The organism is Xenorhabdus griffiniae (assembly GCF_037265215.1).
Classification (GTDB): Bacteria; Pseudomonadota; Gammaproteobacteria; order Enterobacterales; family Enterobacteriaceae; genus Xenorhabdus; species Xenorhabdus griffiniae.
In genome coordinates, this window is the sequence record NZ_CP147737.1 from 3,244,112 (window position 1) to 3,301,782 (window position 57,671).

General features: G+C 39.7%; 51 protein-coding genes, 1 tRNA gene and 3 pseudogenes (2 of these 55 running past the window's edge). 35 read left to right on the forward strand and 20 right to left on the reverse strand.

The window, feature by feature from the left end; genetic code table 11:
• Positions 1–432 (reverse strand): annotated as a pseudogene (locus tag WDV75_RS14225) (alkaline-shock protein); its annotated part reaches 153 nt to the left of the window's first position; the annotation flags it as partial.
• 103 nt (positions 433–535) lie between these two features.
• Between WDV75_RS14225 and WDV75_RS14230 the strand changes: the two are divergent.
• The gene (locus WDV75_RS14230) at positions 536–1,750 is read left to right on the forward strand and encodes a transposase (RefSeq protein ID WP_338861205.1); all 1,215 of its coding nucleotides are present in this window, start codon (positions 536–538) and stop codon (positions 1,748–1,750) included.
• 195 nt (positions 1,751–1,945) lie between these two features.
• Here the strand turns inward: WDV75_RS14230 and WDV75_RS14235 are convergent, their stop codons facing one another.
• From WDV75_RS14235 to WDV75_RS14270, 8 genes are all read right to left on the reverse strand, one after another.
• Entirely contained in the window at positions 1,946–2,077 is a 132-nt protein-coding gene (locus WDV75_RS14235; RefSeq protein ID WP_273571934.1) for a group II intron maturase-specific domain-containing protein, read from the reverse strand.
• A 557-nt stretch (positions 2,078–2,634) separates the two neighbouring features.
• Positions 2,635–3,489 (reverse strand): tagatose bisphosphate family class II aldolase, encoded by an 855-nt coding sequence (locus WDV75_RS14240; protein WP_273571932.1) that lies wholly within the window; start codon positions 3,487–3,489, stop codon positions 2,635–2,637.
• A gap of 9 nt (positions 3,490–3,498) precedes the next feature.
• Positions 3,499–3,933 carry a PTS galactosamine/N-acetylgalactosamine transporter subunit IIA gene (gene agaF / locus WDV75_RS14245; RefSeq protein WP_273571930.1) on the reverse strand — a complete coding sequence of 145 codons (435 nt, stop codon included), beginning with the start codon at positions 3,931–3,933 and terminating at the stop codon, positions 3,499–3,501.
• A gap of 9 nt (positions 3,934–3,942) precedes the next feature.
• The gene (locus tag WDV75_RS14250) at positions 3,943–4,785 is read right to left on the reverse strand and encodes a PTS system mannose/fructose/sorbose family transporter subunit IID (RefSeq protein ID WP_273571928.1); all 843 of its coding nucleotides are present in this window, start codon (positions 4,783–4,785) and stop codon (positions 3,943–3,945) included.
• A complete protein-coding gene (agaW, locus tag WDV75_RS14255) occupies positions 4,775–5,563 on the reverse strand; it encodes a PTS N-acetylgalactosamine transporter subunit IIC (RefSeq protein WP_273571926.1) in 789 nt (262 codons plus the stop codon). The genes WDV75_RS14250 and agaW overlap by 11 nt, the downstream gene beginning before the upstream one ends.
• Positions 5,564–5,573: 10 nt before the next feature.
• Entirely contained in the window at positions 5,574–6,056 is a 483-nt protein-coding gene (agaV, locus tag WDV75_RS14260) for a PTS N-acetylgalactosamine transporter subunit IIB (RefSeq protein WP_273571924.1), read from the reverse strand.
• Positions 6,057–6,078: 22 nt separating this feature from the next.
• Positions 6,079–7,236 carry an SIS domain-containing protein gene (locus WDV75_RS14265; RefSeq protein ID WP_273571922.1) on the reverse strand — a complete coding sequence of 386 codons (1,158 nt, stop codon included), beginning with the start codon at positions 7,234–7,236 and terminating at the stop codon, positions 6,079–6,081.
• The gene (locus tag WDV75_RS14270; protein WP_273571920.1) at positions 7,233–8,516 is read right to left on the reverse strand and encodes a D-tagatose-bisphosphate aldolase, class II, non-catalytic subunit; all 1,284 of its coding nucleotides are present in this window, start codon (positions 8,514–8,516) and stop codon (positions 7,233–7,235) included. Before WDV75_RS14270 ends, WDV75_RS14265 begins: the two co-directional genes overlap by 4 nt.
• Before the next feature lie 530 nt (positions 8,517–9,046).
• Here WDV75_RS14270 and WDV75_RS14275 point away from each other — a divergent pair.
• The 6 genes from WDV75_RS14275 (at position 9,047) to WDV75_RS14300 (ending at position 13,976) form a co-directional block, all read left to right on the forward strand.
• A complete protein-coding gene (locus WDV75_RS14275; protein WP_273571918.1) occupies positions 9,047–9,991 on the forward strand; it encodes a glycosyltransferase family 9 protein in 945 nt (314 codons plus the stop codon).
• 280 nt (positions 9,992–10,271) lie between these two features.
• Positions 10,272–10,637 carry a YkgJ family cysteine cluster protein gene (locus tag WDV75_RS14280; protein WP_273571916.1) on the forward strand — a complete coding sequence of 122 codons (366 nt, stop codon included), beginning with the start codon at positions 10,272–10,274 and terminating at the stop codon, positions 10,635–10,637.
• Positions 10,638–10,935: 298 nt separating this feature from the next.
• Entirely contained in the window at positions 10,936–12,201 is a 1,266-nt protein-coding gene (gene mtnK, locus WDV75_RS14285) for an S-methyl-5-thioribose kinase (RefSeq protein WP_273571914.1), read from the forward strand.
• 9 nt (positions 12,202–12,210) lie between these two features.
• Positions 12,211–12,381, forward strand: a complete 171-nt coding sequence (locus WDV75_RS14290; protein WP_273571913.1) for a hypothetical protein — start codon at positions 12,211–12,213, stop codon at positions 12,379–12,381.
• Positions 12,378–13,304, forward strand: coding sequence for an S-methyl-5-thioribose-1-phosphate isomerase (gene mtnA / locus WDV75_RS14295; RefSeq protein ID WP_273571912.1), 927 nt, complete (start codon positions 12,378–12,380; stop codon positions 13,302–13,304). The genes WDV75_RS14290 and mtnA overlap by 4 nt, the downstream gene beginning before the upstream one ends.
• Before the next feature lie 27 nt (positions 13,305–13,331).
• Complete coding sequence (locus WDV75_RS14300; RefSeq protein ID WP_273571911.1) at positions 13,332–13,976, forward strand: L-fuculose-phosphate aldolase; 645 nt, start codon at positions 13,332–13,334, stop codon at positions 13,974–13,976.
• Between the two features lie 90 nt (positions 13,977–14,066).
• On the opposite strand, the gene WDV75_RS14305 is transcribed toward WDV75_RS14300, so the two are convergent.
• Positions 14,067–14,142: transfer RNA gene (locus WDV75_RS14305), tRNA-Val, on the reverse strand.
• A gap of 629 nt (positions 14,143–14,771) precedes the next feature.
• On the opposite strand from WDV75_RS14305, the gene WDV75_RS14310 reads away from it, so the two are divergent.
• Positions 14,772–15,458 carry a hypothetical protein gene (locus WDV75_RS14310; protein WP_338860027.1) on the forward strand — a complete coding sequence of 229 codons (687 nt, stop codon included), beginning with the start codon at positions 14,772–14,774 and terminating at the stop codon, positions 15,456–15,458.
• Between the two features lie 26 nt (positions 15,459–15,484).
• Here the strand turns inward: WDV75_RS14310 and WDV75_RS14315 are convergent, their stop codons facing one another.
• Both WDV75_RS14315 and WDV75_RS14320 read right to left on the reverse strand, forming a co-directional pair.
• The gene (locus WDV75_RS14315; RefSeq protein WP_273572380.1) at positions 15,485–16,078 is read right to left on the reverse strand and encodes a tail fiber assembly protein; all 594 of its coding nucleotides are present in this window, start codon (positions 16,076–16,078) and stop codon (positions 15,485–15,487) included.
• Positions 16,078–16,560, reverse strand: coding sequence for a phage tail protein (locus tag WDV75_RS14320; protein ID WP_338860028.1), 483 nt, complete (start codon positions 16,558–16,560; stop codon positions 16,078–16,080). Before WDV75_RS14320 ends, WDV75_RS14315 begins: the two co-directional genes overlap by 1 nt.
• Positions 16,561–16,953: 393 nt before the next feature.
• Between WDV75_RS14320 and WDV75_RS14325 the strand changes: the two genes are divergently transcribed.
• From WDV75_RS14325 to WDV75_RS14360, 8 genes are all read left to right on the forward strand, one after another.
• A complete protein-coding gene (locus WDV75_RS14325; RefSeq protein ID WP_273572310.1) occupies positions 16,954–18,126 on the forward strand; it encodes a phage tail sheath protein in 1,173 nt (390 codons plus the stop codon).
• 11 nt (positions 18,127–18,137) lie between these two features.
• The gene (locus WDV75_RS14330) at positions 18,138–18,656 is read left to right on the forward strand and encodes a phage major tail tube protein (protein ID WP_074020972.1); all 519 of its coding nucleotides are present in this window, start codon (positions 18,138–18,140) and stop codon (positions 18,654–18,656) included.
• Between the two features lie 106 nt (positions 18,657–18,762).
• The gene (locus tag WDV75_RS14335) at positions 18,763–19,080 is read left to right on the forward strand and encodes a phage tail assembly protein (RefSeq protein WP_074020973.1); all 318 of its coding nucleotides are present in this window, start codon (positions 18,763–18,765) and stop codon (positions 19,078–19,080) included.
• Positions 19,081–19,094: 14 nt separating this feature from the next.
• Positions 19,095–19,214 (forward strand): GpE family phage tail protein, encoded by a 120-nt coding sequence (locus WDV75_RS14340; RefSeq protein ID WP_208605066.1) that lies wholly within the window; start codon positions 19,095–19,097, stop codon positions 19,212–19,214.
• Positions 19,207–22,911: a phage tail protein gene (locus WDV75_RS14345; RefSeq protein ID WP_338860029.1), complete on the forward strand. Its 3,705-nt coding sequence runs from the start codon at positions 19,207–19,209 to the stop codon at positions 22,909–22,911. The genes WDV75_RS14340 and WDV75_RS14345 overlap by 8 nt, the downstream gene beginning before the upstream one ends.
• The gene (locus tag WDV75_RS14350) at positions 22,908–23,414 is read left to right on the forward strand and encodes a phage tail protein (RefSeq protein WP_189760081.1); all 507 of its coding nucleotides are present in this window, start codon (positions 22,908–22,910) and stop codon (positions 23,412–23,414) included. The genes WDV75_RS14345 and WDV75_RS14350 overlap by 4 nt, the downstream gene beginning before the upstream one ends.
• Positions 23,411–24,895, forward strand: coding sequence for a phage late control D family protein (locus tag WDV75_RS14355; protein WP_338804732.1), 1,485 nt, complete (start codon positions 23,411–23,413; stop codon positions 24,893–24,895). The genes WDV75_RS14350 and WDV75_RS14355 overlap by 4 nt, the downstream gene beginning before the upstream one ends.
• Before the next feature lie 96 nt (positions 24,896–24,991).
• Positions 24,992–25,228, forward strand: a complete 237-nt coding sequence (locus WDV75_RS14360; RefSeq protein WP_273571745.1) for an ogr/Delta-like zinc finger family protein — start codon at positions 24,992–24,994, stop codon at positions 25,226–25,228.
• Between the two features lie 143 nt (positions 25,229–25,371).
• Here WDV75_RS14360 and WDV75_RS14365 read toward each other — a convergent pair whose 3' ends face one another.
• Positions 25,372–25,596: a YdcH family protein gene (locus WDV75_RS14365; protein WP_273571746.1), complete on the reverse strand. Its 225-nt coding sequence runs from the start codon at positions 25,594–25,596 to the stop codon at positions 25,372–25,374.
• Between the two features lie 266 nt (positions 25,597–25,862).
• On the opposite strand from WDV75_RS14365, the gene eco reads away from it, so the two are divergent.
• The 3 genes from eco (at position 25,863) to WDV75_RS14380 (ending at position 28,014) form a co-directional block, all read left to right on the forward strand.
• Complete coding sequence (gene eco / locus WDV75_RS14370; RefSeq protein ID WP_273571747.1) at positions 25,863–26,339, forward strand: serine protease inhibitor ecotin; 477 nt, start codon at positions 25,863–25,865, stop codon at positions 26,337–26,339.
• Between the two features lie 294 nt (positions 26,340–26,633).
• A complete protein-coding gene (gene aqpZ / locus WDV75_RS14375; RefSeq protein WP_273571748.1) occupies positions 26,634–27,341 on the forward strand; it encodes an aquaporin Z in 708 nt (235 codons plus the stop codon).
• Positions 27,342–27,573: 232 nt separating this feature from the next.
• Positions 27,574–28,014: a GNAT family N-acetyltransferase gene (locus WDV75_RS14380; RefSeq protein WP_273571749.1), complete on the forward strand. Its 441-nt coding sequence runs from the start codon at positions 27,574–27,576 to the stop codon at positions 28,012–28,014.
• 432 nt (positions 28,015–28,446) lie between these two features.
• Here WDV75_RS14380 and WDV75_RS22170 read toward each other — a convergent pair whose 3' ends face one another.
• On the reverse strand, positions 28,447–28,956 hold the full coding sequence (locus WDV75_RS22170; RefSeq protein WP_273571750.1) for a TIGR02594 family protein: 510 nt from the start codon (positions 28,954–28,956) through the stop codon (positions 28,447–28,449).
• Positions 28,957–29,009: 53 nt separating this feature from the next.
• On the reverse strand, positions 29,010–29,324 hold the full coding sequence (locus tag WDV75_RS14390; RefSeq protein WP_273571751.1) for a transposase: 315 nt from the start codon (positions 29,322–29,324) through the stop codon (positions 29,010–29,012).
• A 266-nt stretch (positions 29,325–29,590) separates the two neighbouring features.
• Between WDV75_RS14390 and WDV75_RS14395 the strand changes: the two genes are divergently transcribed.
• Both WDV75_RS14395 and WDV75_RS14400 read left to right on the forward strand, forming a co-directional pair.
• Positions 29,591–31,423, forward strand: coding sequence for a colicin-like bacteriocin tRNase domain-containing protein (locus WDV75_RS14395; protein WP_273571752.1), 1,833 nt, complete (start codon positions 29,591–29,593; stop codon positions 31,421–31,423).
• A 10-nt stretch (positions 31,424–31,433) separates the two neighbouring features.
• Entirely contained in the window at positions 31,434–31,688 is a 255-nt protein-coding gene (locus tag WDV75_RS14400; RefSeq protein WP_273571753.1) for a bacteriocin immunity protein, read from the forward strand.
• On the opposite strand, the gene WDV75_RS14405 is transcribed toward WDV75_RS14400, so the two are convergent.
• Complete coding sequence (locus tag WDV75_RS14405) at positions 31,678–31,950, reverse strand: hypothetical protein (protein WP_273571754.1); 273 nt, start codon at positions 31,948–31,950, stop codon at positions 31,678–31,680. The genes WDV75_RS14400 and WDV75_RS14405 overlap by 11 nt on opposite strands.
• A gap of 407 nt (positions 31,951–32,357) precedes the next feature.
• On the opposite strand from WDV75_RS14405, the gene pvcA reads away from it, so the two are divergent.
• The 3 genes from pvcA to WDV75_RS14420 are packed head-to-tail and all read left to right on the forward strand — an operon-like array spanning position 32,358 to position 35,569.
• Complete coding sequence (gene pvcA, locus WDV75_RS14410) at positions 32,358–33,356, forward strand: L-tyrosine isonitrile synthase (RefSeq protein WP_273571755.1); 999 nt, start codon at positions 32,358–32,360, stop codon at positions 33,354–33,356.
• A 43-nt stretch (positions 33,357–33,399) separates the two neighbouring features.
• Positions 33,400–34,272, forward strand: coding sequence for a tyrosine isonitrile desaturase/decarboxylase (gene pvcB / locus WDV75_RS14415; RefSeq protein WP_189760088.1), 873 nt, complete (start codon positions 33,400–33,402; stop codon positions 34,270–34,272).
• A 19-nt stretch (positions 34,273–34,291) separates the two neighbouring features.
• Entirely contained in the window at positions 34,292–35,569 is a 1,278-nt protein-coding gene (locus WDV75_RS14420; protein WP_273571756.1) for a rhabduscin glycosyltransferase, read from the forward strand.
• A 69-nt stretch (positions 35,570–35,638) separates the two neighbouring features.
• Here the strand turns inward: WDV75_RS14420 and WDV75_RS14425 are convergent, their stop codons facing one another.
• Together WDV75_RS14425 and WDV75_RS14430 are read right to left on the reverse strand one after the other, a co-directional pair.
• On the reverse strand, positions 35,639–36,220 hold the full coding sequence (locus tag WDV75_RS14425; RefSeq protein ID WP_273571757.1) for a YceI family protein: 582 nt from the start codon (positions 36,218–36,220) through the stop codon (positions 35,639–35,641).
• 21 nt (positions 36,221–36,241) lie between these two features.
• Complete coding sequence (locus WDV75_RS14430; protein WP_273571758.1) at positions 36,242–36,796, reverse strand: cytochrome b; 555 nt, start codon at positions 36,794–36,796, stop codon at positions 36,242–36,244.
• Positions 36,797–37,553: 757 nt separating this feature from the next.
• Here WDV75_RS14430 and WDV75_RS14435 point away from each other — a divergent pair.
• Positions 37,554–38,090, forward strand: a complete 537-nt coding sequence (locus tag WDV75_RS14435) for an Ail/Lom family outer membrane beta-barrel protein (protein ID WP_273571759.1) — start codon at positions 37,554–37,556, stop codon at positions 38,088–38,090.
• A gap of 143 nt (positions 38,091–38,233) precedes the next feature.
• Here WDV75_RS14435 and WDV75_RS14440 read toward each other — a convergent pair.
• A pseudogene (locus WDV75_RS14440) lies at positions 38,234–38,581 on the reverse strand (AMP-binding enzyme); the annotation flags it as partial.
• Between the two features lie 679 nt (positions 38,582–39,260).
• Positions 39,261–40,229: pseudogene (locus tag WDV75_RS14445) on the reverse strand (IS30 family transposase).
• Between the two features lie 78 nt (positions 40,230–40,307).
• Between WDV75_RS14445 and WDV75_RS14450 the strand changes: the two are divergent.
• From WDV75_RS14450 to WDV75_RS14495, 10 genes are all read left to right on the forward strand, one after another.
• Positions 40,308–41,549 carry a cytochrome P450 gene (locus WDV75_RS14450; protein WP_338861206.1) on the forward strand — a complete coding sequence of 414 codons (1,242 nt, stop codon included), beginning with the start codon at positions 40,308–40,310 and terminating at the stop codon, positions 41,547–41,549.
• 66 nt (positions 41,550–41,615) lie between these two features.
• Positions 41,616–42,254 (forward strand): DUF6875 domain-containing protein, encoded by a 639-nt coding sequence (locus WDV75_RS14455; protein WP_273560149.1) that lies wholly within the window; start codon positions 41,616–41,618, stop codon positions 42,252–42,254.
• Positions 42,255–42,300: 46 nt separating this feature from the next.
• On the forward strand, positions 42,301–43,509 hold the full coding sequence (locus tag WDV75_RS14460) for an MFS transporter (protein WP_273560147.1): 1,209 nt from the start codon (positions 42,301–42,303) through the stop codon (positions 43,507–43,509).
• Between the two features lie 77 nt (positions 43,510–43,586).
• A complete protein-coding gene (locus WDV75_RS14465) occupies positions 43,587–44,360 on the forward strand; it encodes a condensation domain-containing protein (protein ID WP_273560145.1) in 774 nt (257 codons plus the stop codon).
• Positions 44,357–44,764, forward strand: a complete 408-nt coding sequence (locus tag WDV75_RS14470) for a hypothetical protein (RefSeq protein WP_273560143.1) — start codon at positions 44,357–44,359, stop codon at positions 44,762–44,764. The genes WDV75_RS14465 and WDV75_RS14470 overlap by 4 nt, the downstream gene beginning before the upstream one ends.
• 1 nt (position 44,765) lies before the next feature.
• The gene (locus WDV75_RS14475; RefSeq protein ID WP_273560142.1) at positions 44,766–46,502 is read left to right on the forward strand and encodes a non-ribosomal peptide synthetase; all 1,737 of its coding nucleotides are present in this window, start codon (positions 44,766–44,768) and stop codon (positions 46,500–46,502) included.
• 111 nt (positions 46,503–46,613) lie between these two features.
• Positions 46,614–52,841, forward strand: a complete 6,228-nt coding sequence (locus WDV75_RS14480) for an AMP-binding protein (protein WP_273560140.1) — start codon at positions 46,614–46,616, stop codon at positions 52,839–52,841.
• Positions 52,838–54,433, forward strand: a complete 1,596-nt coding sequence (locus WDV75_RS14485; protein ID WP_273560138.1) for a beta-ketoacyl synthase N-terminal-like domain-containing protein — start codon at positions 52,838–52,840, stop codon at positions 54,431–54,433. The genes WDV75_RS14480 and WDV75_RS14485 overlap by 4 nt, the downstream gene beginning before the upstream one ends.
• 23 nt (positions 54,434–54,456) lie before the next feature.
• A complete protein-coding gene (locus tag WDV75_RS14490; RefSeq protein ID WP_338860030.1) occupies positions 54,457–54,975 on the forward strand; it encodes a condensation domain-containing protein in 519 nt (172 codons plus the stop codon).
• Between the two features lie 24 nt (positions 54,976–54,999).
• A protein-coding gene (locus tag WDV75_RS14495) for a non-ribosomal peptide synthetase (RefSeq protein WP_273560134.1) crosses the window boundary here: on the forward strand, positions 55,000–57,671 show its 5' portion. It continues 568 nt past the right edge of the window; only the first 2,672 of its 3,240 coding nucleotides appear in the window; its start codon is at positions 55,000–55,002; its stop codon lies beyond the right edge, outside the window.

Below are 57,671 nucleotides of genomic sequence, written 5' to 3' on the forward strand. Positions count from 1 at the left end.
GTCAAAGCCTTTGCAAATTTCTTTCCATGCCATCGGTAGTACGTAAAATTGAATCGTTGGCTCTTGGTTACAAACCCCTTTTTCGACACGTCGAAAGCCCATCATGTTCATCGGGCGGCTGTTTTCGTCATACCAATCGGCAAAGCAGCTGAACTGATTACGTGAAATAAAATCGGTGATTTGTTCTAACGCGGTCATGTCTTCCTGATTAGCGGTATGACCACGCTCATTCATCCATGCATCTAAACAGGTCTTTGCTGCTGTAAAGGCTTCACCTTCTTTCCAGCCTGTAATCCCCGCTAACGTGGCAATTTCCCCCGCCATCGCCACAAGCGCAAAGCGCGTGATAGCTCGACCAACTTGATTCCCTGCATTTTCAGGCGTCAATTTAGCGGTGTACTCTTTTAATAACGCTTTAGCCGTACTAGAGATCCTGGATGAACAAGACTGGGGACCTTTCGAACGTCATTATGCTTCAACAGGCAGGGCTCCTTATTCTCCCCGCTCCATGATGGGGATCCTGCTTTATGGGATCATGAAAGGACAGCGTTCGCTCAGAGCACTTGAACGCTTGGCGCGTTTAGATTTGGGCTGTATTTGGGTCAGTCAGGGAATTACCCCTGATCATGCCAGTCTTGGACGTTTCATTTATCAGCATCAAACTGTCCTGACGGGGATGTTTTTTAAAGAGCTGACCTTATCTGTTTTGCGCCGCAGTCAATCCGGTATTTCGTGTCTGGCGGGTGACGGGACAGTGATTGAGGCCATGTGTTCTCATTATCATCTTTTGACTCAGGCAGCCATTTCCCGCGAAAAAAAGACCCTCAGTGCAGCGCCTGCCACGGGGCAGACAGAGAAACGTCTTCAGCAATTGGAACAGGGCACAGAAGTATTACGACGCCGGCAAGAAAACCGGGCAAAAAAGGGGAAAGATGGTAGCCAGTTACGTATTAATCCCACAGAGCCAGACGCTGTCGTCCAGAAACTCAAGCGGGGAAAGGGATTTTCAACAGCCTATAAACCGTCTGTTTTAGTCAACACAGGACGTATTATCGTCGCCCAAACCGTAGATCCATCCAGTGAGACACGGGTAATGGCGGATTTATTGGTGCAGAATTTCAATTTATCGGGATATCATCCGGACAAATTGTTGTTGGATGCCGGTTATTTCCATGACGCGGTGATGGCTGAGGCACAAAAATATCAGATCCCGCTGTTTTGCTCTGAAAATTCAACCCGGCAGAGCCCCCGAACAATCTACCCCAAATCGTTATTTATCTATGATGCTGGGAAAGACACTTATCTCTGCCCGGCCCATCATTCATTATCGTTGAAAAGCACCGTGGCCGCGTCAGAAAAAGCGCGAGGCTATCGGGTCTATGGCAGTGCCAATGGCACTCAATGCCGGCAAAAAACCCAATGTACACGGGCCAAAGGTGGAAGAAAAATAAAACGCTATCGGGAAGATGAAAAGCGGGATGAACTGCGTTTGCATATGGCTAACCCTGAGTCAAAACGGATATTGAGTCAACGAAAGCGCAGAGTAGAACCGGTATTTTCAGCTTTGCGGGGAATTCAGGGACTGGAGCGCTTTCGGCGTAGAGGATTATCAGCGGTAAAGCTGGAATTTACCCTGCATGCGATGGCCTATAACTTATCAAGAGCAGTGGCTCTGATATTATGGATAATTTTCAGCCTGTTATTGGTTCAAATAACAGGCACTGAAAAATGGGAGAGGATCTCAACTTAACGCGTTGCAAAAATGACCTCCCCCCTTTTACGACACCCTCGCATTGGGCGAGGGTTTACGGCGGATTTTGCTAATTTCGCGTGACTCCACCAAGCACAGCTCCACGAACAAACCGTTCGGCAGTGCCATATTCAAGGGGCTACAGGCTACAGCTTATTCGCCACTGTTTCCAGAGGATGCTGCGTAGCTTACGTCTTATATCGGCATCACCGACGGCCACTGGCTCTGGCTATAGTGGCTTTTCCAGCTCCTCAGATAGCGTTTTAGTCCTTGGATTAGCTGAGCGAGGCTTTTTCTTCCCGTATTGCGTCCCGTTAGTTCCCTTATCCGCGCTTTGAACTACATCAAAAGCTATGACACACAACAAAAAACCTCGCCGAAGCGAGGTAAAATGTCTGAAATTAAATAAACCTGTGATAACACTATGTCACTGTTTCTCACCATTCGAGAAAAGCCAATCAGCTATGTGACATAGCTATCACTCTCGTCACAATATATCGACTTCTGTAATTACGCAACCTGATTGATGACTTTTTTTTGTATGCATTTATCAAATTCCAAAATACCCCCCTGACACTGCCAATATTCCTTCTAGGGGCCTGTAATCTTTTAGAAATTTTACTGTGGGATGTGTGTATTTTAATCAATCAGGACACCTTGGTAAGGGAATAGGAATGACATTAATTAACATGTCGTTATAAAACGTAAATCGGCTTAAAAAATTACAGATAATTTTGCAGGATGAACAATCCCAACCCAAGACATTAACTTCCGATGAACAGCGGGAATTAATAAAATTCATTAAATAAAACAAATAATTAAGAATAGAAAAGGCAACCCTAAAAAAGCGAGTGCCTTCTTTGCGAAAGCATTGCTGTAAAATGTTACATCATTCCTGCGCTACCGCAAATGCGGATTTTAGTTTCAACCACTTTGCGCATAGCCTCTTTACCCGGTGTGATATATTTGCGCGGATCGTTTGCATCAGGGTGTTCAGCAAAATAGGCTTTGACCGCGTCAGCAAAAGCGATTTTCAGATCTGTCGCCACATTCACCTTGCAGATCCCAAAATTAATCGCACGCCGAACCATCTCTTCAGGGATACCCGATGCACCATGCAATACCAGTGGAATATCAACCTGCTGCCTGATGGCGTCCAGGCGATCAAAATCAAGGTGCGGCTTACCGTGATACAGGCCATGCGCTGAACCTATCGCAACCGCCAATGAATCAATACCTGTCCGAGCAACATACTCTTTCGCCGCTATAGGATCAGTATAGAAGCTATCTTTGCTATCGACGACTAAATCATCCTCCTGCCCGCCAAGCCTGCCTAATTCGGCCTCAACGCTGACATCATAATTCTGGCAAAATCGGACCACCCGAGATACTGCCTCAATATTCTGCTCAAAAGGCAGATGTGAACCATCAATCATCACAGAACGAATACCAGACTGCACTTTATGACAGATATCATCATACTCTTCATGGTGATCCAGATGCAGTGCCACTGGCAGGTGGTTGATATAGGCCGCTTCACGACAGATAGACACCATATATTCCAGCCCTGCGTAGGTAAAAGTGCCAGGTGTTCCCGCCAATATTACCGGTGATGATAGTGCGGCGGCGGTTTCTACTACCACCTGCACTGTTTCAAGGTTATGGACATTAAAAGCGGGCACAGCATATCCACCCCGTTGCGCTTTTTTTAGCATTTCTCGATTAGAAATCAGATACATGTGACCTCCTCAGATACCATCAATATCCTGTGATGACGGTTTTTCACGCTGTTGCTCATGCCACAGACTGGTCAGCCCACGATGTCCGCACTCCAGTGCCATGTCGCGAAACTCAAGGGCTGTCATACCGTCACGTTCAAGCATCATCTCCACAACCATCTGCATATTAGTACCGGTAATAACCTGATATGCAGGATGATTTAATGCCAGTTGCGCAGACTGTCTGAATGGAGAACCACCGAGTAAATCGGTGAGAAAAACCAGCCCATCCCCCTGATCACATTGACCGCACGCAGCCGCCAGTGCTTTTTTCAGTGTCTCAGTACACATTCCTTCTGGAAAATCCACGGCTACACATTGCGCCTGTGGGCCAATGACCTGCTCTACTGCCTGCAACAGGCCACTGGCAAAACTGCCATGTCCGGTTATCACTACACCTAACATCTGCACCCCTTATAGAAAACCAACTAATTTACCGACAACCCCGAACACTACTGTGATACCAATCAGTTTCACCGGTGAGCTTCCCTTCTTCATCAGCCAGTACACCAGTAGAGTAAAAGCCAGAGGCAGCAGATTAGGCATCAGTTTATCCAGTACATCCGTCTGTAGAGCAACCTTCGCCTCACCCGCCTTCATGACTAACGGTGTGGAAAGATGAACGTAAGAAGCCACCAGCGCGCCTATCACTGTCATACCGACAATTGAAGCCGCATGAGAGATGTTCCTGGTGTGCGTTTTCAGCATGGCAATCGCTTTGGTACCGGCCTGATAGCCGTAATGCGCCAGCCCGAAACGCAGGGCAAAGTGCACAATATTAAACATTAGCAGAAAAATAATCGGTCCGAATAAACTGCCCTGAAGTGCCAAAGATGCCCCAATGCCGGCGCAAATAGGTAGTAGAGTCAACCAGAATAGAGCATCACCGATCCCGCCTAAAGGTCCCATTAATGCAACTTTCACAGCACGGATAGTAGATACCTTCTCTTTGCTCTTTTCCATCGCCAGTACAAGCCCAGACAGAAAAGTGACGTCAAAGGGATGAACATTGATAAACTCCATATGCATTTTCATGGAGTTGGATAAATCCTGTGGATTTTTATGGATCTTGCGCAGTGCTGGTATCAGGGTATATAACCAGCCTCCTGCCTGCATACGTTCATAGTTAAACGATGCTTGCAATAATAGTGAGCGCAGCGCCATTACGTTAATATCGCGGTTTGTCAGTTCGGGAGCAGGATCACTATCAATATAGTCGTCCCGATCAACCTGACTGGTTGCTATGTTAAATGCCATCGTTCATCTCCTGTGCGGTAGTCTGAGAACCAGCACCCTGATCGTCGTTACTGTCGTTACGGGTACGATTAAAGAAATCAATCAGTGCGATTGCGAATGCGCCGAGTGCGACTGCAATAATCGGCATGTTCAGGAAAGTTACGGAAATAAAACCCAGCATGAAGTAGGCCACATAGGTTTTTTTCATCATGAGTTTCATCAGTAATGAGAAACCAATCGCAGGCATCATTCCCCCTGCGACCGCAAGACCATCAAGCAACCATTGTGGCGCTTTTCTAACTATGGCACTCGCCGCATCTGCACCGAAATAGATAGGCAGGAAAGCCACAATAAAGTAGAACAAGAACAGAATGAGAATACCGAAGTAGTTAACCCATTCAACACCACGCCAGTTTAGTTTTTTCACCATTTCATCGCACTTGTGCATCATCGGTGAATAGATAGTGAACAACAGTGTGATGCAACCCTGTACGGCTATCGAAAATGGCACAGCTATCCCTATCGCCACTTTCGGATCGGTATGGGCCATGATCGCAAACGTTGTCCCAATCACCCCACCAATAACCACATTAGGTGGCTGTGCTCCGGCCAGTGGCACCATCCCCATCCAGACCAGTTCCAGCGTTCCGCCAACCAGCAAACCCGTCTGTACATCCCCTAAAATCAGTCCAACCAAAGGGCCGATCACGATGGGACGGTGAATATGAGTCAGTCCGTTGAACAAATCAACACCGGCTATCCCTGCCAGTAAAGCGATAAGTAGTGCGCTAGTAAGCATACTGACCTCCTCAGCTAATCAGCTTAGAGACAGATTCACCTGCTTCATCCGGCACCCGACGGATTTCACAAGTGACTCCCAATTTATCCAACTCACGGAATGCATTGATATCAGCGTCATCAACAGAAACTGTTTTGTGGATCTGTTTTTTTCCTTCCGAGAAATGCATATTTCCGACATTGACAAATTTAATAGGAACACCTCCTTTAACCAGAGTAAGCACATCCTGAGGTGTTTTGCAGACAATAAAAATTTTCTGCCTGTCCGCCGCCTTGTGGATGACATCAATTGTTTTCTGCAATGTGAAATAGCGGGTCTGCACATCGTCAGAAACCACCATATCCATTAGAGATTGCGCAACAGGGTCGGCTGATGCCTCATCATTTGCCACCACCACCAAATTCGCGCCCAGTGAATTTGTCCAGGTCACGCCAACCTGACCATGAATCAGACGGTTATCGATTCGGGTCATCAATATGTTTGGGGTAGACATACTCACTCCTGTTATTATTTTGTTAATAAAGGTATAGCTGGACACCTTGTACAACCCGATTTACTTCCCCTGTCGGGCAAGGATTATCGGGTGATAAGCTATGTGACAGCGAGGTATTGAATGCCAACAACTGGAAAAAGATAAGATACGGAAACATTAACCAGACATCAGAAAGCTCGCTATTGAGTTCAACAGCTCCCGACAATGGCAGGCTGCTAAGCGGAATAATCTGTTTTGCCAGTTCATCATGTTTCAGTTCATTGAGCAGATCGATATCATAACGGCGGCAATACGCTTCAGCCGACAGCATCACGACAACTAAGGTATTTTCATCGATCATAAATTTAGGACCGTGACGTACACCAAGCGTAGAATCAAAACGGGTTGCCACTTTCCCTGCGGTCAGTTCGAGCATCTTCAGGGCACCTTCTTCCGCGATACCGGTAAAACAGCCGGAACCCAACGCTACCATTCTGCTGAAACCGGACTGTGATACTTTCTGAACCTGCGGCAACCATTCTGAAAAACACTTTTCACAGAGAGTGGCCATCTTTTCGACTGACTTATCTGCCCGTGCAAAATCCAGTTTGCCAAGCAGTAGCAATGTCGCCAACGTCATGCAGCTGAAGCTGGATGTCATTGCAAAACTACGATCATGGGAACCTTTAGGCATAATCAGCGAACAGACATTGTTCTTACCCTCTGCCCGCTTCTCCTTGACATAATGGGCAAGCGCGCCATCAGGATTACAGGTAAGTATCAAGTGATAAACATCACCTGCCAGCTGATCTGCCAGCGCAATTACACCAACACTTTCCGGACTGTTACCAGAACGTGCATAGGAGACTAGTAAGGTCGGACGCTGTTTTTCAAGATACTGCCACGGTGTCGGCAGAATATCTGTCGATGCATAGGCGCAAACATCCAACCCGCAATGTTCACGTAACCACGGAGCCATCGCTTTACCGACAAAAGCGGAAGAACCGGCACCACAGAGGATAATCTGTAAATCAGGCTTAGCTAACAATGGAGACAAAAAAGGCTGCCACTGTGCCGCGCTGGACTCCAATTCACGATAGAGTTCACGCCATAAACGGGGTTGATGGGCTATCTCCTCTGCGGTAAACAGCGCATCGTGTTCTTCCAGCCATGACTGTGAATATGACAATATCGTCTTCATGCGACAGCTCCTTCACACGCGAGTGCGTACTGAAGTAAAACGGTTCTCACTTTATCCATCACCCACACTTTCGGATCCTGTTCCAGTCGCCCTGCTTTTACTGCTTCGGCCTGCTCAGGCAGGTATTGACTTAACATCGACAGAGGTATTGGGTTATTACGCAGGTTATCCAACAGCTTATTGACTGCCGCTTCTGCCTTTGGATCTGCCCAGTAATAACGGATGCGGTCACTAAGACTGTATTGGCGGTCGATATATTGCTGATGTGCACTGCCTTGGTAATAAGAATGCCAGTGCTGAGGCTGCTCATGCATGATTTGCTCCAGCGTACTGTGCAAGTGAGCCGCATTCAGCTCACCATTCCATTCACGATCTAGCTTATCGAGAGCAAACAGCCCCTCGCGCAGGGCAAACGTCAGTGCAGGCCCCACCTTTAGAATGGCAAAATGGTCACGCACCAATTCACGGTAAGCACGCGGAGTTTGGTAATCCGTAGAATGCGCCTCATAAACCAAATGGGGGACTGTCTCGATAAACTGGCTTAGTGTTTGTGCTTTCGCTGACTTGTAATGTTCAACATTATGATGATCAAATTCGACGCCAGGCTGAACCACAAGGCCAATAACCCGCGGCCAGACATCCGCTAAACCATGCTCCTGCCATGCGTGTTGATGAATTTTCAGCGTCGTTTCTGCAGCCAGAGGCGAAGTGATCTGCATCTCTGCCATTGACGCTTTAGCACCTCCCGGAACAGGAACTTCAGTGCCAATCACATAAACAGGGCGTTCACCGCCGTGCGCTTTCCAACTGCACTCAGCAACCTGACACAGCCTCGCTGCACGGGATGCTACGATTTCATCACAGAGCGGCACCGGATCATCGGCACAGGACATTGAGCAATCGAGATGAATTTTCCTGAAACCTGCCGCAACATAATCGTAAATCAATGTTTCAGAGAGCTGCATCGCCTCTTGTGCGCTACGGTTTTGCCATGCATTAGGCCCCAGATGATCACCGCCAAGCCAGACTTTTTCGCGGGGAAGCCCTATTTTGTCAGCAATGTTCCAGACCATTGCGCGGAAATCTATCGGTTGCATTCCGGTGTATCCACCGAACTGATTAACCTGATTAGAAGTTGCCTCAATAAGTACCGAAGAGTCTCTCTCTTTGGCAAAACAAATAGCACTTTCCAGCACCCAGGGATGGGCCGAGCAAACAGAGTAAACCCCAACGTTCTCGCCTGATTTATGGCGGTGGATCAACTGCAATAATGGCTGCATAGTATCTCCAGACTATTCAAATATGTTTAAAAACCTTACGTTTTTAATTAAAATAGATATTTCTTATTCATCAACCACAATGACGTCGGCACCGAAAACAATCAGTGCCTAATGGTAATCCCAGCATCAAGATCAAACTGCCCATATCAAGAAACAATTACAGCAGAGTGGAACAATCGAAAATGTGATCCTTATTAAAGTTCATTTTTAGAGAAAAACCACTTCGAGAATATTTCATTTTCATTCAAATCGACAGCATGATCTGTCATTCAGCTTATTCGTTCTTCTACTTAAAAGCAGTCAGGAACTGTAATTAAAGGAATTAAAAAACCCGCAAACTTTAATATTTTTTACGGCAACGGCATCGCGAATAAATTCAAAATCAATCACTGCATTGATTTTGTGGATCAAATAGCCTTTAATCTTGACTATATGTAAGGTATTTGCTCAGTAGTGTTAAAGAACAGTCTGGATTTAGTTATAATGAAATAAATTTTCAACGACAGAATTTTTAATTTTGACAATACCCTATGAAAATAGCCATACTACGCCGAAATGGACTTGGTGATCTTATTTGCACTCAGCCATTAATAAAGTTTTTACAGAAAACCTACCCCAACGCAGAGATCTGCTTATTTATAGATTTTGGCAATACTGAACTCGCTTATTATTTGTGCCCTGAAATCAAGATCTACACCCTTCCTAGAGGAAATAAATACTTATCTATTATTAAAACTGCATTAGCATTTCGTCGCAAAAAATTTGATATTGCGATATCAGCTAAACCTACCCCTATGAAACTAAATAATTTATTCTTATGGCTATTAGGGGCTAAAAAACGCTACGCTGTCGTTGCAGATAGGCATTGGCATACAAAGTTAATTAACTATCCAATTAGCCAAGAACAAGTCGATGGCTATCATCAGGCATTAAAAGTATTACGTACATTTTCACCTAATGAGAGTAAATTATCACCGGCGCTTTTTCCTCGTATCAAATTTAAAAATACCTTTCAATCGATTGAACAGCAGACTCCCATGATTTTATTTTCTGTCTCTAACAATAGAAAATACAGTCTTATTAATAATGAACGACTCACTTTAATAGCAAATAAAATTCTAGAAAATCATCCAGATACAAAATTTTTTATTTCTTCATATAAACATGACATCCCTTTAGCTGAGGATTTAAAATCACGGATAGGGAAAAATAGTGAAGTTGTAGTATCCGATTCTTTGGGTTCTTTTTTAGCTTTATTGAGCAGCATGACACTCATTATTGTCGGTGATGGGGGTATTTGTCATTTAGCTGCCGCATTACAGAAAAAGATTGTTGCCTTTTATGGTGTAACAAGACCTGAAAACTGGGCGCCAATGGCTAAAAAAGATACATTCATCACATTATATGATCCTGAAAATGTCAACAATATTGATTTAGATAAGGTTTATCCAGTGATATTTTCTTTTCTAAAATAATAAGTTATTAAATAATTTCAATTACATCAAAAATATATACCAATCTAACTTCAAGTTGCAGCTTGAAAATCAATGTGATTGTTTATATCTCCCCGCGTAGCGGGGAGATATAAGACGCATCTTGAAAGGCGATTGGTATATAAATTTATCTTGAAAATAGATCTAATTTGGTAACATAATTTCTTTTTAAGAAGGCTTGATTTTCATTGGAAAACGGGCATTTTGAGGAAAGGTTATTTTACCTAAGTATGGGTTTAAACATCAGATAGTGACATCTGGTATGAGTGAAACATTAATTTCTCAATCTAAGTTACAAGACAATCCCTGTATTAGTTGCGGTGCTTGCTGTGCATATTTTCGTGTTTCATTTTATTGGGCAGAAGCTGAGGATGGTGGCGGCACAGTTCCCGTCTCTATGACTGAAAAATTAAATGATTTTATGCGCTGTATGAAAGGCACCAATGAACCCCACCCTCGATGTACCAATTTATGTGGTGAAATTGGTAAATCGGTTTCCTGTTCTATCTATGATAAAAGGCCCTCTCCTTGCAGAGAATTTCCCCAAGCCTGGGAAACGGAAGATTATAATGAAAGTTGTGATCGTGCCAGAGCTGCTTATGGTCTTCCCCCTCTGCCAAAACCTTAAATATAATTGATACTCGTTTGATATTGGTCGAATAAAAAACAGAATATTTCATTCAAGAGGAATTCGTTAGTCCCATCACAGACACCTTACTTTTGCCTATCTATAGTTAACAAATGTAAATTTCATTACAGCAGAATGAGTTATCGCTGTGCAGTTTATACGCATTAAACTTCAAGTTGCAATTTACAACACGATATGAAACCTGATTTTTCCCCGCTTCGCGGGGAGAAATCACACGCATCTTGAAATTAGATTGGTATATGAACTTTCCTTCATGAAATTATCAGGATGAAAAATAATGTCTGCTTATCTTCCTACAGGGTATATTCCACAAACTTGCGAATCTTTATCACATTATCTCGCTAAAAATTTGCCAACAACCATTTCACCAGGCGGTTCTCCTGAAACCTGGCAAATTCAAGAAGTGGGTGATGGAAATCTTAATTTAGTTTTTATCGTCTCTGGAAAAGAAAAAACAATTGTCGTCAAACAGGCTCTGCCTTACGTACGGGCTGCGGGTGAATCATGGCCGCTTTCCCTTGTTCGTGCGCATTTTGAATATCATGCCTTGATTGAAGAAAAAAAAGTCGCCAAAGAATATGTTCCTGATGTCTATTTTTATGATGAGAAAATGTCTCTCTTTGTCATGGAGTATTTACCTCAGCATATCATCCTACGCAATCGCCTTATTGCCGGAGAAAAGTTACCCCAACTCGCCGAAGATATTGGCATTTTCCTTGCGAATACGCTGTTCCATACTTCCGATATCGGCATGGCTGCTAAAGATAAAAAAGATCTTACTGCTCGCTTCGCTAAGAATCATGAACTTTGTAAGATCACTGAAGATCTGATTTTTACTGAGCCTTATTTTAACGCAGAAAGAAATAACTGGACTGCACCTCAACTTGACGACGAGATCTATGCCATTTGGCAAGATCGCGCACTTATTCAAGCCGCTATGCAGTATAAGTATCAATTCATGACGCAAGCACAAGCGTTGCTGCATGGTGATCTCCATTCCGGTTCAATCATGGTGACACCAAATTCCACCAAAGTTATTGATCCAGAATTTAGTTTTATGGGACCAATGGCATTTGACATCGGTAACTACATCGGTAATTTATTGATGGCTTATTTCGCCCAACCCGCCCTGCGGGAAAATAATGCGCAATGCATTGATTACCAAACATGGCTTTTAGGGCAAATAGAAGCGACCTGGTCAGTGTTTGAACGCCATTTTCGCCAATTATGGCATGAAAAAGATATTGGGGATGCCTATCCGGTCGTGCTTTATCAACAGGGTACATTCGGTGCTTCCTTCTTAAAAACAGTGCAAGATGAATTTCTATCAACCCTATTTAAAGACACGCTCGCCTATGCTGGCTTAGAAATTAATCGGCGTATTGTTGGGTTTGCTGGTGTTGCCGATTTTAAACAAATTGAAGATCAAAACCAGCGCGCTGTCTGTGAAAAACGAGCACTAAAACTGGCACGAGAATTGGTTGTCAATCGAGAAAATTATCCCACTTTTTCGCTAATCAGGCGTTATATCGCACAGTGTTAAGAGGTTGATATGAAAATTAATGGCATTCATTATCGTTCTGTTTGGCTTGCTGACGATCGTTATACCGTCGAAATTTTCGACCAGACCAAACTCCCTTTTGAAATGCAGATTATTCAACTACGCACGATGCAAGATGCCGCAACAGCCATCAAAGACATGTGGTACGGGGAGCGCCTTTGATTGGTGCCGTCGCTGCATATGGTATGGCTTTGGCAATGCATCAAGAAAGTAGCGATGAAAATCTGCAACAGGCTTACAATGTTTTAGTGAAAACCCGTCCTACTGCGATCAATTTAAAGTGGGCGTTGGATCGAACTTATCGCACGCTAGAAAATCTCGAACATGCACATCGTGAAGCAGCGGCTTATCGTATTGCCAATGAAATTGCAGATGAAGATGTGGAACTCTGTCGCAAAATTGGTGAGCACGGACTAAAAATAATCCAGAATATTGCCGAAACCAAACCAACAGGCGAAACAGTCAATATTTTGACTCACTGCAATGCCGGCTGGCTTGCGACGGTAGATTGGGGAACTGCTCTGGCGCCCATTTATATGGCACATGATGCCGGAATTAAGGTTCATGTCTGGGTTGATGAAACCCGCCCACGTAATCAAGGAGGGTTAACTGCTTTCGAATTGGGTTCACATGGTGTACCACATACTTTAGTTGCTGATAACGCCGGCGGGCACTTGATGCAACATGGCAAAGTGGATCTCTGTATTGTTGGCACAGACCGGACAACAGCCAGGGGCGATGTGTGCAACAAAATTGGTACTTACCTCAAAGCATTAGCGGCCAAAGCCAATCAGGTGCCTTTTTACGTGGCCCTGCCATCTCCTACACTGGATTTTACAGTCTGGGATGGTGTCAAAGAAATTCCCATTGAGCAACGTTCAGGTGAAGAACAATCCCACGTATATGGCATCACACCTGAAGGTGTACGAAGCTGGGTCAACACAGCGCCACATGGAACCTCTTGCGAAAACTATGCTTTTGATGTTACACCTGCTGAACTTATCACCGGATTGATTACTGAACGTGGGATTTGTGATGCTAGTGCGGAAGGATTACGGGCGCTTTTCCCTGATCTGTGTGGGTAACCGTCATTATCATACAAGGTAAAAATGATGAATAAAGAGCAAATTGCCCAAGAGATTATTGAAACTTGTCTTAAAATGAACGCGCTTGGATTAAACCAAGGGACATCAGGCAATATCAGTGCCCGTTATCAAGATGGTTTTCTGATTACCCCCAGTGGCATAGCTTATGAAAAGCTAACGGCTGATCAAATCGTATTTATCAGTAATCAGGGGGAATTTGAAGCCGATAAGGTGCCTTCAAGCGAATGGCATTTTCATCTCTCTTGCTATCAAGCACGTGCCAATCTCAACGCCGTTGTACATAACCATGCTGTTAATGCTACCGCAGTCTCTATTCTCAATCATGCTATCCCCGCTATCCACTATATGGTTGCCGTGACTGGCACTGATCATGTTCCTTGTATTCCCTATGCCACTTTTGGCACGACTGAATTAGCTGATAATGTAAAAAAGGGGATCGCATACAGTAAGGCATTATTGATGCAGCATCATGGCATGATTGCAATGGAAGTTAATCTGGAAAAAGCGCTATGGTTGGCCAATGAAATTGAGATATTGGCACAACTTTATTTAAAAGTGCTGCCAATTATGGAAACCGTTCCAATACTTTCTCCGGCAGAAATGCAGCAAGTGCTGGAGAAATTCAAAAGTTATGGGCTAAAGGTAAAATAACGGCAATATTCTGTATGTTAGAGAAAAATATCAAGGGGATATGATTTTAAGGTAAGCAAATAGCTGATAAGAAATAATGCTGGTATGAAGTGGTGGGCGATACCAGATTCGAACTGATGACCCCCTCCTTGTAAGGGAGATGCTCTACCAACTGAGCTAATCGCCCACTTCATATCTTGATACCTAAATGGTGGGTCGTGCAGGATTCGAACCTGCGACCAATTGATTAAAAGAACGTAGAACTATCATCTAAATCAACTAGATACAGCGAAAACCGCCGCTCACAACGTCCCATTTCGCAAAAGTTAGAAAAACATAGAATGCCTATAAAAACTTTCGAGTCCCAAATGCGTCTCACCTAATTTGGCAGCATCCAGCCTATGCAATCCGACCTCAACCATCATGATCGCTATTCACCCCCTGCCCCAAATCCCACCCAATAACCGACCAAATTTTCCCCATTCACCTCCATATCCCTCCAAACTCACATTTTGCACATTTATTGAACTAATAATTTGTTGAATTTCAACGCGTTCAACAGTCAGTTACCCGTTTTTAATGCACGAATCGGCCTATTGTGGGATTTCATAAAACCTCGGTTTGGCAGAAACCCAGCGACTGGCGGAAAATGCTTTATCCAAAAAAGCGAATGGGGCAGATATTGAGGATAAAACAAAATTTATTGATAACATAGGGTTAAAAGATACTGTTAATAGGGCATATAACGCGTTAAACAAATACGCTAACGGTGCGGACATTACCGATAAATCGGTGTTTGTGAGCAACCTAAATTTCATGGACCAGGTAATTCGAACTGATCTGATTAACGGTAATCAACAACGTATTCAGAGCGAGTTAATAGTAGATAATCGTCTAACTGTGACGAACGAAGTGTACTGTCAGTCGGGAAATGCAGCTATTGCATTGAAATCAACAAAAGGCGGTCCCCACATAGCGTACACTTGGAATAATTCCCAATGGCATGATGTGCGCTTTCCGGAAGGCAAAGGAACCGCCATCGTTTTAGGCGCTAATTGCTGGATAACCGGGGATGGTTACCTGAAATTAGCCTCGCCCATTATCAAAATTTGGCGTGAGGGTAAATTTGAAACCAATAACGAGTCTGAAGGTGCTATCGTGGAGCGTTTGTCCGAGGGCGTTTACCTCATCAAAAACGTGCTGGGATTCAATGCCGATGCGGCATGGGGCGGTGTTGATGGTGGGGTTGATATACCGCTGTGCAAAAATAAATTGCCGCTAATTTGGGTAAACTATAAGGTGTTGCCGGATGGTTCTATCAAATTAATGACCTATCACCGTGAACATGCAGATGCCCCCGCATTCGCCAGAAATGTACGTGAGGGCTATGCCGACGGCGACCCAATTGATATTCCCAGTGGTAGATTTATTTCCGTTCGTGTACAAATGCCGGAAAATTCTATTTGGAATCAACAGCAACGGAAATTAGCTGAATCAAAATAGTGTTTAGGGGCACACAGCCCCTGTATTTATTTCGGCTGTTCTGGCCATGAGATATCGGGCGCGGTAGCGCAATCCACCCGATTGAGCAGTACCCGATATTTGCGCCATTCGGTGAGTGCGGATTTTTCGGCGTCGGTTGCCATATCGAGGTCAACGGCGTCCTGATAAATATCAATTTTGGCTCTGGCGGTATCCAACAATTGCCGTTTCCGGGATTCCGCCTGTTGCTGTTCATGCTGGCGTTGTGCCTGAATATCTGTTACCCACTGTTTGCCATTCCATTTATCAAACGGTGTTGCGGGTGCCTCTGGTGTTGTTTTCGACGGATAATCACCGAGTGCTGTAATCACCTGTGCGGCACCTGTTTCAATACTGTAAACGGTTTTACCACGATGATCTGCGACGTACTCCCACGCGGACAAATCTGCCGTTCGGCAAATGGCATAACCCTGTTTGTGGTCACCCGGCGCATCAATACACGAGTGAGCCGGAATCCCCAGACCGACGAGTAAAAACTCCACAGATGCAGAACTATATTCTCGCGTTTCGCTGTGATAATTATAAACAGTAATATTACCTGCGACAGTGGCGATATGATTTTTGTCTAATTTTGCCGTCATTATACTGCCCTCACAATGTAGTTAAATGCGATGTTTATGGGGCGGGTTTCCATTGCTGTGCGCACCGCACGGGATGCATCAAATATCCAATTTACGGCCCCATATCCTGTAATTTCAGTCGATGGTGTTAGTCCAGATGACAGAACATGCCCCAATTGTGTGAATGGACCCGAGGCGCTGACACCCTGAAAAAGCTGCGTTCGCCCAAATGTTCCGACAATATTTTGAATCGCATCAATCTGAATCGATAATAGTTCTCGTCCGGCATCGTCGCCGGTATCGCCGTTCCAGCCGCGCAGAAATTTACCTCTCAAATCCGGCAATGTTAGTGATGGATATACACGCGCCAGCTCTGGATATTGTGCTGCGGTAAACGTAGCGCCGTTACATTGCATCCATCCAGCAGGCGGGGTTGCTAACGGCCACGGAATCGGTACGCCAACGGGTAATGCCGAGCCTGCCGTTAAACCGAGGTTTTTCACAATCCACAGATCCTCACGATCCAGTCAAGATCCCACTCTCGAAACTCCAAAAACTGAAAACCAATAACAAAAAAGAGCCATTTTAGCCTGTCAAAAAATAACCAAAAGCCAGAATCACACTGAATAATACCGGAAAGGATAAATTTTGAACTAATGGTGGGTTGTTAAATAACCAATATAAGGTTGTTATTTAACCAGGTAAGGATTTTTTTCAACCAAACCATTTGATTTTCCCCAACCCAACTAGAATTAATTAAAATAAACTCAATTTATTGATTATAAAAGAAAATATAAAACTACATTTGTACCACTCTCCACACACAGCCAATCGAATGATTTCCCCCGCCTAATCCGCCAATATATCAGCACACCTTAACAGGAGAGAACGCTAATATGGCACAAGATTATCATCACGGAGTCCGTGTACAGGAAATCAAAGAAGGTACTCGTACCATCACTACCGTTAGCACCGCTATCGTGGGTATGGTCTGTACTGCACCTGACGCAGACGAAAAAACATTTCCATTAGATACACCGGTATTACTGACTGACGTTATGAGCGTTATTGGTAAAGCTGGTGAAAAAGGCACTTTGGCCGCATCACTGAAGGCAATCGCAGCACAGGCACAACCTGTCACTGTCGTGGTTCGTGTGGCTGAGGGCGAAACTGAAGAAAAAACCAGTAGCAACATCATCGGTGGGGTTACGCCGGAAGGCAAGAAAACGGGTATGCAGGCACTGCTCGCTGCGCAAAGCCAGCTCGGTGTTAAACCCCGCATTCTGGGTGTTCCGGGTCTGGATTCAAAAGCTGTAGCTATTGAACTGGCCTCTATTGCCGAGAAGCTGAAAGCAATGGCGTATGTGAGTGCTTATGGCTGCAAAAAAATCGAAGAAGTCATCAAATATCGTGAAAACTTCAAGCATCGTGAGCTGATGCTGATTTGGCCTGACTTCCTGAGCTGGGATACCGTCACCAGCAGCGAAGCGACTGCTTTCGCAACTGCTTATGCACTGGGCTTGCGCGCCAAAATCGACGAAGAGACCGGCTGGCACAAAACCCTGTCCAATGTGGGCGTTAACGGCGTAACGGGTCTGTCTGCTGATGTCTTCTGGGATCTGCAAGCGACTGGAACTGACGCTGATCTGCTGAACAAAGCAGGCATCACGACGCTGATCCGCAAAAACGGTTTCCGTTTCTGGGGTTCACGCACCTGTTCTGATGACGCATTGTTCCAGTTCGAAAGCTACACCCGTACCGCTCAGGTTCTGGCTGACACTATGGCTGAAGCGCATATGTGGGCTATCGACAAGCCGCTGACGCCATCACTGGTACGCGACATTATCGAAGGTATCAATGCCAAGTTCCGCGAGCTGAAAGCCGGTGGCTACATCATTGACGGTCGTTGCTGGTATGACGACAAAATCAACGATAAAGACACCCTGAAAGCTGGCAAACTGACCATCGATTATGACTATACCCCTGTACCGCCACTGGAAAACATGATGTTACGCCAGCGCATTACAGATAGTTACCTGATGGATTTCGCGAAAAGTATCAATAAATAAGGGGCTAACTGATGGCATTACCTCGCAAACTTAAATACCTGAACTTGTTCAATGACGGCAACAACTATCAGGGGATCGTGGAAGAACTGACTCTTCCTAAGTTAAGCCGCAAGCTAGAAGCCTATCGCGGTGCTGGCATGAATGGCAGCGCAATGGTGGATTTAGGTCTGGATGAAGGCGCACTGGATGCTGAATTTACTCTGGGTGGCGTTGAAGCTCAACTGTACAAACAGTGGGGCATCGCGAAAGCTGATGGTGTCATGCTGCGCTTTGCTGGCTCTTTTGAGAGTGAAGATAACGGTGAAGTGGTTGCAGTAGAAGTTGTGATGCGTGGTCGTTTTCAGGAATTCGATCACGGCACTTATAAACAAGGTGATAACACCCAGACCAAAATCACTGCCAAAAATACTTATTTCAAACTGACATGGAATGGTGAAGAACTGATTGAAATCGACACCATCAACATGGTTGAAAAAGTAGGTGGGGAAGATCGTCTGGAGCAGCATCGCCGCGCTATCGGTCTTTTTTAATCGCTTCTTTTAGCAATTAACTTTTTTAAAACTTATTTCCTGTCTCATCAGTGTATTAACCGTGCCTGTTGAGACAGGTTTCTAATCGGATAAACAAGGTTGAACCATGACAGAAACACTGAATACTCAAAATGACGATCTGCGCACCATTGAATTGGAAGCACCACTGGCGCGAGGCAATGGCGAAATCACGGAAGTGATGGTACGCAAACCTAACAGCGGTGCGTTGCGCGGTGCACGTTTACAGGCACTGCTGGAAATGGATGTGGATTCTATGCTGCTTGTCCTGCCGCGTGTTACCACCCCTGCATTGACCAAAAATGACCTGATGATGATGTCACCTGGTGATCTGATTAATCTCAGTGTGGAGGTGGTCAATTTTTTGTTGCCGAAGTCGGTCAAGTCCGATTCCCAGAACGATTAACCGTTGATGAATTGGTGGCAGATATTGCCACCGTTTTTCACTGGACTCCGGCAGACACAGATGCAATGTCACTGCCGGAATTATTGGACTGGCGACATCGGGCCATTTTAAGAAGTGGTGCAGAAAATGAGTAATATACAGTCACAGCTTAACAAGGTATTGAGTACCGTTGGAAAGCTGACCAGTTCCTTTAAATCTTTTCAACAGCATCAGAAAAAACTGGTAGGTTCAGTTGATAAAATTTACAACCAGTTCAAAAAACTCAATAAGACTGTTGAAGGATTAAAACCCATTGTAGGTTATGCGCAGGAAACTGCGCGTATGCGCGCCGATCTTAAGGCTTATCATCAAACTATTAAACAATCTTTCTCTGCGCGGCAGAATTCCTCACAAGTCATGCAGGTGAGTGCCGCCAGCCAATCAGCTAATATTGTTCAAATAAACCAAAATGCCAGACAGGAAAACTCATCCAGTAAAAAGAATGAGTTCAATCTTGGTGTGACGGGTAATATGACTAACAATTTTAAATTGTTAGATAAATTGGTTATTAATATTAATCCTCAGATAACAATTTTATTTAGTATGCTAAATAAAATTAATGGGGTTTTGAATATAACTGCTGGTTTTGTAAAAGTCACATTCCAAACATTAATTAATTATGTACAAGTGTTTGGTAATGTTGGTATCAAAATATTTGATTCTTTAAGAGTTAAATTAAATATATTTGCATTGCTGGGGATTCAGGCTTTTATTGAATTGAGAGCCAGCCTGAACTTTTTTGCACAGTTGGGAGTTCGGACTTTTGTCGAGCTAAGGGCCGGACTGAACTTCTTTATCCAATTGGGACTTCGGGCGTTTGTCGAATTGAGAGCCAGCCTGAACTTTTTTACACAATTGGGAGTTCGGGCTTTTGTCGAGCTAAGGGCCGGACTGAACTTCTTTATCCAATTGGGACTTCGGGCGTTTGTCGAATTGAGAGCCAGCCTGAACTTTTTTGCACAGTTGGGAGTTCGGGCGTTTGTCGAATTGAGAGCCAGCCTGAACTTTTTTGCACAATTGGGAATTCGGGCTTTTGTCGAGCTAAGGGCCGGACTGAACTTTTTTATCCAGTTAGGAATTCGGGCTTTTGTTGAACTAAGAGCCAGCCTGAACTTTTTTGCACAGTTGGGAGTTCGGGCTTTTGTCGAGCTAAGGGCCGGACTGAACTTCTTTATCCAGTTGGGGCTTCGGGCGTTTGTCGAATTGAGAGCCAGCCTGAACTTTTTTGCACAATTGGGAGTTCGGGCGTTTGTCGAGCTAAGGGCCGGACTGAACTTTTTTATCCAGTTAGGAATTCGGGCTTTTGTTGAACTAAGAGCCAGCCTGAACATTTTTGCTCAATTTGGGATCCAGATTTTTGTTCAGCTAAAAGTCAGTTTTGGTGCATTTGCTGAATTAGGTCGTCAGGCTTTAGAAACATTAAAATCCAGCTTGAATGCATTTGCTCAGTTGGGTATTCAAGCTTTGGGGGCATTAAAATCCAGTCTGAGTTTCTTTGCCCAAATAGGGATTCAGGCGCTGGATAAATTAAAATCCACGCTGGATGCGTTTGTGCAATTAGGGCTTAACGCTTTTGACAAATTAAAAGCCAGCCTGAGTTTCTTTGCCCAAATAGGGATTCAGGCACTGGATAAATTAAAATCCACGCTGGATACATTTGTGCAATTAGGGCTTAACGCTTTTGATAAATTAAAAGCCAGCCTGAATTTCTTTGCCCAATTAGGGATTCAGGCGTTGGATAAATTAAAATCCACGCTGGATGCGTTTGTGCAATTGGGTATTCAGGGCCTGAATAAATTAACGGCACCTTTGGATATATTTACCCAAATAGGGATTCAGGCGTTGGATAAATTAAAATCCACGCTGGATACATTTGTGCAATTAGGGCTTAATGCTTTTGATAAATTAAAAGCCAGCTTGAGTTTCTTTGCTCAAATAGGGATTCAGGCGCTGGATAAATTAAAATCCACTCTGGATGCGTTTGTGCAATTAGGGCTTAACGCTTTTGACAAATTAAAAGCCAGCCTGAATTTCTTTGCTCAATTAGGGATTCAGGCGTTGGATAAATTAAAATCCACCTTGGATGCATTTGTGCAACTAGGTATTCAGGCTCTGAATAAATTAACGGCACCTTTGGATATATTTGCTCAACTGGGAACGCAGGCGCTGGATAAATTAAAATCCACCTTAGATGCGTTTGTGCAATTGGGTGTTCAGGCTCTGAATAAATTAACATCTCCCCTGGATGTATTTGCTAAATTAGGTATGCAGGCTCTCGAAGAGTTAAAAGCCAGTCTAAATTTCTTTGCGCAGTTGGGTGTTCAGGCACTGGACAAGTTAAAATCCAGTCTGGATATATTTACTCAGATTGGGGTTCAGGGACTGGAAGAGTTAAGAGCCAATCTGAATAGATTTGCGCAGGTAGGGATTCAGGCTATGGAGAATTTAAGAGATGGCTTGAAGGCATTTGCACAATTTGGAACTGAGGCTTTGGAAGCGCTAAGAGCGGCCATGGACTTTTTTGGTAAAACCGGAAACAAGGTTTTTGGCTCACTTAATGATGGTGCTGATTTACTGTCTAATAAAGGAGGTAAAGATACTTTTGGAAGACAGCGAAAAGGCTTAGGAGCATTAGGAAATATTGGTCAAAAAGTTTTTGGCTTTTTAGGTAATGGCATAAATATTCTGGCAAGTGTTGGTGTTAAAGGTCTGTCTTTTTTAAGTAGTGCTTTTAGTGTATTAGGTAAAGCAATGCTGTTTATTGGCCGAGCTATGATGGCGAACCCTATTCTTGCCATTATTAGTGTTATCGCAATGGCTGCTATTTATATTTGGCAGAATTGGGAAACATTAGGCCCCAAATTCGCTGCTTTGTGGGAAAACATCAAAAATGTCTGTAGCAATGCATGGCAGGGAATTAAAAACCTGGTCAGTGCTGCTTGGGAAGGTATTAAAAGTTATTTCATGAATGGGGGATTAATCGGCCTTATTTACCAAAATTGGGACACGATTAAACAAAGCACCGCAGAAGCATGGGAATCCGTTAAAGCTAAAATAGGTGAAGTTTGGGAATCTGTTAAACAGAATACGTTAGAAATTTGGGAAAGCGTTAAAAAATCAGTTTCAGATAAATGGAATGAAATTGTTGCCGATGTTCAGGCTATTCCTGAAAAATTAAAAGCGGCTGGGTCAGAAATGATCGATAGCTTGCTAATTGGTATTCAAGAAAAATGGGAGAACCTGAAAAGTAAATTCGCTTCTATTACTGATTGGTTTAAATCGTGGTGGTCTGGTGATGATAAACAGGAAGTTACCGTAAAAACATCACAGGATATTACCAAAAGCGACACATCTCAGCAGGCAAAACAGATTACTCAACATGATAAAGGAGGATTTATTCCTGCCGGGAAACTAGGCCTTGTAGGGGAATATGGCCCTGAAATTATCAATGGCCCAGCTAACGTTACCAGCCGGAAAAATACTGCGAAACTCGCTGCCTTGGGGCTTGCTGTGAGCTCAATGTCACTGCCAATTGCGGCGCAGGATGCACCATTACACGCGCAGAGTTTACCTGCTTACGCTTATGAGGAAGTGCAGGCGAAATGGGAGCGGAGTCAGCCACAGCAATACAGTGGCGCAGCACCGCAATATAACATCTATGTCTATGGCGCTCAGGGACAGTCCGCGCAGGATATTGCCCGTGTGGTCAGGCAGGAATTGGAACAAAGGGAACGTATGCATCAAGCGCGTATGCGTAGCTCACTTTCAGACAGAGGAGAAGATTTCTCATGATGGCTGCACTTGGTTTGTTTGTTTTTATGCTGAAAACAACGCCCTATCAAACTTTTCAATATAAACAGAGTTGGCGACATGCCTTTAACAGCCGCGTGGGAGCGCGGCCTGCCTGGCAGTTCGTCGGTTCAGACAATGATACGATCACGCTATCAGGGGAACTTTATCCTGAACTGACAGGTGGCTCACTTTCATTAACCGCATTGAAATTGATGGCTGACAGTGGCAAGGCATGGTCTTTTATTGATGGCAGTGGTGCCATTTACGGTATGTTCGTTATCGAAAGCATTGATGAGACAAAAACAGAATTTATGTCAGGCGGTGCGGCCAGAAAAATCAGTTTCACGCTGACCTTGCGACGTGTTGACAACAATTTGCTCGAAATGCTGGGTGATTTGCAGGAGCAGCTTTCTGATATCAAGAAAGATTTACCCAATTTGCCAAAGAAACTTTCTGCATTCAAAGATGATGTTGTTGATAAAGTCAAGGGGGTGTTCTCATGATCGATGTTGAAAAGTGGATACCAGACACGGATTGGGTTCCCCAATTTGATTTAGTCACTGGAAAAGTCAGTGAGCCAGCTTTTCGTCTGGAAATCAACAACAAGGATATCAGTGGGAAGATCCAATCACGCCTGATGTCATTAACATTGACGGATAATCGTGGTTTGGAATCCGACCAGCTCGATATTGAGTTGGATGATGCGGATGGTATGCTGATGCTGCCTCGTCGTGGCGATATTCTTACATTAGAACTGGGGTGGCATGGCCATCCCTTAACGCCGAAAGGAAAATTTGTTATTGATGAAATTGAACATGTCGGTGCGCCAGATCGATTAACCATTCGTGCCCGTAGTGCGGATTTTCGTGGTGATCTGAATACGAAAAAGGAAATGTCTTACCATAAATGCACCCTAGGCAGTATTGTCAGTACCATCGCTGCCAGAAATAAATTGGCGTTTAAGATAAGTTCAGCGTTGGAAAATATCTCTGTGCATATCGATCAAACAAATGAATCTGACATCAGCTTTTTGACTCGGCTGGCAAAACAAGAAGGTGCAATCGCTTCAGTCAAAAATGGTGAATTATTGTTTGTTCAGCAAGGGCAAAATAAAACGGTGAGTGGTAAGCCTATTCCGCCTGTACTGATTACGCGTAACTCAGGGGATAGTCACAGATTTTCGCTGTCCGATCGTGAAGCCTATACGGGGGTAGTTGCTCAATGGATGGATACACGTACAGCAACTAAACAGACGGTTAAATTGAGGCGAAAGGAAACAACAGAAGGAAAAGTTGAAATTAACTTTGAATATGAAAGCAGTAACAGTCAATCATCAGGCAAGGGGCCGGCTCAAAAAGATAAAAACGCCACTAAAAAAGAGGGGGGAACGTCCAGGCAAAAGCACCCCCAATCCACTAAGCAGGGTAAAGATCTTAAACCTAAACCACCTGCACCTGGCAAAGTTAATTTAGCGAAGAAAAACCCAAACACTAAAGGTCGTGAAAAGCCGACTTATATTAAAAAGGGGAATAAAAAGAAAAACAAAAATAAAGGTCACGGCAGTATTGAGATAGAAGCAAATTTCGATATTGAAGCAAGCTTATCTTATGAAGAACAGCGTGAATCAACGGTTGAACACCATCAAACAACTACAGTACAGCAAGAATCTGCAAGCTATTTGGTGGGAACCCAGGAGAATATTCTGACGCTTTCGCGCATTTATTCTAACGAAGAAAGTGCAAAGCGTGCCGCTATCGCTGTTTGGAAAAAAATGCAACGAGGAGCTGCGCAGTTCTCTATCACATTAGCGTTGGGGCGTGCTGATATTTATCCTGAAACGCCCATCCAGTTAGAGGGTTTTAAGCCAGAAATTGATGGAACTGACTGGACTTTGGTCAAAGTCACTCACACGCTCAATGACAGTGGTTTTACGACATCCTTAGATCTCGAAATAAAAATCGACGAAGTTGAAATGAGTGCTTGATCTCGATATGAGATCTTTGGTATATTGTTCACCAGACGGGATGATGTTATTTCAAGACAGTTATTTCAAGATAACGATTTCAGAAAGGTGAACAATATGATTAAGTGTCCTCTGTGTGGTCAATCAGCGCACACTCGTAGCAGCTTTGAGCATTCAAGCCAAACAAAGGAGCGCTATAACCAATGTCAGAATATCAATTGTGGAGCAACGTTCGTTAGCCATGAAACCTTTGTCCGTTTCATTTCTAAGCCAGGTGAAATCCAAAATGTGACGCCACATCCAAGGGCAAAAACCAAGAGACAACCTCGCCAGAAAGCGGCTGCCGTACAATAAATAACGAAAAAATTATTGCTCCAGTTTTTTGCCACCGTTATGGTGGCTTTTTTTTGGGTGTAAGATTGAAAAGGTTCTCCATTCGAGAACTCATTGTGACGCCCGCTTGTCTACAAAGCAGGCGTCAAAACCACTTGGCTGATTTACTTCTGGTTTTGATATTGTTCCTGCAAAATCCGTTGCATTTCATCTTTGATGTGTAGTTTTTCTTTTTTCAGACGCACAACTTTATCGTTATAACCTGCACCATTTGGGCCTTCTAGTTGGGTTATCTCGTGGTCAAGTCGGTTATGTTTTTCAAACAGGGATTGGAAGCGGGGATGAGATTCTTTCAGATTGGATACTAAATCACGATATTCTGGAAACATAAGACCTCCTATACGAAATTCACTATCACACTCAAGGAGTGTAGCAGGTCATTTTAATATCAGATTTGAGAAATATCACATAAAAAAGAACTGGTAGAACCTGTTAGTTTGTTGGTGATAAATAAAATTTGATATTTATTATGAGTGAATAGATTTTCTTTATTCAATGCCTTTAAGAATCAGTACCTTGCCAAAAAACATAATTTACCCCTGTCTTTTTGTTGTTATTATCTAGTCTCCTTTTTAAACATATTCAGAGGTGATATATGAAAAAATATCTATTCCCTTTAGCTGCATTGATGGTGTCAACTTCGGTTTTTGCGGACAAAAAACTTGAAGATATCGCCCCTTATCCTGCGCCTTCTGAGAACATGGCTCGTAGCGTGATTGAATTACCTCAGAAAGAACATGAAAACGGCTATATGGTTGAGTTGGTGATTGGCAAGGATATGAAAGTGGATTGTAATCATCACTGGTTTGGCGGTAAGTTGGAGACTAAAACCCTGGAAGGGTGGGGATATGACTATTATGTGCTAAATAATGTAACGGGTCCCGCCTCAACAAAAATGGCTTGTCCAAATAAAGAAAAAACAGTGCGTTTTGTTCAGGTTCAGTTAGGTAAGGATGCTTTCGTTCGTTATAACAGCAAATTACCTATCGTGGTATATACGCCAAAATCGGTGACAGTTAAATACCGTATTTGGCAAGCCTCGGATGAGGTAAAGAAAGCAGTTATTAATTAACTATACGCATTAAACTTCATGTTGCAATTTACAGCATGATATGAAACGTGACTTCTTCCCGCGACGCGGGGAGAAGTCATATGCATCTTGAAGTTAGGTTGTTTAAAAATACATTTCTTCGTTGCTTATGATTAAGTTAACAATCAAGCAATTTGTAATATACGCATTAATCTTACAACACTATATGAGACATGATTTTTCTGTCTGCAATCCCTTGCCCATAATTAAAAACACTAACTAAACTATTTTTTGGATTCTTTTGCATTTATGCAAATATTATTGAGGAATCGTCGAATGTTTAAAAAGTTATCGGCAGAGTTTTTAGGTACTTTTTGGTTGGTGTTTGGTGGATGTGGTAGTGCGGTTTTAGCTGCGGCATTCCCACAGCTGGGGATTGGTTTTGTGGGCGTATCCTTGGCTTTTGGTTTAACTGTGGTAACGATGGCCTATGCGGTAGGACATATTTCAGGAGGACATTTTAATCCAGCAGTAACATTGGGGTTGTTCGCGGGCGGGCGCATTTCTGCCAAAGAGGTTATTCCTTATATTATTGCCCAAGTGATTGGAGGAATTGCGGCAGCTGCGGTACTATACCTTATCGCCAGCGGTAAAAGTGGTTTTGATGCAACGGCAAGTGGTTTTGCATCTAATGGTTATGGTGAACATTCTCCTGGGGGTTTTTCATTACGAGCTGCAATTATTATTGAATTAGTATTAACCGGATTTTTCTTAATTGTCATTCTCGGAGCAACAGATAAAAATGCACCAGCAGGATTTGCACCATTGGCTATCGGTTTAGCATTGACACTTATTCACTTAATCAGTATTCCTGTAACCAATACATCGGTTAACCCGGCAAGAAGTACAGCGGTTGCTATTTTCCAGGGAACCTGGGCCCTGGAGCAGCTTTGGGTATTTTGGTTGATTCCATTAATTGGTGGTGCTATCGGTGGGATGATATACCGGATACTCTTACAGAAAGATGACTCATCCGTTAATTAATATTTCCCCTATTTTGATAAGCCATGTTATAGCATGGCTTTTTTTATGATAGATTTATATCAATCTAACGTTAAATAGGTTTTCATAATACTGAGAGTATCAGATGTTAGCATTCCTTACCATTTTGAAACGCTATTTAAGATGCGTGTGATTTCTCATATAATGTTGTAAATTGCAACTTGAAGTTTAATGCGTATATTTAAATTTTAATGTTTTCTTAAAAGGCGGGATGATGGAGAAAAATATAACATGGGAACACGGTGAATATTGGGTTACAACGGATAAGAGTAAGATTAATATTCATTTCGTACATAGTGAGTTAACGCAATTATTTTGGGCGCGTGGTGTTGAATTTGATAAAGTCAAAACTGCAATAGAAAATAGTTTATGCTTTGCATTATTTCATCGTGATAAAGCAATTGGATTTGCAAGATTAGTAACTGACTTTTCAATGTTTTCTTATCTTTCCGATGTATTTATTATCGATGACTATCAGAAGAAAGGATTAGGTCGTTGGTTGGTAGAATGTGTGTTACAGCATCCGATTATTCCCTATGTAAAACACGTGATGTTGGTGACATCTAATGCAGGTTGGCTTTATAAGAAACTGGGATTTTCACCTGTCGTAGAGCAGGATTTTGTATGGACATTAGACAAACCAGAAAACACCTGAAGTTCCTTAATAAATGCTAAAAAAAGCAGGTGGTTATTATTAATGTTAGGATAATGCCGCCTGCACTGTTTATATCCATTCATTAGAAATAAAAATTCACACTGAAAATAAATATTATTATCTATACCAATCCAACTTCAAGATGCGTGTGATCTCTCCCCGCTTCGCGGGGAGAGATCAGGTTTCATATCGTGTTGTAAATTGCAACTTGAAGTTTAATGCGTATAAAACCAGATTTAGGATGATCCAGCATCATAATCAATATCATGCTTCACTATATGATTGACAACCGGTCATCAAGGAAAACAATTTACTGTTTAGTGGTTCATTCATCGGCCAGCGATAACCCGATACTCTTTGAACGGGGAAATGCACGGATATTAACTTCATCAGACTGATTGCCTCCTAAAACCATCAAATCTCCATTCTCAGCTAAACCAACAACAAAACCAGCGCCCCACCTACTCGTGTAAAAACGGCTACACAGCCATAATAAGGCCCTTTTAACTGCATTCCCCATTCAAGATAAGACCTAGCTGGTTCAAATCTGCTTGAACGGATACCAACACGCTCAAACATGGCACCAACATATGCAGCACACCATGGCGTTTTATCATCACGTATTCCTCCACGCTTGATATCTTTCCACCACTGCAAAATACTAGGATGATGTTGTTCACCTTTGATCTCATGTACGCCAAGATTCTTATACCCTTCTTCGATCCATGTAGGTTCGTATTCTTTGCTGACATTTTCTACAATCAGACGCAGGGCCAGCCAACGTCCAACCGGTTTCCCTTCATTTGTCAGCAGATGGCTCAATGTGCGACTGCCTATCGTTCCCTGACTTTGGTTATACCGTTCACGAATCCGGATGCGCAACAGCATACGTTCCGTGTCGACAGGCCGTTGTCGCCAGTCATAATAGGCACGGCGTGACACCTGAAGTATCTGATATCATTCCGTGACCGCCCATCGGATGCTCAGCCGTGTGATCAACGCATAGCGCCACGGCGCATCTCGCTCATCAGCACGGCCACCCGCTTTAGGATTTCTTTTTCCATTTCCAGGCGTTTCGCCTGTTTCTCTAAGGCCTGTATCTGGCGTTGTTCAGGCATCAGTGCCTTGCCCACAGGTGTAATTCCCTGCATTTCGGCCTGGTATTGGCGAACCCATTTTCCCAGGGTGCTGGCATCAATTCCCAGTGAACGGGCGACCTTAACAACCTGCTGCTGATGGAGAACAACCTGTTGAACTGCTTCCAACTTAAATTCAGCGGAATAGTGGCGTTTGGTGGGTTCCAATTTCATCGTTAACCTCATTGTCATGTTAATAATATTAGCAGACTTGAAGTGTCCGAGATCTTTATACCACTACACCCGATCCCATCTCTGTCCTTACAGGGATGTGTAATACATTCTTTGTTCTATAAATCATGCAGTTATATAATATAAAAATGCCTTTTTTATATTGTTAATATCATCAACAAGAACGGTAACTATTAATTTATTTATCTATTTAGTGGCCGTTTATAACACACAAAATTTAGTGATATTAATTAATAAAAAGGGAAAATATGCACGATTCAATAACGGTAACCGGAACAGGTCCATCACGGGATGCTGGCTGGGGAAACGAGAATGGCTTTGGCGATTATAATGGTGGGGGTAGCTCTGGTTCTGGGGGTTCCAGTCGTTTGGCGGGTTACGCTGTGGCAGCGCTCAGTATGGCCAGACCTGGTATGCCGGCGCTGGTCTTTCCAGTCAACGGAGTGTTAAGCGCAACACTCAATCTCAATATTGGCACCCTTAATACAGGTTTTATGAACTTGGGAAGTTACATAGACAATGCCAATCCCTTTGCTACGCGCCTGGCAGGTTCAGCTCTGGGAATGGCCAAATTTGGCTCACGTTTTGCTGGACCTGTAGTAGGGGTTTCATCACTGTTGTTAGACTTGGAATCCAAAAGACAGGATGCCGCTGCAAAAATTGAAAGAGAAGCTATTGAAAATGCCAGAAGAGAAGCACAGCGTCATGGCATAACGGATGTTTATCAAGTGACAGCACTGCCGGTAGCTACATTGTTTGCGGGTGCCCTTGCGATGGATAAAATTAATGCAAAAATTCGTGGACAAAGCACAGTTATTACAGATGTGGTTGCTCAACCTGTTGTTGATACAAAAACTCAACTACGTCAAATAGCTATTACTAGAAATCCGACTAGCGTTCCCGTTGTAAAAGCAAAAGAAACACGTAATGACGTTTATTCTATCCAGGTTGTTTCTGGAATGAAACCCATGCAAATTCACATTGATACCTTTAGGGGCTGGTCGTCCGAAAACAAAGTTAATACAGCAGCGACTGTCGGAATATTTTCACCAATTTCTGTTGATCACCATCATGCCATTCTCGACTTTGATGGCGAACACGATCCCATTTATATTTCCGTGTCCAAAGTTCCTACTGTTTCAGAAGAAAAAGTACAACTGGAAGCAGCGAAAAAAAGAGAACAGGAATGGTTATTGGCTCATCCCCTATTAGCAGCTGAATTAGAATTCAGTGAAGCGGTACAGGAATTTGAAAGCATAGACAAGCCTTATCAGGAAAAACAAAAACAACTTAATCAGCTTTTGAGTTCACCTGAAGGTCTTACATTAAGTGATCCGGTGAAATATCCGTTAGTATATCAGCAAACTCAAGAACAATTAAAATTTACTAAAACAGAGATAAAAGTCAATGATCAGAATTTGATTAATACTTTATTACAAAAAGGAGTAAATGACTATCGTATAGAAGCCTTAAAGCCGGAATTTGAAAAAAAACCAATTGGGCCTGAAATTATTGTTAAATCAGCATTTTATGAAAGGCTAGGTAGGAGTTTACATCGCGTCCATAAAGAAATAGAACAAACAAAAAAAGAACTCGCTCCCCTAATGGAAAACCGCAATAAAGCGGAAAGCAAGAAAAAAGAAAAAGAACAAAAAGTCGCGAAAGAGAAAAAGAAAAAAAGCGCGCGGGATAAACCCGGTATAGCAACAGGAAATGGAAAAGAAGTTGGTAGTGATTGGCTAGAAGGTGTCTCTAAAAGATTAGGAATACCAATTCCTAAAAGTGTAGCAGATAAATTAAGAGGAAAAAAATTCAGTTCATTTGATAAATTGAGGGAAGCTATATGGAGCGAAATTGGAAAAACCCCTAAATTGGCTGGGCAAATAAAAAGAAAAGCCAATAAAAATGCGATTGCGAAAGGAAGAGCGCCATTTGCCCGTAAAAACGGCCAGGTCGGGGGCAGAAAAAAACTGGAATTACACCATGTTGACGAAATTCAGCATGGAGGAGATGTTTATAATTTTGATAATATACGAGTTGTCACCCCTAAAAACCATATTCACATTCATTCAAAAAAATAGAGGTTAACTTATGAGTAAAACTAAACTTGAAGATTATACTGAAGCCGAATTTTTGGCCTTCGTAACAAAAATTTTTAACAGTGAACATGAGACGGAACAGCAGGATGTGGATGCCGTTTCCGAATTTGAACACCTAACCCAACATCCAGCCGGGAGTGATTTGATTTTTTACCCAGAAGATGGCGATGATGATTCGCCAGAAGGAGTTCTGGCGCGCGTTAAAAAATGGCGGGCAGAAAATCAATTGCCATTATTTAAGAAATAAAGAGAAGGTGGGACCACGGTCCCACCTCCTTATTTATGGCTTTAGCCAGTTTAAGATGCGTTAGCTTCTTAAACATAAAACCACCCGCTATGCGGGTGGTTATGATTTCCTGCAAAATTATCAGTTGTGTCATTACATTTTCGGCAAGCGACTGATTGATTTCCCCAGCAATAATAACAGATCGTGATTTAATGAGTTGATTTTGAGTATATGAAGTTGCTGTTGTTTCTTTTTCTGAGTTATTTATAAATTCGCAATGCATTATTTTTCTCTCCTATGATAAATAATATTGGATATATAAATAATATAGCTTTTAAAAATAATGTTTTCTAAAAAATTTGAACTTTATTTCAGTTTTGTAACATCATCAAAAAAATTGAATTATTTTTTTAAAAAAATTTAATTTATTTGTGGGATTATAATGATGTATATTTATGTCCATGATTTTTTAGAGTTTTATTGTGTGTGTAATAAAATAAGATAAAATAAAAAACTCAGTATATTTATAGTTAGGTTTGGTTGTATATTGTCACTTTTCTGCTGTAAGTTTTATTTCGCTATTTATATATTCAAAAGCAAGTGAGTTAATGTTTTATGCTCAGCAATATCTATATATTGCTAACTGTATTAATTGGCTGTGATGTAAATGTAATAAATTAGGAATGAATTATGGAACGTCTTGACATAGAAGAAGTGTCTAACAAAATTCTACATGAATTATTGCAGTATCGACGTCGTTTCCCAGAGTCTGAACATACACTTCAAGATGAAGAAAAAAAGGTTTCTGAGGTTCAACTGCCACGTATCCGTGCATTTGTGGAGCAAGGGAAACCTATCGAATGTATTTTACCTGCATTTCCAACAAAATCCCCAAATCCTAGAAAAGTATTGGGTAAAATGCCGGATATGGCAGAAAAATTATCACTGATTTTTCTAAATTCCCTTTGTCAGCGTATTCAGCTTTATTATCCACCTGGGGCAAATATTGTTATTTGTTCTGATGGACATGTTTTTAGTGATCTTATTCTTGTCGATGATGACACAATTACCCATTATCAATTAGAAATTGAAAAATTGCTGCATGAACTGGGCGCGACTCATCTTTCGGTTTTTAATCTTGGTAACGTTGAATCACTAACGCAATATACTAATGATTACGATCAACTGCGTGAATTATTGGTCAGTCGTTATGCCTCTTCAATCGAGGAGATCAAGGAAGAGCTCAAAAAAACCGAAGAAGGTGTTCAATTATATCGAGCGATTACCCGTTTTCTTTATGAAGATAGCTTATTGCCAGAATATACAGGTTCAAAAAATGCGTTGCAAAAAGATGCACGCCAGCGCTCGGCTGGGGTTATCCAACGTAGTTGGGCGTGGGGTAATTTGCTGGCAGAGCAATTCCCTCTAGCGATCCGTCTTTCTATTCACCCGCAACCCGTGGACAGTGTCAAAATTGGTATTCATATGATGCCGACTCGGGATGATTGGTTGACGCCGTGGCACGGCGTGGCGGCCAACATTAACGGCCAGTTTGTGCTGATGAAAAGTGATGAAGTGAAAAAGATGAATGGAAAGCTGATCGAAATTCGGGGGGTTCCAAGCCATTATGTGATTGAAACACCATCTGAAGAAAATCCGCAAACAGAATTTCAAGCGGCGACAGCATAAGCAGAATAACCACGTGGTATACCGTATTTTAGAGAGAAAAATCATGAATACCTATGAACTTGATTGTCATATTGAGGCGATGAAACCTTTTGGCGTATTTATTACTCCCAATTATCCTGATCAGGATATTACCACTCTGTCCGTTGATGCTTTGCGTGAATTAGCTCGTACTCATCTGCTGGTTATATTACGTGGTTTTCAATCCGGTTTTACGGATAAAGAGAAATTGGCGGAATATTCTGGCCGTTGGGGGGAAATCATGATGTGGCCATTTGGTGCTGTATTGGATGTTATGGAGCACCCAGAACCGTCTGACCATGTTATGGACAGTGGTAATTTGCCGTTGCATTGGGATGGAATGTATAGAGAAACAATTCCTGAATTTCAGCTATTTCACTGTGTTTCTGCCCCCGAAGCGGCTCAAGGAGGACGCACCACGTTTGTCAACACTGAACAATTGATTATTGACGCCAGTGATGATGAGCGTAATAGATGGAAAAATACCACCATTACTTACCGTACAAGCCGAGTCACCCATTATGGCGGTGAAGTGACTTCACCATTGATTTGTCCTCACCCCGACGGCAAAAAATGGGTGATGCGTTACAATGAGCCAATGGGTAAAGAAGATGTGAAGTATGCTGATCATCACGCTTTGAAGATAGATGGCATGTCACAGGAAGAGCAACAAGCCCTTGCAGAAACACTGTATAACCGATTGTATGATCCGCGTTATTTCTACGCTCATCAATGGCAGTCTGGTGACATTGCGATTTGCGATAACTTCACTTTATTACATGGACGTGAAGCTTTTATTTCCCGTTCTCCTCGCCATATTCAGCGGGTGCATATCCACGGCGTGCCTGTGTGTACAAATCATAGCTTCCGCACTATTACTGTTTCCAGTGCTGATTGAGTAGAAGGAGACTCGATTAATGTCTCGTATTGTTTTAGCTGCTATTGCAACGCCTGGTCATGTTTTTCCAATATTTACTATTGCGGAACATTTAATAGGGCAGGGACATGATGTCACCATATTCAGTGGTTCCTTGTTTCAACAGCAAACGGAAGCGTTAGGGGCTATTTTTGTTCCTTTCGATGAGCAAGTGGATATTGATTACCGTTGTTTGGAAAAATATTTTCCTGAACGGGCAGAACTTCCGCCGGGAAATGCTCAGATGGCGCTGGCGTTAAAGCAATTCTTTGCCGCACCAATTCCTGTGTTGTCGAAACAATTGCTACAAGTTATCGACGAGGGACACCCTGATCTGCTGATTATCGATAATACTTTTTATGCCGCGCTGCCGTTATTGCAAAAACCGGCTGAAAAACGTATCCCTGTCATTGCTATTGGTGTCACGCCACTGGCGTGGTCAACAAAAGATGCCATATTTTGGGGGGCGCGGATACCGCCTGAATTATTGCCTGCTGATTTGACCCGCGAGCAATTGGTCGATGAGGAAACGCACCAATTAATTGAGCAGGTCAGGGCGGCATTTAATCAGTCACTTGCGGCGGTGGATTGTCTTCCACTGACAGGGGATCATAATGATGTTTTGATGAGCGGAGTTGATCGTTTCTTGCAACTGGCAACGCCATCATTTGAATTTTCTCGTAATGATTTACCTGAGACAGTGGAGTTTATCGGGGCGCTGCCGGTAAAGGTGGAAGATGATAAAACGCAAATCAGTTGGCCGGATGAAAGCCTGCCATTGATTCTGGTGACGCAGGGAACACTGGCTAATATTGATTTTAACCAATTGATATTACCTACATTGCGTGGGTTGGCAACATTGCCGGTTCGGGTATTGGCGATTACAGGTGGTCGTTCTATCGATGTTCTGGGAGAAGATCTGCCAGAAAATGCCAGAGTGGTCGAGTATCTCAATTTTGAACACTGGCTCCCCAGAGCTGCCATTTTTATTACTAATGGTGGTTATGGTTCTCTGAATTCAGCCATTCGTCATGGCGTACCTTTGGTGGTCGCGGGAACAGGAGATGGTAAATTAGAAGCTGTCGCTCGTGTTATCTGGTCACGTTGTGGTATCAGCTTGCATACTGATACCCCCACTGAGCAGCAGTTATATCTGGCAGTGACAAGGATATTATCTTCCCCGATATGGCGCCAGCAGTCACAGATCATTAAGGCAGAATATGATGCCCACAATGCTTTGGCATCAATAACACGTCATGTTAATGAACTGATTGTCTAATAGATTGGTGCCTGTTTAAAACAGGAGAAATGGAACGCGGTACGTTTTTCTTACCGCGTTCTTTTGTGATTAGGCTTTTTCTCGCACGCCTTCAACGGAAATGATCAGTTCGACTTCCTGAGATTTTGGCCCCAGATCTTCTTTAATATTAAAATCTTTTAATTTGAGTTTACCTGTCGCCTCAAAACCAGCACGGTATCCACCCCACGGATCGTTTCCTGCATTGAGCAATTTTGCGTCCAGTGTGACAGGTTTGGTCACACCATTTAATGTGAGATCTCCGGTAATAAAGTAATGTTCACCTTCTTTCTTAACATTCGTTGATGTGAATTTAGCTTCAGGATATTTGTGACTGTTCAAAAAGTTAGGTCCACGTAAATGCTTATCTCGTTCGGCATGTTTGGTATCGACACTATCGGTTTTGATAACCACATTGACTTTATCATTTGCTGGGTTTTGCGGATCAAAAGTAAAGCTACCATCGAAATCTTTAAAACCCCCATAAAGCCAGCTAAATCCTAAATGCTGAATACGAAATTCAATAAAGGCATGTTGGCCTATTTTATCGAACTTATAATCAGCAGCGAGTGCGTTTCCTGCACTCATGAGCCATCCGCCTACGGTCAGGGCTACTAGCGTCTTTTTCAGCATAATAATTCTCCAAAAGTCATTTTAATTTGGTTTGTAACCAAATATTCTTTTTAGGGTGGTATCACGATCAATAAAGTGATGTTTCAGTGCCGCAATCCCATGTAATAGGGAGAGTACGACAACAGTCCAGGCAAGATAAAGATGTATAACGCCCGCCGTATCAGCCTGTATGCCTTGGCCTGTTAGGGTTGCAGGGATTTCAAACCAGCCAAAAATACTGATAGATTGCCCATCGGCTGTAGAAATGAGATATCCACTAAATAGAATACCAAATAAGGCGATATAGAGAGTGAGTTGCATTAGTTGTGAACTGATGCGTATAAAAAGGCTGTAGCTTGCCAAAGGTTTTGGTGGCGGCGAAATAAATCGCCATACTACCCGAATAATCATGACAATAAATAATAAACTACCTATACTTTTATGCAGTTCAGGAGCACGATGATACCAGTTATCGTAATAACTTAATGTGACCATCCATAATCCAAGTGCAAACATTCCATAAACAGTGAGCGCTACTAGCCAATGAATTAAAATAGAAATATGGCCAAAGCTGGTGGAAGTGTTTTTGAATGACATATTATATCCTTATTTTTAATATAAAGATGCTTTTACAATATAGACGAGAGTTTTTAAAGTGCATAGTGAATTAATTTCTTTATTTTGTGTGTTATTTTGCTTTTTTATGGGGTGTTATTCTAATAATATGGCATTTTATAATAGATTAAATAATTTACTATTTTAAATAGATTCTCATAATACTGAGAGTATCAGATGTTGGGTTCCTTACCCCGCGCGGGGTAAGGAAGGCTCCTATCATTTTGAAACGCTATTTAACAGGAAAATATTAAATTTCATTTAATGACACTGTTTCATTATTACACACCAATCTTATTTCAAGATGCGTGTGATTTCTCCCCGCGAAACGGGGAAAAACAATAATGCATCTTGAAGTGAAATTGGTATAAAAGTGTTAATCTATTTGTCTGGATAAAAAAAGCTCCGTGTAGGAACGGAGCTGGAATGGGTAAAAGTAGCTGGGAAAATGTAGTACAAGGGTATAGTAACTCTGCGACAGTAAATGCAGATTAAACAAAACACAAAGTTGTATAAAAAATATCTAATGTCAGGAATATTATTGATTTTTCTCGGATTATTCCACCTTTGACATTTATCTCCGTCAGTATAATCAGCATTTTTAACCATTATATACCAATCTCACTTCAAGATGCGTGTGATCTCTCCCCGCGAAGTGGGGAGAGATCAGGTTTCATATCGTGTTGTAAATTACAACTTGAAGTTTAGTGCGTATATAGATAGACAGTGGATAGTTAGAATGAAAAATTTAATTGTGGGATCGACTCTGGCGCTAGGTTTACTATTTGGACCATTTGCGCAGGCAGAATATCAAGCCATCTCTGTAGGTTATGCACATATCAAACTACAACAAGAAAAAGCATTAAAAGGTGCAACGTTAAATTATCGTTATGAGCTTAATAATGAGTGGGGGATATTGTCTTCATTTACCCTGGCTAAAGGCGATAGAGAGGAAAATGAAGAGGCTTATAAGGCAAAATTTAATTATTACTCATCTATGATTGGCCCTACTTATCGTATCAATGAATATATCAGCATGTATGGACAAGCTGGTATTGCTTCCCTTAAAGGCAAATTTACAGAAGAAGATGATGATAGTGCTACTGAACAAAGTAACTTATCAAAAAGCGCATTAGCATGGGGAACGGGTTTTATCATTAATCCTGTTGAGAATTTTGCCGTCACAATTGGGTATGAGGGAAGTCACTTTAATTTCAATACCGAAGGCAAAGTCTCAACCAATGGCTTTAATATCGGCTTTGGTTATCGTTTCTAATTTCTTCGTTCAGGTGCGTTGTTTCTGATGGCGAATACTTGGTATGACTGATGCCACATAACTGTGCTGTTTATCAACAGAGTCATACCAAATATCAATGGTTATCATGGGCTGACCTTCATCCATTGTTTAATGACAGTTGCTTAATGGGAAATCGCATCCCGAATGGCTTCCAATGAAGCGGGATTCTCAATCAGGGCAATATCGCTTGGTTCACGTCCTTCACAAATAGCCTGCATGGTGCGGCGCAACATTTTTCCTGAACGGGTTTTCGGTAATTGCGTCACAAAATAGACGCGTGCCGGACGTCCAACGCTACCGATTTTCTTATCCACCAACGCCATTAATGCCTTCTCCAAGGTGGCAAAATGGTCAGCACTCTGGATTTCTCGTCCTTCTTTGAGGACAGCAAACGCCACGGCAGTTTGTCCTTTCACTTCATCCTTGATACCAATGACGGCAACTTCTGCGACATCTTCGTGGCTGGCGATGCCGTATCCAACTCCAGTTAGCGCACCTGATTAATCAGTGCTGTTCGATTTTTCATGCCCCATGTCGGCATGATACATGATCTATTTGTGTTTATACACCGTATTAACATACAATGAATTTTAAAAAATAGTAAATAATTTGTGTGGTATGTGTTATGGGATATGCATCATGTTTTCATGAATTATATGTGGATTTTCAGAAAGCAAACTTACATTATTATTAAATTATTTAATGGAAAATTATGTCTCTATTATAAATAGATTAAATAACGTTTCATAATTCTGATACACAACATTGTTTTAATCACTTGTTATACATAGAGTTGTACGTTGTATAAGTATGTGGCACTATTTTGAAATGTTATCTAATTAATGTGGATAATAACGAAGGGTAAATATTAATTTCAGCTTGAAATGTCGAGTAAAGTTGTGCGGTAGCTTTACCATAAAAATAGATATAATTTACCCTGTTGATTATCAATCAAAATTCTTAATATGCTAATTTATATCCTTCATTCCGTATTCTAATTATAAATTAATGTAAAAATACATACAGGTACTTAAAGATAAAAATATTATAGATATAGCTGCGGAAAGTCGGCTATATTAAATTCAATTTATTATTAATAAACCATGGTGATATATGGATTCTTGCATTCACATAATAAGTGCAACACCGTTATAAACGAAGTAAACGAGTGGATATTCCTTTGAATAACTCATCCGGTGTTTTGTAATCCCGTGTCTTCCGTGGGCGTTTATTTAAGCGATTTGCGACGAGGTTTATCTCCCGCTCTGATACCTGATTAAAATCGGTCCCTTTTGGAAAGTAGTCTCTGATTAATCCATTGGTGTTCTCATTGATTCCTCTTTCCCAGGGTGAATAAGGATGGGCAAAATAAATCTTGGCCTCTAAATTTTTACTGATGAGTTCGTGTTCGGCAAACTCCAATCCATTATCAAAGGTGATGGTTTTAACCTTTTGTTTTATATTTGATAAATTCCTTGTTGTCGCTTTTGCAACACCTTCCGCTGTTTTATCTTCGAGTTTAATGATGACAGTAAATAACGATTTACGTTCAACTAAGGTTAATAATGCACTTTTATGATCTTTTCCAACGATAGTATCCCCTTCCCAATCACCAATACGCTGCTTTTTATCAACAAGTTTTGGGCGATGCTCAATACTGATTCTATTTTTGATTTTTCCTCTGCGCTCATCACTTCCATAGCGTTTACGATATGGTTTTTTAGCAATCCTAAGGTGCTGCCATAAATCACCACCATTGATTTTATCCTTATAAATCAATCTATACACGATTTCATGATGCAAGGATATTATCTTCTCCCTTTGAAGATAACCGACGGTTTGTTCAGGGCTTAAATCTTGCCAAATTAACTGCTTAATCCACTTTGTTATCTCCGGTGTCACTTTGACGGCTTTTACCGCAGTACGGCGGCGCTCTGAAGCTTTAAGCTGAGCTTGTTTAGGGCAGTATTTCTGGGCTTCCCGGTTTCTTTTCAATTCGCGGCTAATCGTTGATGGGGCTCAATTAAGCGACGTTGCAATAAAACGTTGTGTAAAACCGGCTTCTTTTAAACTGAAAATCTGATATCTTTCTATTTCGGTCAGTTGCATATAGGCCATAGTGCATTTTCCTTTGGCGAGAAAGATGCCTACTATAGCAACTGACCGCCTTTCTTAGAAATTGCACTTATTAGGCGAATCCAAGATTCTTTATTTCTAAAATATAAATTCCTTTATTATTTTCTAAGTAAAAAGTTATATTATTTTTTTAAGTGTCAATCTAAAAAACATGTCCAGCAACAAAAAATAAGGTTTGGTAAAACTAAAATATACTTTGCTCATAATCCTGAAATCATAAGGAGTGTATTTAAATATGGAAAAAGGCTCCACCGTGAACCTCTGCAAAAGATAATAGGAAAAGGACTATTCTCTGAGGAAACAAGTCCCAAAAGTAGAGAACGCAGAAAAAAAATTCAAAACACGATTAATCGAGATGTTATTAACTATATTGATTTGTGCATTCATCATAATTTTAAAACTTTCAAGTTCAATCGATTGAAAGATCATGAAATTATGTGTCACTTTAGAAGATTAAGTATTGAAACCAATGTTGATATTATTCTTTCTCCTGAAAATAATAATGACAAGAAGAAATTAAGTGATGCTGTAGGTATTATATTAGATTATATAGAATATGATTTATTTACTTCAGTTAAAATATTAAAAAGCAAGAAAAAACAATTTTTTTTGGCTAAAAAACAAATATTTAATTATGTTTCAGATAATCTGAATAAATCACATCTGAAATCTGATAATAGTTTTTTGGGGTGTCTCACTCTCCTATATAATCAGGGGGAATTAACTGAAGAACAGATAAATGATGAGATTCTCTCCTTTTTAGGAAGCGGCGTGGAGACAACTGGTACTATGTTATTTTGGGTTATGAAATGCTTTATGGATTATTCTGCTGAGGCAGAAAAAATAAAAAAAGAAATTACACAAGAAAATGTAAATCACAAGAGTGTATTAAAGAATCGATATTTCAATGATTTTGTATTAGAAACATTGCGATATTATCCAGCAGCCTGGGCAATGATCCGTTATATTGATAATGATTGTATTCCCTCTATTGAACCGGAATCATTTGTTTGGGTATCTCCCTGCATGACTCATTTTGATGAACGTTATTGGGAAAAATCTGAATTGTTTTATCCAGAGCGTTTTAATCACCCTTATGATAAGAATACTTATTTCCCATTTGCTCAAGGTACTCATAAATGTTTTGGTGAATATCTTGCAATGAGTCAAATGAAAGCATTTCTTTATCTTTGTGCTACACGTTTGGATACTAAAAGATGTAAAATCAAAATTGGAAAGTTATCTTCAAAACTTGCATTAGCTCCCAAAAAAATAAGAGGAGAATTGATTGAGTATCCATAATCATAGAATTAAAGATAATATTCATAATCTTCCTGGTAAAATAAGGTTATTTGTTTGGAGAATAATATGTTAATAGAGGAAACTTATTCTTGTTCTAAACAAGATAGTTATAGCGATGAAATGGAAATAATAAAAAAATGGATGCTGAATGTTATTGGTGAACCATGTGAAGAAATTAAAAGACATGGCGCGATATGCCCATTTGTGAAGAGGGCACATAATTCAGGCTCTATATATATGGTAGAATATGATGCCAAAGACGTTGAATACGATAAATATATTGACCATATTTATCGATTTTCTAATTTCTATAATAAAAAAGAGAAGCTTCTTCCTAATGATAAGAAAGATCTTTTCAGTATTGTTATAATAATAAAAAATCTTTCAGAAGATAAATATAATAAATTTATTGATGCTGTACATTATACGAGTCGTCTCCATTTTATGAAAAAAGCGCTTATGATTGGCGAATTCCATCCTCATTCCCAAAAACCCTCTGTGAGAAATAACGATTTTTGTCCTCTTGTAAGTCCAATACCTTGCTTTGTGATTAGAAAACTAACAACACATGATATTCTATTTATCAACCAAGAAGGTGATCAGATAGAAAAACGCAAAGCAGAACTTAGACTCTATGTTGAAAAAAATGGGATTACAGGAGAAAAAGCACATAATTTTCTTGAAAAGAGGATAAAGATATATTAATAATGATAAATTATTCCTTATAAACCTATACATAATGAAAAAAATTATGAGGCACATACCTTTTCAAATTAGTGGATTGTTAGTATTAAATGGTGTATCTATTTTAGGAAACGCTATTACTGAAATAGCTATTCCATGGCTTATCCTTGAAATATCTGGAAGCCCGTTTTTGGTTGCAGTAGTTATGTCAGCTAAAATATTACCAGTGATATTATCCATGTTTTTTAGTGCACCAATTGTAGATAAATATGGAGCATTTCAAATTTCAATATTTTCTGATATTGTTAATTTCATTAGTGTATTATTGATTCCTATATTTTACACTATTGAAATAATGAATTTTTACTTATTAGCTATTCTTCTTATACTTGCAACAATTCTGGATGTTCCTGGTAGATTAGCTAAAGATATCATGTTGGCTAAGGAAATAAAAAAGAATAAAAATGAAAGTGAGCTTGTAAATGGTATAAATAGCACAATTGAAAATATTTGTGATCTTGCAGGGCCAATATTTGGTGCATTTATGATATCAGTATTGGGTACGATAAATGTATTATATTTTGATGCAGCAAGTTTTTTAGTTGTTGCTTTGGGAGTACTCGTGTTGAAAAAGCATTTTATTTCTGAAGTTAATCAAATATACAAAATGCCATCGCAGCCATATCATTATTTATTGGAATCTGTTAAATATATTAAATCGGAAAGAGAAATATTTTCTGTTCTCATCATTAGTTCAATAGTTAATTTTGTTATAACACCATTTCTTATAATTTATTTACCCTATATTAATAAACAAGAGTTTAATTCTGTATTGAGTCTTGGTGTCTCTATGATGTGTTTTGGCTTTGGCACTAGCCTTTCTTCGTTATTTTATGGAATATTTGGAAAATATTTCTCAAAACATCAAATTATTATTGTAGGTTACACCTTACTTATTCTGTGTTTCTTGTCTTTAAATCTAATCTACTCACAATATGTCTTTTTCGTACAACTCTTTGTAGTAGGCTGTTGTATTGGTTTCGCTGGTCCCGTTGAGATCACTATGATCCAGCAGCAAGTACCAGAAAATCTATTTGGTCGTATAATGACGATTTTTTCTTCCACTCGTTTTTTTTCCGTACCTATTGGATATGTCTGTTTCGGGACAATATTGGAGTCAAATATTGCCAGACAAACGCCTTTAATCATGGCGGGAACAATACTATGTGGCTTATTAGTATATCTTTTTCTGTTAAGAATACACTATAAAAATTAAATGAAAGTCTAAAATAATTTTTATTAAACAATAACCAAATCAGAACTTAAATGTTATTTTGTTGAGGTCATATTACCATGCAGTTATCTAGTTTGCAGCGTAGAATGTGGTGGCTAAATGAAACAAATATAAAAGCAACAGGGTTTAATATTCCTATCCTTCTTAAATCCAATACTATCCCTAATCAGGACTGGTTGAATTACATTATTTACCATGCTATACAGCTTGGATTAGGAAACTATAAACTGAGTAGTCTGGTTGACTTAAAATGGGAGTGGGTTTCCCATTTATCTTTACATATTGATATAATTGTCTGTAAGGAAACGGAACAATCATCAGTTTGTCAGAGCTTATCTAGGCACCATTTTGATCTTAGCCAGGAAGCACCTGTTAGAATCTACCTGATCTTAACAGAACAAAAAGCATATCTATTATTTGTTTTTTGCCATATCGTATTTGATGGTTCTGCTGCCGCACTATTTCTTACTAGCTTGGATAGAACTTGTCGGAGATCTATAAAGTATCTCTTACATGAACCTAATCAACAGCAATACGATGATATATTTCTGGCAAAGAATAATTCAGTCACATATTGGGCAACAAAATTACAACAATTTCGTGAAGGTCTTCTTATTGAAGAATTCCCCCAACAAGAAGAAGTTATGATATTTGAATTTCCTGCAGAACTATTTTCTCTATCACGGCAGTATTGTAAACAGATAAGAGTAAATTTATCCGACCTGATGTTATCAATCTGGGTTCAGTGGCTTATGCAATATTTTAATAAATCAGTAGTGACAATTGGTACAGCCAGTGAAAACAGAACTACCATTGAAAAAAAAGCACCTTGAATTTATATGCTTCGATATTTCCACTTGTTATCACAGATCCTTCACCTAAAGAAATTCATAAAAAATATAAATCAGTAAAAAAATTTCCTTATGTACCTTATGAAGAGCTGGCTAAATTAGATAATTTCACAACTCCAAGTAGCTGGTTCGACTTTTTTTTCGGATTTCACCATTGGCCTAAAATACATTTTGATATTCAAGGAATAGGCTGGGAGATGTGTACATTCACTCAGGGTATTTCGCGCTATCCATTATCAATGGATATATTTTTATTAGGCGAAAAAACTTATATAAAAATTGAGAAGGATATTGAACTTGATAGGTTAAATTCCAAAGATATCTATGATCAGTATCTTCTACTTTTGCAGAATACTCTTCAAATGCCATTAATATCAGGAAATTAATATGTTAAATAAACTCATTAATAATCTAAGCGAAAATCAAAATAAAATAGCAATTATAGATGATTACAATCATTTTAGTTATAAAGAATTAAACAGTTTAGTAAAAAATATCGGCCAGTTATTACAATCAATAGATGAACTAAATTCCAGATCTGCTTTTATTACGGTATTTCTTCCTGGTGGCTACCACTTCGTTGCTTCAGTATTAGCTGTAATATTTTCTGGTCATAAATATATTCCCCTTGATCCGAACATGGGGGCACAGAGATTACAACATATCTATAAACAGACGAACTGCTTAGTAATCACTATGGCATGTTATCAGCATTTGGTACCTGATGATTTACAATTCCTTATTCTGGATGAGTCATACCCTCACACAGCTTGGCTACCCCAACATCGGCAGGAGAATGAGTGTCTCTATACCATTTTTACCTCTGGTACAACCGGTACTCCTAAGGGAGCACAAGTACATCTCGGTGGTTTTACGAATGTCGTTAATTGGTATATAGAAGAATTAACTATTACTGGAAATGACGTGATCTTGATTCCTTCTTCAGTTAGTTTTGATTTGACACAGAAAAATATTTTTGCTGCATTAGTAACAGGTGCTTGCCTTGTCTTTCCATCGCTTTCGCCTTTTGATCCTATTTCTATATGTCAAAAAATTACGCAATTTCAAGTGACAAAATTCAATTGTACACCTTCTACACTAAGCCTACTTTCAGACACTGGACAGTTAGATTTTTTTAATAGCCTGAATACAATCGTACTTGGTGGAGAACAAGTATCAAAATCAGTGATTCAATTGTGGTTATCAAAAAATCCAAAGATAAAGTTTATGAATTCCTATGGCCCAACGGAATGTTCAGATGTTGTTTGCTTTTGTTGGATTACGGAGACCATGTTATTTTCAAAACATCCAATTCCAATTGGTCACGCTATTCCAAATACGGCTTTAACGTTGTTGGAAACTTGCTTAGATGAAGATAATTTAGAGATTGGAGAAATAGTGGTCACTGGAAAGTCGGTTGGGCTAGGTTATATTAATGCCACTTTAAACACTTCGTTTAAATTAAAGACTAACCCTCGATCTTACCGAACAGGGGATTTAGGTTATTTCCATCAGGCGTTTCTCTATTATAAGGGGCGTACTGATCGACAAATTAAATATAATGGGAGCCTTGTTAATCTCACTGAGATAGAACATTGCTTGCTTACCCACCCAGCCATTATCAATGCTTATGTATCACTATACAGAGATAATAATATTCTTGTCGCATGGTATCAATTAAAAAGATATGAAACCATAACGGTGGATCAGATACAGTTTTACCTGAAAAACCAACTTCCAAAATATATGCAACCCAGTATGGTTATCCCCAAAAATATCTTTCCATTAAATTATAATAATAAGGTTGATGGAAACCAACTCATAAAAGAGTTAGATGCCACCAATGCAGAGATAAAGGTTTTTTGTAATGATTCAGTTTCTGATTTTCTCTATGATTCAATTAAGAAGATAACAGGAAAATCTATTTTTTCGTCCTCACAACCTATTGCAATGTTAGGTATGAATTCATTGCAGATGATACAATTCCTTAATCGAATTAATAGGAAATACGATTTAAAAATGATGCCAAGAGAGTTTGTTTCTTTAAATACGCTAGAGGATGTCGTTAACTTGATCAATAAATTACAGCGCGAAGGCGATAATTCAGATTATATTATTATATAATTACATTCTATTTTATATCTATAAAATAGAATGTAAATAAATTTATCTGATATATTTGCATTGTAAATTTATTGTCAAAGTTAAATTAATTTTCAGGAGGAGTAATAAAATATGTTTTCAGGATTATTAAATGCTAGCGAGCAGATTAATTCATTAAAGAAAAATGGGGTTCATTTGCATTCTTTGCCAAATGGAAATATAAAAATAAATGGAAACAATGCTATGAATTCAAATGATCTTGAGGAAATAAAATCAAATAAGGATAATGTCTACATCATTTTAGAAAATGATAGATTAAAGAATGGTGTCAATATGGATTCATATATTGATACAGATGGGTCTTTTCACAGTACACCACAGCAGAATCAAATAATTGCTATAAAAAATAATTTTCATCACGATTATGCATATTATATTCCTTTTGTAATTGAGTTTGATAAGCTAGAACAATCAGTTATATTTATTGATAAATTCAGGTCTTATATACAAAAATTACCCGTAGCAAGAAGATGTTTTAATATTAATGAAAATAATTACTACCTCAGCAATAGTGCTGAGATAATGCCAGCACAGGAAAATTATTATTGTTCAATTCTTCAGTTGGATGAGAAACTTCATGAGGTTATTTATCGGCCGTTTAAGCTAGGAGAAAGCCTGATTAGATTTGGATTAATTAAAACTGAAAAAAGTGTATTTTCCTATTTTGTTTTCCATCATATCATTTCAGATGGGTGGTCATTAGGACATTTATTATCATCAATCCTTTCAGAGAATACACCTGAGCCAACTAGTGTCAATTATGGTTTTCTGAAAAATTCAAAACTAATTACGTTAAACAAAGTTCAGCAATCTTTTTGGGTAAAATATCTAAATAAATCTAGTTTTTCATCTAATTTACCTCTAATTCACTCTGAAAAACCTATTTTTGAATCAGAAGCAATAGTCAAAATAATAAAAATAGATAAAGAAAAATATCATGGATTAGTAGACAATGCTGTACAGATGGGTACCAGTGCATACACTGTGATGGCTTTTATATTGTCTATGACAATATATTATTTTGGCAGAAATAAAGATGTTCACTTTATTTCCACATATGCAAATAGAGAAAACATTCAATTAGAATCAACGTTTGATTATATTGTTGAATCTTTGATAGTACGTACTACATTAGATCCTAATGAATCATTGTTCTCCACAATTAAAAAATTGGCTGTTAATTTACAATTAGTACAATCTTTCGCTGATTTTCCTATTCTGGAAGAATATAAAAAATTTAACAATTTAGACAGTGATGGTTCAAATATTGATGTGATGTTCACCTATCAAAATTTTCCTTATGAAATAACTCAGTTTGGAGGAAAACTCAGACAGGTGACTAAACGGTATTGCAAATCTCCCATTTTGATTGAAATTTTTGAATTTCATGAGGGTTTAGAGATTAATTTTGAATTCTCGGAAGATCACATCACTGAAAACCATATTTCTCAATGGCTAGAATATTGGAACCACAGTATCAATATACTGTCCCAACACAATTTAAAAAACATCAAGATTGGTAATATTCTCAACACAGGTCTGGAGCCTTGCCTAAGAGGTTCAGAAGCACCACTGATTCAATACTATTTACACGATGCAGTCATGGAAATGTGTCTGAAACACCCATCTCGTATTGCAATTGTGGATAGGAATAAGTCCATAACTTATAATGAACTATATTCTCTGGTGACACATTTCAGTTCGTATTTTCAGCCCAAAGGTTATCTTGTTGTCATGAGTAAATCCCACCAATTAATGGTAGCGCTATTATCCATTCTCAAAGCGGGGGGATATTTTGTGTGTATAGATCCGGCTGACAGCGATGCCACTCTTTCAGCTAAACTTGAGATATCACATGGCCTGAAATTACTGACAGAACAACGTTTGACCGAAAGAATTACGGCATTAACTTCATCATACATTGTGTATGAGACACTGATTAACCAGAAGAGTTCCTTTCAGGTGGAATATATTCAATTACCTTATGAACGTAACCAATATATGTATGGTGTGTTCAGCTCAGGAACAACTGGAAATCCGAAACTATCATTAAATTATCACGATTCATTTTTAAATCTTGTACATTATTTTAATGAACAAGCCCCAGAAAACAAAGATGCTTTTATTCTTGGTTCACATGCATTTGATCTGGTTTTAAAAAATTTATTTCAACCATTATTGTGTGGCAGTAAAATATATTTGTACGATTATTATCTTTTTGATGTCAAAAAGACACTGGTTGATATTTATAACAGTAATGTCGCAATATTAAATATTGCTTATTCTCTATTCGAAACACTTTTGGATGATACTGAGGCTAAACACTATTTATCCAATATAGACACTATCATCATTGGTGGTGAAATATGGAATCTCAATAAAGTTAAACAAACCAGAATGTTGCCAGAAAATTGCACTATGGTTAATTCATATGGACCTTCAGAAACTGCTGATGTTGTGCTGACTGGACGCTGCAATGCTTATGCCAATATAGATGTGCCTCCCTTAGAACAAGTATTGCCAGGATGTCAAGTTTCTATTGTGGATGAAAATTTACGTCAATTACCCACTGGTTGTAAAGGTCAATTGTTAATTAAGGGGATCTGTGTTGGTGCGGGTTATACACAACCAGTATTGAATAAAAATAAATTTGTGATCTTTGAAGGATTACCTGCCTATTTGAGTGGAGATATCGCAGAAATTACTGAGCGAGGTATAATAACTATTCATGGCAGAATTGACGATCAGGTGAAAATAAACGGTATTCGAATTGAGTTATCTGGTCTGGAAATACAGATTCAACAACTTCTTCATCCATTAAAGATTGCTCTACGTATTTTTAATAATCCTCCCATAGGTACTTATATCGTTGGTTATTATGTTTCTAAAGACGATACTTCGCAATATCTACTCCAGCAAGCAATACAAACAAGATTAGCAGGAAAAATTCCTATTGAGCAGTTGCCACGCCTGTGGGTAAAACTGGATTCTTTTCCACTTTCAGTGAACGGTAAACTTAACCGTAAAGCACTTGAAGAACCTCCTCTGCCAAAATGGGAAATGTTGTCCTCGACAAATACCATCTTAAATTATGTACAGAATGAACTTGGCATACCGATACAAAATCAATCAGATAATTTATTAATGCATGGTTGTGATTCCATAAAAATGAATAGATTGAAAGCAAAGTTAGAGCAAATTTATGGTTATACTTTTAGTCTTCGCCTGATGTATGACATGCCAAATTTGGAAGCTATTTTAAATCAGGTATCTCACTATTCTCATCATTTGTCTACAGCCCAAGAGCAATCAAATAAGAATGAATTAACAGGTATTGAAAGGCAGTTTCTTTTTCTGGATGCTCATCAAAATAATCATCTGTATCATATTACTGGTCATTTCAAGATTCTGAAAAAAATCACTGTTGAGACCTTTAGGGTTGCACTCTCTAAACTCCTCAGACAGACTGAAGCACTACGATTGAAATTTGACCCTGCAACGATGACTAAATCAGTTATCACCACTGATGAAACACAGTGGCCTCAGGATTGGTGCGTGATTGATCAATTAGATTATGAAGAGTTTTATATTGATCAGACAATTGATTTATTCATGGGGTTTCCCATCAAATTTGCGATCATTGTTTCTAATTGTGGGCAGTATGTCGATCAATTTTTTGTGAAAATCCATCATATTGTTGCGGATGAATATTCATTATTATTTATTTGCGAACGTCTTATTCGTCAATTGAATAATGAAGAGCTTTCTTTCGAGCTCATCAATACTGTTCATAAAGAAGTACCCGCAAATTTATCAGACTGGAAACATCTTAAGGAAATTAACCCTATCGATTTCCAACGGGGAGAATATACAGATACCGATTTAGAATACCAGTTGAGCAACAGATATTATCGTCAACTCATTTTACTCTCCCAACAACTGGGAATGACTGAATTCAGCATTATGATGGCAATATTTGCAAAAGCATTGCATATGGTTAAAGGAGCCAGCACTCTTTCCATTGGCATTCCTGTATCCACAAGGGATACCGAAGAACAATGGAATGCAATTGGCTGTTTTATTAATACGTTACCTGGTTATATTCATATTGATCAACAGGACACCTTTTATTCTCTTTTCCAGCATGCGCAACATGAAATATCTTGGCTACAGCAGCATAAACAGACTCCCCTGATAGCAATTAAATCGTTGTTGCATTCAAATAAAGACCTGTTCAATGTGATGCTTGTACGGCATGAGGCAGAACTCATGCGTTCATTGAAAACTAATTCCGTCTTTGAAGCCGTAAATGTGTTTAATAATCCACCACGCTTGGATCTAACACTGCATTATATTGCCGACAACAATAGCTTGAGGCTTCATTATGAATTTATGTCAGGAATAGATCCAACTGAAATTAAAAAAATACATCTTGCTATTGTGAAAATATTAAATCTTCTCTTGGAACGGGGATATCACTGTTCATTAAAAGAAGCAAACTTAGCACCTAGCATTTACTTTAAACAACGTCAGTTACCAGTTTTTGATATTATTTCTCGCTTATTAGATAATGTTGAAAAATCCCCTAATGCAATTGCGATCAGATACTTATCTGATGGCACTCAATTAAGTTATAAGAGATTATTATGGCAGATTATTTCTATCGCCAAAAGGCTGGATGAACAATTTGAACAAGGTGTGATTGCCATTCTTAATACTAACCCAATAAGTACAATTAAACTGATGCTGAGTACTTTGTATTCAGGCAGAAGTTTTATGGTCATGAATTCAGATGATCCTGAAGCACGCATGAAACAGCTCCAACAGAAAGCACAATGCGTCGGTTGCGTCTCAGGAGAATGGTTACAATCAGCCATTATAAACTACGACAAGTGGGATCATCATACTAACCCTCCCAAAATAACCCCAGATATGTTGGCATATGTGATTTTTACTTCAGGTAGTACTGGTGAACCAAAAGGAGCAAGTATCAGCTATCGTGCATTGTGTTATTCGACTGCTATGCGTTATCACCAATACCAACAGCAGATGGAGCGATTTTTGCTGTTAAGCCCACTTACATTTGACAGCGCATATGCGGGATTATTTGGAACATTAGTTGCTGGTGGAGAACTCCTACTGCCCGGAGAGTCCCAACGTCGATCTCCTCATGAATTAGTGGTGGCAATAAAGGATTTCCAACCAACACAAACGCTGACGACTCCATCATATTATCATGTACTGATAGAGCAATCCATGTTCACTCACTCATGCGAGTCTGTCATCTTGGCCGGGGAACGATTGACTCAGGATTTGGTCGATAAACACTATCTGCGTTTCCCCAAGACTTACCTCTATAATGAATATGGTCCGACTGAAAATACAATTTGGAGCAGCGTTTATCTGTGTCAGCCACGAGCAACACAACAACATACACCAATTGGAAAGGTATTGCATGGCATAAAAGCCATAGTTATGGATGAAGAAAAATCTGTGGTGCCTCATGGACAAAAAGGCCAGCTTTATCTTGGTGGTGAAGGGTTATTTGATGGTTATCTTAATACAACAGAATCTCTCTCTTTTGTCTGGTTAGATACCTTTGGTGTAAGAGAACGTTTTTATGCTACTGGTGATCTCGTCACCATGTCAGCAGATGGTACGATACACTTTGACTCTCGCTTACAGGATTTCATTAAAATTAGAGGATATCGTGTTTCACCTGCCGAAATAGAACGCTGCATATTGCAACTTGACGATGTTGATGACGTTAAGGTTACGGTAATCAAAGGGAGTCTTGTTGCGTTCATCTCTTCGCTGCAGTTGTCTGTCCCTCTGGTTATGGAATATCTTAACCTGCAACTACCCCAATATATGATCCCTCATCAGTTATATATCACACAGCCTTTTCCTCTGAATAAAAATGGTAAAATAGATACATCTCGATTGATACGTGAATATGTTCAGGTTACAAATGAAAATACACCACCATTAGAGCCTGAGTTTAATAAATTATTCAGTTTGAATATCGGAAATATCTATTTGGATCCAGAACGTTCTTTTTTTGAAAATGGTGGGAATTCAATTAAATTGATGCAACTCTCCACAGAATTGGAAAAAATCTATCAGATCCAGATCCCAATAACTCTGTTATATCAACAGACCACACTAAAGAGTATGCAGCAACTCATTAAGCAATTAATTTTGTCTCAAACCTCTGAAGAGCTCACCGTAACACCAGTCCGAACATCTAGACAAACCAATAAACTCACTCAAAGAAAAAGTAGAGGAACAACACAATGAGTTTTACGGAATATGATATCGCTATTTGTGGGATAGGATTCATTTTGCCTGGCGGCATAGATACTCCTGAAGGCTTTGATCAATTAAAACAACAGGGCAATACACTCATTCAAGATTTTCGCGTTGAATTCCATGATGCGACTGAAAAAGAGATATTTCGCTGTGGCTATATTGAAGATATTTATAAGTTTTCCTATAAAGAATTTGGGTTAACAAAAAAGCAAGCTTCTCTAATGGATCCTCAACAGAGAATATTACTCAAACTTTCAAAAAAAGCGTTAAAAGATGCAGGTATTGACACACCTTCAACTGGAAACCGAATCGGCGCTTTTTTCGCAACTGGGATCAACTACTACTTATTTGATAATTTATTAAAAAATAGTGTCGAAGATACAGAATTCGATATTCATAATATCATCAGGCTCAATGACAGCACTTTTGCTGCAACACGCATCGCAAGCACATTGGGTTTACAAGGACCAGCAATATCGGTGCAATCTGCATGTTCCTCTTCAGTAAGTGCAATCCATGTCGGATGTCAGTCGATTTTATCTGGTGAATCAGAAATGGCATTGGTAGGCGCTTGTTCTCTGTTGCTTCCCCAACACCGTCGTTTTACTTGTCGGGACGGAGATATATTAGCTCATGATGGTATTTGCAGACCTCTTGATATTGCTGCCACTGGAACGGTAGCAAGCTCAGGAGGTGCTGTATTTTTATTAAGGACAGCGCAATCTGCAATAAAATCGGGTAGTAAAATCTATGCGATCATAAAAGCGACTAGTCTCAATAATGATGGTGGAGGAAAATCCAGTTTTGGTGCACCTTCCATTTTTGGCCAGAAAACTGTCATTGAAGAGGGGCTATCAATTGCGAATATCAACGCTAATCAACTGAGTTACCATGAATTACACGGCACTGCCACCATATTGGGTGATTTGATTGAAATGGAAAGTACTTCAAGTGCATTTAGCTTGTCAGCAAAAGATAGTGTGGCATTAGGTGCAATCAAATCTCAAATTGGTCATACGGATACGGCTTCAGGCTTGTTTGGTATAATCAATTCCATTTATTCTCTTGTTCACAGGTGTGTTCCTCCAATTGCAAATTTCAGACAACTCAATCCTAAGATAACACCTTTCATTACTGGTTTTTCAAATCTGTATCAGCAATCCCAATTAAGTAATGCTGAAATGCTTTTTGGCTCGATCAGTTCTTTTGGTATTGGTGGAACAAATGGGTTTGTTGTACTAGCCGTCAACAATGCTTGTTTAGGGTGGCAAACACCTTATCCAGAATATCATTGGGAAGAAGAACAAGAATGTTACATTCCGTTAAAGATTGCCAAACAAATAATACTAACGCCACTTCAACCTGAATCTACTGAACAACTAACAGATATCTTCATACTCGATATATTGGAAAAACTATTGGGTGAAGAAATCAAAGATACTACGTTGAATTTTTACGATATGGGGGGGGATTCGATACTTTTACTTGATTTCATTGATATTCTTAAAAAGAAAACAGGAACAACTCTTCCTCTCAATGCGTTAATTTCCTCTCCTACAATTAGTGAATTAGTGAATTAGTGAATTAGTGAATTAGTGAATTAGTGAAGTATACACTTCAAATGATCAATCAAGTTGAGTTATTCAGCCACAAAGAAGAAAAAAGCTCTTCTCTTGAAGATAGGAAACTTAATGATCAACAAAAGAGTTTATGGCTTTATTCAAAAATGCATCCTCATTCTGATGCCATGAATATTGCCAATCTATTTGAAATTAACAGTTGTATTACTGGAACCGATATTAAGAAAAATTTGCAAGATTGGATAAAACGTTATCCAATACTTAATTGCCGAATTAAGGAATTTACTCAACAATTATTTTGGCAACCAGATCAGAGTGATATTGATATTATTATTTATCCAAGAGCAAGCAAAGCTGTTGCCATTGGCAGGATGAAAAATATCCTGCTTGAACCAATTTCTATTGAAGGGAAATTATCAAAATGTGTTTTACATGAAATTGATAATGGGTGGCTCATTGGTTTTTCCATCCATCATGCCGTTATTGATGGTATCCATTTCAGCTCAATGATAGAAACTTTTCGTGATAACTTTCATCCATGATCTTATGAAATAAAAGGAATGTTTATGAAGTTTAAGACATATAAGAATTATTTTCGTCTCTGTGCCAATATAAATGACAAATATTCTTTATTTGTGAGATTGATGACCCATGTTGCAAGTGGTTTAAAGGCAATATCTAAAGTTAATAATATCACTGTTGCTTACGCTTTAAATTCTGGTAAAAAGGAGAAAAGCATCAATTTTTCGGTTGTTCACCACAAGGTTCAATATTTTTCAGATATTTCCGAAGCATCATTTGATAAAGCTTATTCCAAGAACCAAAAAATTATGTTGGAAATGATGTCATCAGCCCCATTAGCTGAACCAATGGATATTGATTTTTTTATTGGTTATGAAACATGCAGATTATTAGAAGGTATCAGAAAGCATTCCCTATTACCAAATCACGGGCAACACAAATTCACAATTTATTTCCAGCAAAAACCTCAACGCTTAGAACTGACCTTATGTGTTGATATGATATATTTTAATGAAGCCCAGATCGCTCAGTTTCTGCAAAAAATCAGTCATTCATTGTCTGTTGCTCAAATAGCAGAACACATTTCGATCATTGATGGCCCCTATCTTTCACAAACCTATGTAACGGAGAGTATTGCCACTCACTTATTTTATTATGCCTTCAAACAATTTTCAGAAAGAACAGCATTATGCAATCGTCAGATTTCATTGAGTTATCAACAACTATATCAGCGTGCCTGTACCTTGTCGGTCTATCTTAATACATTGCATGATCAAAATTTCAAAACCATTGCAATTGGTTGTAGTCAGAAAATCTATATCATCACGGCTATTTTAACCGCAATTCAGCTTGGAAAGCCTTTCGTTATTATCGAAAGTAATGATCACAATCAGAGACGCGAACACATTTTATCAAGTGTTGCACATCCACTGATTGTCAATGATGATTTAATTATAGCTGCACTGGCTAATCCCATTGAACAGTCCACACAAGAAATCATTATTTCAACTTCACCCGATGATATCCTTTGTTATACCTTTACTTCCGGCACAACAGGGCAGCCCAAAGGCATTGCCATCAAACATATCTCACTGCTAAATGTCATTCTGAGTCGGCATCAATTAGTCAATATCACTTCACAAGATACCCTATTACACAATATCTCTTTTACATTTGATCCTGCACTATGGCAGTTGTTTGGTGCCCTTTGTTTTGGTGCACGGCTTATCTTGCAAGAAGATACAGAAATGTTAGATCCATTACTGACTTTTGAACTGATGGAGAGATACAAAGTTACTATTACTGATTTTGTTCCTTCAGTGTTGTCAAAACTTATGACTACTCTTTCTCCTGATACTTGCCTAAAAAGTTTGAGAGTGCTATATGTTGGAGGAGAAGTATTTACTCTCGCACTATATAATATGATTAAACGGGTATGCACTGCGAGGATATTTAATCAATACGGCCCATCGGAATGTACCATTGATAGTCTGGCTTACGAAATTCTGGGGCAGGATGAAAAAGAGCGTATTGCTATTGGTAGCCCCATCCCGAATTGTCAGGTCATGGTTGTTGGTGATAATGATGAACCTACCAAACAGGGTGAAATAGGTGAATTAGTCATTAGTGGAATCAATGTCAGTTCTGGATATTTAGATCATGATTTAAATGTAATACGATTTTTTGAATATGACGGTACACTATTTTATCGCAGTGGTGATCTGTGTGTATTAGACGATTATGGAATTATTCACTTTATTGGTCGAAAAGACCGACAGATAAAAATTAATGGGGTACGCATTGAATTAGAGGAAATTGAGAGCAGGGTTATGTCTTTAGCATTTATAGATGCTGTTTTTGCAGTATTTCAACAGGGAGTATTATCACTATATATAAAAAGTCAGTATACAGAAATTGATAAACACAAAACTGAGGCTATTCGTAGTGTTTTGCCTCGATATGCTTTAAACGCTAAAATTTTTTCATTATCTCATGTTCCTCTGAATCAGACAGGTAAACTGGATATATCAAGATTATCTGAATGTATTTATAAAAATAAAACAAATACTGAAATATCAAAATTTCATGATGAAGAAAGCGCCCTCCAAATTGCTAAATATCTCTTTTGTCGTTTATTGCAAAGAGATGATATTAATCCTAATGACAATTTTTTTATGTTGGGAGGGAATTCCCTACAGGTTATTGATATTATTCTCGAAATTAAATCCAGTGAAGGAATTGAAATTGAAGTCCAAAGTTTTGTTCAATTGCCAACACCAAAACATCTTGCTACGCTTATTCAAGCTGCAAAACAATCCCACCTATTACCACAAAAATTACCCCTTAGCCACGAGATGAATTTACTAGCTCAAGAGAAATCATTAAGCTCAAGAGAGCATCGTCTCTTTTTTACAATAACTAGTCAATGCGATGAAAAAGAATTAATGTTACAAAAGATAAAAAAATTGGCAAATCAAACCTCTATATTTAAATACCATCTCAGAAAAGAAGATAATACTATTGGTTTAGTTTATAATGGAATTGTCTCAATGTTAATTAATCCTAAAGGTGATTTTATTGAATTTACGAATGAGGAATTAGATTCATCTTGGAGAACTAGCAAGGAATTACCTTTATTCAGTATTATTAATAACGAAGAGGAACATAAACATATTCATATATATATTCACCGTGCTCTGTTTGATGGTTTCACTGC

Excerpts from the sequence above, each read along its gene's own strand:
- agaF (WP_273571930.1), bottom strand. The coding sequence starts at position 3,933 with ATGTTAGGTGTAGTGATAACCGGACATGGCAGTTTTGCCAGTGGCCTG.
- WDV75_RS14365 (WP_273571746.1), bottom strand. The coding sequence starts at position 25,596 with ATGTTTCCAGAATATCGTGATTTAGTATCCAATCTGAAAGAATCTCAT.
- WDV75_RS14280 (WP_273571916.1), top strand. The coding sequence starts at position 10,272 with ATGAGTGAAACATTAATTTCTCAATCTAAGTTACAAGACAATCCCTGT.
- WDV75_RS14330 (WP_074020972.1), top strand. The coding sequence starts at position 18,138 with ATGGCATTACCTCGCAAACTTAAATACCTGAACTTGTTCAATGACGGC.
- WDV75_RS14350 (WP_189760081.1), top strand. The coding sequence starts at position 22,908 with ATGATGGCTGCACTTGGTTTGTTTGTTTTTATGCTGAAAACAACGCCC.
- agaW (WP_273571926.1), bottom strand. The coding sequence starts at position 5,563 with ATGCTTACTAGCGCACTACTTATCGCTTTACTGGCAGGGATAGCCGGT.
- WDV75_RS14250 (WP_273571928.1), bottom strand. The coding sequence starts at position 4,785 with ATGGCATTTAACATAGCAACCAGTCAGGTTGATCGGGACGACTATATT.
- WDV75_RS14380 (WP_273571749.1), top strand. The coding sequence starts at position 27,574 with ATGGAGAAAAATATAACATGGGAACACGGTGAATATTGGGTTACAACG.
- WDV75_RS14405 (WP_273571754.1), bottom strand. The coding sequence starts at position 31,950 with ATGCATTGCGAATTTATAAATAACTCAGAAAAAGAAACAACAGCAACT.
- WDV75_RS14465 (WP_273560145.1), top strand. The coding sequence starts at position 43,587 with ATGCAGTTATCTAGTTTGCAGCGTAGAATGTGGTGGCTAAATGAAACA.
- WDV75_RS14265 (WP_273571922.1), bottom strand. The coding sequence starts at position 7,236 with ATGAAGACGATATTGTCATATTCACAGTCATGGCTGGAAGAACACGAT.
- WDV75_RS14430 (WP_273571758.1), bottom strand. The coding sequence starts at position 36,796 with ATGTCATTCAAAAACACTTCCACCAGCTTTGGCCATATTTCTATTTTA.
- WDV75_RS14315 (WP_273572380.1), bottom strand. The coding sequence starts at position 16,078 with ATGACGGCAAAATTAGACAAAAATCATATCGCCACTGTCGCAGGTAAT.
- WDV75_RS14355 (WP_338804732.1), top strand. The coding sequence starts at position 23,411 with ATGATCGATGTTGAAAAGTGGATACCAGACACGGATTGGGTTCCCCAA.
- aqpZ (WP_273571748.1), top strand. The coding sequence starts at position 26,634 with ATGTTTAAAAAGTTATCGGCAGAGTTTTTAGGTACTTTTTGGTTGGTG.
- WDV75_RS14460 (WP_273560147.1), top strand. The coding sequence starts at position 42,301 with ATGAGGCACATACCTTTTCAAATTAGTGGATTGTTAGTATTAAATGGT.
- WDV75_RS14345 (WP_338860029.1), top strand. The coding sequence starts at position 19,207 with ATGAGTAATATACAGTCACAGCTTAACAAGGTATTGAGTACCGTTGGA.
- WDV75_RS14475 (WP_273560142.1), top strand. The coding sequence starts at position 44,766 with ATGTTAAATAAACTCATTAATAATCTAAGCGAAAATCAAAATAAAATA.
- WDV75_RS14290 (WP_273571913.1), top strand. The coding sequence starts at position 12,211 with ATGAAAATTAATGGCATTCATTATCGTTCTGTTTGGCTTGCTGACGAT.
- WDV75_RS14325 (WP_273572310.1), top strand. The coding sequence starts at position 16,954 with ATGGCACAAGATTATCATCACGGAGTCCGTGTACAGGAAATCAAAGAA.
- WDV75_RS14300 (WP_273571911.1), top strand. The coding sequence starts at position 13,332 with ATGAATAAAGAGCAAATTGCCCAAGAGATTATTGAAACTTGTCTTAAA.
- WDV75_RS14435 (WP_273571759.1), top strand. The coding sequence starts at position 37,554 with ATGAAAAATTTAATTGTGGGATCGACTCTGGCGCTAGGTTTACTATTT.
- eco (WP_273571747.1), top strand. The coding sequence starts at position 25,863 with ATGAAAAAATATCTATTCCCTTTAGCTGCATTGATGGTGTCAACTTCG.
- agaV (WP_273571924.1), bottom strand. The coding sequence starts at position 6,056 with ATGTCTACCCCAAACATATTGATGACCCGAATCGATAACCGTCTGATT.
- pvcB (WP_189760088.1), top strand. The coding sequence starts at position 33,400 with ATGAATACCTATGAACTTGATTGTCATATTGAGGCGATGAAACCTTTT.
- WDV75_RS14480 (WP_273560140.1), top strand. The coding sequence starts at position 46,614 with ATGTTTTCAGGATTATTAAATGCTAGCGAGCAGATTAATTCATTAAAG.
- WDV75_RS14420 (WP_273571756.1), top strand. The coding sequence starts at position 34,292 with ATGTCTCGTATTGTTTTAGCTGCTATTGCAACGCCTGGTCATGTTTTT.
- mtnK (WP_273571914.1), top strand. The coding sequence starts at position 10,936 with ATGTCTGCTTATCTTCCTACAGGGTATATTCCACAAACTTGCGAATCT.
- WDV75_RS14275 (WP_273571918.1), top strand. The coding sequence starts at position 9,047 with ATGAAAATAGCCATACTACGCCGAAATGGACTTGGTGATCTTATTTGC.
- WDV75_RS14270 (WP_273571920.1), bottom strand. The coding sequence starts at position 8,516 with ATGCAGCCATTATTGCAGTTGATCCACCGCCATAAATCAGGCGAGAAC.
- WDV75_RS14335 (WP_074020973.1), top strand. The coding sequence starts at position 18,763 with ATGACAGAAACACTGAATACTCAAAATGACGATCTGCGCACCATTGAA.
- WDV75_RS14390 (WP_273571751.1), bottom strand. The coding sequence starts at position 29,324 with ATGAAATTGGAACCCACCAAACGCCACTATTCCGCTGAATTTAAGTTG.
- WDV75_RS14360 (WP_273571745.1), top strand. The coding sequence starts at position 24,992 with ATGATTAAGTGTCCTCTGTGTGGTCAATCAGCGCACACTCGTAGCAGC.
- WDV75_RS14425 (WP_273571757.1), bottom strand. The coding sequence starts at position 36,220 with ATGCTGAAAAAGACGCTAGTAGCCCTGACCGTAGGCGGATGGCTCATG.
- WDV75_RS14310 (WP_338860027.1), top strand. The coding sequence starts at position 14,772 with ATGGACCAGGTAATTCGAACTGATCTGATTAACGGTAATCAACAACGT.
- WDV75_RS14400 (WP_273571753.1), top strand. The coding sequence starts at position 31,434 with ATGAGTAAAACTAAACTTGAAGATTATACTGAAGCCGAATTTTTGGCC.
- WDV75_RS14395 (WP_273571752.1), top strand. The coding sequence starts at position 29,591 with ATGCACGATTCAATAACGGTAACCGGAACAGGTCCATCACGGGATGCT.
- WDV75_RS14485 (WP_273560138.1), top strand. The coding sequence starts at position 52,838 with ATGAGTTTTACGGAATATGATATCGCTATTTGTGGGATAGGATTCATT.
- WDV75_RS14455 (WP_273560149.1), top strand. The coding sequence starts at position 41,616 with ATGTTAATAGAGGAAACTTATTCTTGTTCTAAACAAGATAGTTATAGC.
- WDV75_RS14240 (WP_273571932.1), bottom strand. The coding sequence starts at position 3,489 with ATGTATCTGATTTCTAATCGAGAAATGCTAAAAAAAGCGCAACGGGGT.
- pvcA (WP_273571755.1), top strand. The coding sequence starts at position 32,358 with ATGGAACGTCTTGACATAGAAGAAGTGTCTAACAAAATTCTACATGAA.
- WDV75_RS14230 (WP_338861205.1), top strand. The coding sequence starts at position 536 with ATGAAAGGACAGCGTTCGCTCAGAGCACTTGAACGCTTGGCGCGTTTA.